This window comes from Mesorhizobium sp. M0317 (assembly GCF_040321555.1).
Classification (GTDB): Bacteria; Pseudomonadota; Alphaproteobacteria; order Rhizobiales; family Rhizobiaceae; genus Mesorhizobium.
The window spans coordinates 1-57671 of the sequence record NZ_JAMYRV010000032.1 but is presented as its reverse complement, the minus strand read 5'-3'; the positions used below and the strand labels follow the sequence as shown (position 1 = coordinate 57671).

Annotated in this window: 52 protein-coding genes (1 of these 52 running past the window's edge); 17 read left to right on the top strand and 35 right to left on the bottom strand. The window is 62.5% G+C overall.

The genetic code is table 11. The features are described from left to right. Positions 1-559 carry the start of an AMP-binding protein gene (locus NKI88_RS21230; RefSeq protein WP_352657034.1) on the bottom strand. The gene continues 1067 nt to the left of window position 1, outside the view, so 559 of the gene's 1626 nt are visible here — the first part of the coding sequence; it begins with the start codon at positions 557-559; the stop codon falls past the left edge of the window. 160 nt (positions 560-719) lie between these two features. Between NKI88_RS21230 and NKI88_RS21225 the strand changes: the two genes are divergently transcribed. Then, complete coding sequence (locus NKI88_RS21225) at positions 720-1556, top strand: hormone-sensitive lipase (RefSeq protein ID WP_502909483.1); 837 nt, start codon at positions 720-722, stop codon at positions 1554-1556. A 45-nt stretch (positions 1557-1601) separates the two neighbouring features. On the opposite strand, the gene NKI88_RS21220 is transcribed toward NKI88_RS21225, so the two are convergent. Genes NKI88_RS21220 through NKI88_RS21200 form a run of 5 tightly spaced genes read right to left on the bottom strand, consistent with a single transcriptional unit; the run spans position 1602 to position 7028 of the window. Continuing rightward, positions 1602-2807 carry a molybdopterin molybdotransferase MoeA gene (locus NKI88_RS21220; protein WP_352657030.1) on the bottom strand — a complete coding sequence of 402 codons (1206 nt, stop codon included), beginning with the start codon at positions 2805-2807 and terminating at the stop codon, positions 1602-1604. Then, entirely contained in the window at positions 2808-3290 is a 483-nt protein-coding gene (gene moaC / locus NKI88_RS21215) for a cyclic pyranopterin monophosphate synthase MoaC (protein ID WP_352657027.1), read from the bottom strand. 2 nt (positions 3291-3292) lie between these two features. Next, positions 3293-4105: an indole-3-glycerol phosphate synthase TrpC gene (gene trpC, locus NKI88_RS21210; RefSeq protein WP_352657025.1), complete on the bottom strand. Its 813-nt coding sequence runs from the start codon at positions 4103-4105 to the stop codon at positions 3293-3295. A gap of 3 nt (positions 4106-4108) precedes the next feature. Further along, entirely contained in the window at positions 4109-5119 is a 1011-nt protein-coding gene (gene trpD / locus NKI88_RS21205; RefSeq protein ID WP_023712346.1) for an anthranilate phosphoribosyltransferase, read from the bottom strand. 13 nt (positions 5120-5132) lie between these two features. Then, on the bottom strand, positions 5133-7028 hold the full coding sequence (locus NKI88_RS21200) for a peptidylprolyl isomerase (RefSeq protein WP_352657023.1): 1896 nt from the start codon (positions 7026-7028) through the stop codon (positions 5133-5135). A 147-nt stretch (positions 7029-7175) separates the two neighbouring features. Between NKI88_RS21200 and tpiA the strand changes: the two genes are divergently transcribed. From tpiA to NKI88_RS21175, 5 genes are all read left to right on the top strand, one after another. After that, complete coding sequence (gene tpiA / locus NKI88_RS21195; protein ID WP_352657021.1) at positions 7176-7946, top strand: triose-phosphate isomerase; 771 nt, start codon at positions 7176-7178, stop codon at positions 7944-7946. A 181-nt stretch (positions 7947-8127) separates the two neighbouring features. After that, the gene (gene secG, locus NKI88_RS21190) at positions 8128-8631 is read left to right on the top strand and encodes a preprotein translocase subunit SecG (protein ID WP_023715810.1); all 504 of its coding nucleotides are present in this window, start codon (positions 8128-8130) and stop codon (positions 8629-8631) included. Positions 8632-8832: 201 nt separating this feature from the next. Further along, entirely contained in the window at positions 8833-9951 is a 1119-nt protein-coding gene (locus NKI88_RS21185; protein ID WP_027049440.1) for a L,D-transpeptidase, read from the top strand. A 153-nt stretch (positions 9952-10104) separates the two neighbouring features. After that, positions 10105-11742: a CTP synthase gene (pyrG, locus tag NKI88_RS21180; RefSeq protein ID WP_081725397.1), complete on the top strand. Its 1638-nt coding sequence runs from the start codon at positions 10105-10107 to the stop codon at positions 11740-11742. 24 nt (positions 11743-11766) lie between these two features. Then, on the top strand, positions 11767-12312 hold the full coding sequence (locus NKI88_RS21175) for a DUF1697 domain-containing protein (RefSeq protein WP_352657019.1): 546 nt from the start codon (positions 11767-11769) through the stop codon (positions 12310-12312). Positions 12313-12414: 102 nt separating this feature from the next. On the opposite strand, the gene NKI88_RS21170 is transcribed toward NKI88_RS21175, so the two are convergent. The 5 genes from NKI88_RS21170 to NKI88_RS21150 all read right to left on the bottom strand — a co-directional run bounded on the left by NKI88_RS21170 (position 12415) and on the right by NKI88_RS21150 (position 20051). Further along, on the bottom strand, positions 12415-13872 hold the full coding sequence (locus tag NKI88_RS21170; RefSeq protein ID WP_023688556.1) for an NCS1 family nucleobase:cation symporter-1: 1458 nt from the start codon (positions 13870-13872) through the stop codon (positions 12415-12417). A gap of 200 nt (positions 13873-14072) precedes the next feature. Further along, the gene (otsB, locus tag NKI88_RS21165) at positions 14073-14861 is read right to left on the bottom strand and encodes a trehalose-phosphatase (RefSeq protein WP_352657017.1); all 789 of its coding nucleotides are present in this window, start codon (positions 14859-14861) and stop codon (positions 14073-14075) included. After that, the gene (locus NKI88_RS21160) at positions 14858-16639 is read right to left on the bottom strand and encodes an alpha,alpha-trehalose-phosphate synthase (UDP-forming) (RefSeq protein ID WP_352657015.1); all 1782 of its coding nucleotides are present in this window, start codon (positions 16637-16639) and stop codon (positions 14858-14860) included. Before NKI88_RS21160 ends, otsB begins: the two co-directional genes overlap by 4 nt. A 144-nt stretch (positions 16640-16783) precedes the next feature. Continuing rightward, positions 16784-18946 carry an amylo-alpha-1,6-glucosidase gene (locus NKI88_RS21155; protein ID WP_023672688.1) on the bottom strand — a complete coding sequence of 721 codons (2163 nt, stop codon included), beginning with the start codon at positions 18944-18946 and terminating at the stop codon, positions 16784-16786. Between the two features lie 43 nt (positions 18947-18989). Then, positions 18990-20051 carry a glycosyltransferase family 4 protein gene (locus NKI88_RS21150; RefSeq protein WP_352657013.1) on the bottom strand — a complete coding sequence of 354 codons (1062 nt, stop codon included), beginning with the start codon at positions 20049-20051 and terminating at the stop codon, positions 18990-18992. Between the two features lie 188 nt (positions 20052-20239). Here NKI88_RS21150 and NKI88_RS21145 point away from each other — a divergent pair, with 188 nt between their 5' ends. Together NKI88_RS21145 and NKI88_RS21140 are read left to right on the top strand one after the other, a co-directional pair. After that, positions 20240-20542, top strand: coding sequence for a DUF982 domain-containing protein (locus NKI88_RS21145; protein ID WP_352657011.1), 303 nt, complete (start codon positions 20240-20242; stop codon positions 20540-20542). A gap of 185 nt (positions 20543-20727) precedes the next feature. Beyond that, positions 20728-20886, top strand: coding sequence for a hypothetical protein (locus tag NKI88_RS21140; RefSeq protein ID WP_023724403.1), 159 nt, complete (start codon positions 20728-20730; stop codon positions 20884-20886). Positions 20887-21518: 632 nt separating this feature from the next. Here NKI88_RS21140 and NKI88_RS21135 read toward each other — a convergent pair. The 5 genes from NKI88_RS21135 to NKI88_RS21115 form a co-directional block, all read right to left on the bottom strand. Beyond that, on the bottom strand, positions 21519-21719 hold the full coding sequence (locus tag NKI88_RS21135) for a hypothetical protein (protein WP_352657009.1): 201 nt from the start codon (positions 21717-21719) through the stop codon (positions 21519-21521). A gap of 2 nt (positions 21720-21721) precedes the next feature. After that, positions 21722-21907: a hypothetical protein gene (locus NKI88_RS21130; protein ID WP_023688550.1), complete on the bottom strand. Its 186-nt coding sequence runs from the start codon at positions 21905-21907 to the stop codon at positions 21722-21724. Positions 21908-22572: 665 nt separating this feature from the next. Further along, positions 22573-24045, bottom strand: coding sequence for a protein adenylyltransferase SelO (locus NKI88_RS21125; RefSeq protein ID WP_352657007.1), 1473 nt, complete (start codon positions 24043-24045; stop codon positions 22573-22575). A 285-nt stretch (positions 24046-24330) separates the two neighbouring features. Further along, on the bottom strand, positions 24331-25707 hold the full coding sequence (locus tag NKI88_RS21120; RefSeq protein ID WP_023832099.1) for an NAD(P)/FAD-dependent oxidoreductase: 1377 nt from the start codon (positions 25705-25707) through the stop codon (positions 24331-24333). 30 nt (positions 25708-25737) lie between these two features. Beyond that, positions 25738-26565 (bottom strand): DUF2243 domain-containing protein, encoded by an 828-nt coding sequence (locus NKI88_RS21115; RefSeq protein ID WP_023696175.1) that lies wholly within the window; start codon positions 26563-26565, stop codon positions 25738-25740. Positions 26566-26876: 311 nt separating this feature from the next. Here NKI88_RS21115 and ctaD point away from each other — a divergent pair, with 311 nt between their 5' ends. Then, the gene (gene ctaD / locus NKI88_RS21110; protein WP_352657005.1) at positions 26877-28535 is read left to right on the top strand and encodes a cytochrome c oxidase subunit I; all 1659 of its coding nucleotides are present in this window, start codon (positions 26877-26879) and stop codon (positions 28533-28535) included. A 103-nt stretch (positions 28536-28638) separates the two neighbouring features. Here ctaD and sdhD read toward each other — a convergent pair whose 3' ends face one another. Next, complete coding sequence (gene sdhD / locus NKI88_RS21105) at positions 28639-29028, bottom strand: succinate dehydrogenase, hydrophobic membrane anchor protein (RefSeq protein WP_027050929.1); 390 nt, start codon at positions 29026-29028, stop codon at positions 28639-28641. 565 nt (positions 29029-29593) lie between these two features. On the opposite strand from sdhD, the gene cphA reads away from it, so the two are divergent. Genes cphA through NKI88_RS21090 form a run of 3 tightly spaced genes read left to right on the top strand, consistent with a single transcriptional unit; the run spans position 29594 to position 34184 of the window. Next, on the top strand, positions 29594-32464 hold the full coding sequence (gene cphA / locus NKI88_RS21100) for a cyanophycin synthetase (protein WP_352657003.1): 2871 nt from the start codon (positions 29594-29596) through the stop codon (positions 32462-32464). Further along, positions 32464-33363 (top strand): isoaspartyl peptidase/L-asparaginase family protein, encoded by a 900-nt coding sequence (locus NKI88_RS21095; protein WP_352499992.1) that lies wholly within the window; start codon positions 32464-32466, stop codon positions 33361-33363. Before cphA ends, NKI88_RS21095 begins: the two co-directional genes overlap by 1 nt. After that, positions 33360-34184, top strand: a complete 825-nt coding sequence (locus tag NKI88_RS21090) for a cyanophycinase (protein WP_352657002.1) — start codon at positions 33360-33362, stop codon at positions 34182-34184. Before NKI88_RS21095 ends, NKI88_RS21090 begins: the two co-directional genes overlap by 4 nt. A 194-nt stretch (positions 34185-34378) precedes the next feature. On the opposite strand, the gene NKI88_RS21085 is transcribed toward NKI88_RS21090, so the two are convergent. Next, a complete protein-coding gene (locus NKI88_RS21085) occupies positions 34379-34876 on the bottom strand; it encodes a hydrolase (protein WP_023702861.1) in 498 nt (165 codons plus the stop codon). A gap of 39 nt (positions 34877-34915) precedes the next feature. Beyond that, positions 34916-35086, bottom strand: a complete 171-nt coding sequence (locus tag NKI88_RS21080) for a hypothetical protein (RefSeq protein WP_023672674.1) — start codon at positions 35084-35086, stop codon at positions 34916-34918. Positions 35087-36002: 916 nt separating this feature from the next. Here NKI88_RS21080 and NKI88_RS21075 point away from each other — a divergent pair. Further along, complete coding sequence (locus NKI88_RS21075) at positions 36003-36827, top strand: SIR2 family NAD-dependent protein deacylase (protein ID WP_023672672.1); 825 nt, start codon at positions 36003-36005, stop codon at positions 36825-36827. A 128-nt stretch (positions 36828-36955) separates the two neighbouring features. Here NKI88_RS21075 and NKI88_RS21070 read toward each other — a convergent pair whose 3' ends face one another. From NKI88_RS21070 to NKI88_RS21060, 3 genes are all read right to left on the bottom strand, one after another. Then, positions 36956-38023, bottom strand: coding sequence for a M42 family metallopeptidase (locus NKI88_RS21070; RefSeq protein WP_023688539.1), 1068 nt, complete (start codon positions 38021-38023; stop codon positions 36956-36958). Positions 38024-38070: 47 nt separating this feature from the next. Further along, entirely contained in the window at positions 38071-38499 is a 429-nt protein-coding gene (locus NKI88_RS21065; RefSeq protein WP_352656999.1) for a GFA family protein, read from the bottom strand. Between the two features lie 68 nt (positions 38500-38567). Then, positions 38568-39179, bottom strand: a complete 612-nt coding sequence (locus tag NKI88_RS21060; protein WP_023672669.1) for an ATP-dependent Clp protease proteolytic subunit — start codon at positions 39177-39179, stop codon at positions 38568-38570. 445 nt (positions 39180-39624) lie between these two features. Here NKI88_RS21060 and NKI88_RS21055 point away from each other — a divergent pair, with 445 nt between their 5' ends. Then, positions 39625-41025: a Do family serine endopeptidase gene (locus NKI88_RS21055; protein ID WP_352656997.1), complete on the top strand. Its 1401-nt coding sequence runs from the start codon at positions 39625-39627 to the stop codon at positions 41023-41025. Between the two features lie 201 nt (positions 41026-41226). Here the strand turns inward: NKI88_RS21055 and NKI88_RS21050 are convergent, their stop codons facing one another. The 6 genes from NKI88_RS21050 to NKI88_RS21025 form a co-directional block, all read right to left on the bottom strand. Next, positions 41227-42192 carry an ABC transporter permease gene (locus NKI88_RS21050; protein WP_023672667.1) on the bottom strand — a complete coding sequence of 322 codons (966 nt, stop codon included), beginning with the start codon at positions 42190-42192 and terminating at the stop codon, positions 41227-41229. Between the two features lie 3 nt (positions 42193-42195). Continuing rightward, positions 42196-43200, bottom strand: a complete 1005-nt coding sequence (locus NKI88_RS21045) for an ABC transporter permease (protein ID WP_502909482.1) — start codon at positions 43198-43200, stop codon at positions 42196-42198. Continuing rightward, the gene (locus NKI88_RS21040; protein WP_352656995.1) at positions 43197-44741 is read right to left on the bottom strand and encodes a sugar ABC transporter ATP-binding protein; all 1545 of its coding nucleotides are present in this window, start codon (positions 44739-44741) and stop codon (positions 43197-43199) included. Before NKI88_RS21040 ends, NKI88_RS21045 begins: the two co-directional genes overlap by 4 nt. Positions 44742-44800: 59 nt before the next feature. Beyond that, entirely contained in the window at positions 44801-45781 is a 981-nt protein-coding gene (locus NKI88_RS21035; protein ID WP_023672664.1) for an ABC transporter substrate-binding protein, read from the bottom strand. Positions 45782-45885: 104 nt separating this feature from the next. Continuing rightward, positions 45886-47505, bottom strand: a complete 1620-nt coding sequence (locus NKI88_RS21030; protein WP_352656993.1) for a GMC family oxidoreductase — start codon at positions 47503-47505, stop codon at positions 45886-45888. Beyond that, a complete protein-coding gene (locus NKI88_RS21025) occupies positions 47502-48251 on the bottom strand; it encodes an FCD domain-containing protein (RefSeq protein ID WP_023707502.1) in 750 nt (249 codons plus the stop codon). The genes NKI88_RS21030 and NKI88_RS21025 overlap by 4 nt, the downstream gene beginning before the upstream one ends. A gap of 188 nt (positions 48252-48439) precedes the next feature. On the opposite strand from NKI88_RS21025, the gene NKI88_RS21020 reads away from it, so the two are divergent. Beyond that, positions 48440-49534, top strand: a complete 1095-nt coding sequence (locus tag NKI88_RS21020) for a mandelate racemase/muconate lactonizing enzyme family protein (protein WP_352512101.1) — start codon at positions 48440-48442, stop codon at positions 49532-49534. Positions 49535-49827: 293 nt separating this feature from the next. Further along, positions 49828-50238 (top strand): hypothetical protein, encoded by a 411-nt coding sequence (locus NKI88_RS21015; protein ID WP_023738748.1) that lies wholly within the window; start codon positions 49828-49830, stop codon positions 50236-50238. Between the two features lie 661 nt (positions 50239-50899). Here NKI88_RS21015 and NKI88_RS21010 read toward each other — a convergent pair. From NKI88_RS21010 to NKI88_RS20990, 5 genes are all read right to left on the bottom strand, one after another. Next, a complete protein-coding gene (locus NKI88_RS21010) occupies positions 50900-51637 on the bottom strand; it encodes an SDR family oxidoreductase (RefSeq protein WP_245265786.1) in 738 nt (245 codons plus the stop codon). Positions 51638-51707: 70 nt separating this feature from the next. Next, positions 51708-52205, bottom strand: a complete 498-nt coding sequence (locus tag NKI88_RS21005) for a 2,4'-dihydroxyacetophenone dioxygenase family protein (RefSeq protein WP_352657056.1) — start codon at positions 52203-52205, stop codon at positions 51708-51710. 203 nt (positions 52206-52408) lie between these two features. Then, on the bottom strand, positions 52409-53176 hold the full coding sequence (locus NKI88_RS21000) for an NADH dehydrogenase ubiquinone Fe-S protein 4 (RefSeq protein ID WP_502909481.1): 768 nt from the start codon (positions 53174-53176) through the stop codon (positions 52409-52411). A 70-nt stretch (positions 53177-53246) separates the two neighbouring features. Beyond that, complete coding sequence (locus tag NKI88_RS20995; protein ID WP_023752253.1) at positions 53247-53756, bottom strand: Hsp20/alpha crystallin family protein; 510 nt, start codon at positions 53754-53756, stop codon at positions 53247-53249. A gap of 74 nt (positions 53757-53830) precedes the next feature. Continuing rightward, the gene (locus NKI88_RS20990; protein WP_352656988.1) at positions 53831-54307 is read right to left on the bottom strand and encodes an Hsp20 family protein; all 477 of its coding nucleotides are present in this window, start codon (positions 54305-54307) and stop codon (positions 53831-53833) included. Between the two features lie 1048 nt (positions 54308-55355). Here NKI88_RS20990 and dusA point away from each other — a divergent pair. After that, positions 55356-56351 carry a tRNA dihydrouridine(20/20a) synthase DusA gene (dusA, locus tag NKI88_RS20980; RefSeq protein WP_352656985.1) on the top strand — a complete coding sequence of 332 codons (996 nt, stop codon included), beginning with the start codon at positions 55356-55358 and terminating at the stop codon, positions 56349-56351. A gap of 5 nt (positions 56352-56356) precedes the next feature. Here dusA and NKI88_RS20975 read toward each other — a convergent pair whose 3' ends face one another. Then, positions 56357-57061: a TIGR02281 family clan AA aspartic protease gene (locus NKI88_RS20975; protein ID WP_023726599.1), complete on the bottom strand. Its 705-nt coding sequence runs from the start codon at positions 57059-57061 to the stop codon at positions 56357-56359. Between the two features lie 13 nt (positions 57062-57074). Next, positions 57075-57308, bottom strand: a complete 234-nt coding sequence (locus tag NKI88_RS20970; protein ID WP_023824914.1) for a DUF1289 domain-containing protein — start codon at positions 57306-57308, stop codon at positions 57075-57077. Positions 57309-57671 lie beyond the last annotated feature (363 nt).

Genomic DNA, 57671 nt, shown 5'->3' with positions numbered 1-57671 from the left:
AGGTGACCGGCTTGTCGAGGGCGGCGCGGTCGAGTTCCGCGTCATGGTTGGCCGTGCCGTCGAAGCCAATGACCTGCTTGAGATACGCACTGCCCTTGGCGCAGGCGGTCATCTCGTCCATCAGCCTTGTATCGCAAAGCGCAACCGTGATTTCCGCCTTGTCGACGATCTTGGCGAGTTCGCCGGCGCGCAGCATCGGCATGGTGTTGACGACCACCGCGCCAACCTTGGTGGCGGCCAGCCAGCAGGCGACCATGGCCGGGTTGTTGGCCGAGCGGATCAGCACCCGGTTGCCCGGCTTGACGCCATAATTCTCGACCAGGGCATGGGCGAGCCTGTTGGTCCAGTCGGACAGTTCCTTGTAGGTGCGGCGGCGGCCATTGCCGATCAGCGCAGTGTGGTCGCCGAACCCTTTTTCGACCAGCCTGTCGGTCAATTCGACGCCGGCATTTATGTGGTCGGGATAGTCGAAGCCGTCGAGCAAAAACTCCGGCCATTGCTCCGGCGGCGGCAGGTTGTCGCGCGTGAATGTGTCGATATGCGCTGATGGCCCAAGCATTTTCGGCTGCCCCTGTCTGCCTCGCGCCCATGGCTGAACAAGGCGCAGGATCGCACCAGTCGAAATTTGTTTCAAGCCTAAAATGTTTTTAAATCGCAGCATTGACGCCGCCCTGTTCGGCGGCCATTCCTGTCGACTGAACTGAAGCCATCCGGGAGGGATGCAGATGCTCGAACATCGTGTTGCCGATTGGGACAATGCCTACGCCAACGGCGACAACATTGCCGGCAGCAATCGCTGGCCGGCCGCATGGGACACACCGGCACAGGCTTTTCGCGACACAATGTCGGCGTCCGGTCGGGCCAAGCTCGACATCGCCTATGGCGACAGCCCGCGCAACAGGCTCGATCTGTTCCTTCCCGATGTCATGCCCAAAGGGCTCGTCGTCTTCATCCATGGCGGTTACTGGAAGGCGTTCGACAACAAGCCATGGTCGCATCTGGCCAACGGCGCGGTTGCCAATGGCTTTGCCGTGGCAATGCCGACTTACACGCTTTGTCCCGACATACGCATTTCCGGCATCGTCAGGGAAATCGCGGGGGCGATCGGCAAGGCGGCGACGATGGTCGGCGGGCCGGTGATCCTGACCGGGCATTCCGCCGGCGGCCATCTCGCCTCCAGGATGGTGACGACAACGACGCCTCTGGCCGCCGATGTGGCCGGCCGCACACGCAATGTCGTCTCGATCTCCGGGGTTCATGATCTGCGGCCGATAATGCGGACGGGGATGAACGCGACACTGGCCATCGATGAAGCGGAAGCACTGGCCGAAAGCCCGGTTCTGCTGCGCCCCATGCAGGGCGCGCGCATCACCTGCTGGGCCGGCGGCGGCGAGCGGGCGGAGTTCCTGCGCCAGAATGCGCTGCTTGCCAACATCTGGATCGGCCTCGGCGCCACGACCAGCACAGTGGTCGAGCCGGACCGGCATCATTTCAGCATCGTCGACGGGCTTGCCGATCCGACACATCCGCTGACGCGGACATTGCTGGCGGAGTAACAACCAGTCTTATCTCTTGGAATTAACGGCTTGGATCCGCGACCTTCAGCGCAACATCAGAACGCTGCAAGCAGCGCCTGCTTCTGCCGCCGGAGCGAAGGGCTCGCGCACGATCAGGCCGTTGGCGTCGGCCAGCATTCTCAGCATCGAGGAATCCTGGATGCCGAACGGCGTCGCCACCAATGCGCCGGCTTCTTCCCGGACCACGGCGCGCACATAGTCTTGCCTTAGATCATTGGCCGGCATCGCGGCGCCAAGCTGAGCCTGGCGGATGTCCTGCCGGTGGGGACGGCCGCCGAGCTGCGCCAACAGCGGCTTCAGGAACAATTGCGAGCAGACCAGGCTCGCCACCGGATTGCCGGGCAGGCCGATGCACCTGATATCGCCCAGCCGCCCGAACATCAGCGGCTTGCCCGGGCGCATGGCGAGCTTCCAGAAGTCGAGCATCATGCCTTCGCCGGTCAGCACGTCATGGACGAGATCATGGTCGCCGACCGAGGCGCCGCCGAGCGTGACGATGACGTCGGCTTTCGCATTGACCGCCTTTTTCACCAGCGCCGCGATCGCTTCCTTGCGATCGGCCGCTATACCGAGATCGAGCGCGCGAGCGCCGACCGACTGCGCCACAGCAGCGACGCCATAGGCGTTGGACGAGATGATCTGGTCGGGGCCAGGTTCGCTGCCCGGTGGCAGCAATTCGTCGCCGGTGGCGATGATGGCGACCAGCGGCCGTTGCACCACGTTCAACAGGGGATGATTGGCCGATGCCGCCAGGGACAATGCAGCCGGATCGAGCACGCGGCCTTTTTCCAGCAGCACGTCGCCTTGGGCAAAATCCAGTCCAAGGCGGCGGATGTTACGGTTCTTCGCCGTCGGTTCGGTGACCTCGATCCGGCCACCGCCGAGATCGCGGACATTCTCCTGGATGACAATGGTGTCTGCGCCTTCCGGCAGCGGCGCGCCGGTGAAGATGCGCACGGCTTCCGCCTTACCTACAGTGCCGTTAAAGCCCCGCCCTGCGGGCGCCATGCCGATCACCGAAAGCCTCGCCGGAGCGGACGCCACATCCTGCGCCCGTGCGGCATAGCCGTCCATGGCAGATGCATTGAAAGGCGGCTGGGTACGCAGCGCCACGACCGGCTCCGCCAGCACCCGGCCGGCCGCATCCGCCAGCGCGACGCTTTCACCGGGCAACGCCACAGCGCCGTCGAGTAGGCGTTGAAGCGCCTCGGCGACTGGAACCAGCGCCATTTACGAACCCGCCTTGTAGCCACCTGACTTGCCGCCGGTCTTTTCCACCAGCTTTATACCGGAAATCACCATGGCGCGGTCGACCGCCTTGGCCATGTCGTAAATGCTCAGGCACGCGACAGATGCCGCGGTCAGCGCCTCCATCTCGACCCCGGTCTTGCCTGTGACGCGGGCGAGCGCGGTGACCCTGAGGCCGGGCAGCGTGGTGTCCGGTTCGATGTCGACCGACACCTTGGTCAAAAGCAGCGGATGGCAGAGCGGAATCAGCTCATGCGTCTTCTTGGCCGCCATGATGCCGGCAATGCGCGCGGTGCCGAGCACATCGCCCTTCTTGGCGTCGCCGTCGAGGATCATCTTCAGGGTTTCGGCCCGCATCGAGACAAAGCCCTCGGCGACCGCCGTGCGCGTCGTCTCCGCCTTCTCGCCGACATCGACCATGTTGGCCTCGCCCTTGGCGCCGAGATGGGTGAGGGCGGCTGCCATCCTCAGATGGCCCCTGCCTTCGCCTTGCCTGTCAAAAGCAGCCGCGTTGCCGCAGCGACATCCTCTTGCCGCATCAGGCTCTCGCCGACGAGGAAGGTGCTGATGCCGGTCTTTTGCATCCTGAAGCAATCGTCGTGGGTGAAAATTCCGCTCTCGCTGACCAGCAATCGGCCGCCCGGCACCATCGATGCCAGCCGTTCCGAGGTCTCGAGGCTGGTCTCGAATGTTCTGAGATTGCGGTTGTTGATGCCGATCAGCTGCGACGAGAGTTTTACCGCGCGCTGCGTCTCGGCCTCGTCATGCACCTCGATCAGCGCGTCCATGCCGAGTTCGAACGCGGTCGCTTCCAATTCGCTCGCCAAGGCATCATCGACGCTGGCCATGATGATCAGGATGGCATCGGCGCCCCATGCGCGAGCCTCGTAGACCTGGTAAGGGTCGAACAGGAAATCCTTGCGCAGCGCGGGCAGGGACACTGCCTTCCGTGCATTGGTGAGAAATTCCGGCGCGCCCTGGAAGGATGGCGCATCGGTCAGCACCGAAAGACAGGCGGCACCGCCTTTCTCATAGGCCTGCGCCAGTGCGGGCGGGTCGAAATCGGCACGGATTAAGCCTTTGGATGGGCTTGCCTTTTTGATCTCGGCGATCAGGCCGAAGCTGCCCGATCTGCGCTTCGCCTCAAGCGCCCTCCGAAAGCCACGCGGTGCGTCGGCATCCTTGGCTCGCGCCTTGATCTCGGCCAACGGTATCCGCGCCTTCGCCGCCGCGATCTCGTCGCGCTTGTAGGCCTCGATGTTGCGCAGAATGTCAGCCACGGCTCATCCGTTTGAAATCTCGACCAGCCTGTCGAGCACGCCCAGCGCCCGGCCGCTGTCGATGGCCTGTGTGGCCGCGGCCATGCCGTCGGCAAGCGTCGTCGCCTTGCCGGCCACCACCATGCCGGCGCCGGCGTTCATCAGCACCGTATCGCGATAGGCCCCGGCAGCACCTCTCAGCATGTCGCGCAACGCCGTGGCATTGTAGGCGGCGTCGCCGCCGCGCAACTCGTCCTTGGTGTGGCGCTGCAGGCCGACGGCTTCCGGGGTGAGCGTGAAATGGCGGATCTCGCCGCCGGCCAGTTCCGCCACCTGCGTTTCGCCGGTGGTGGTGATTTCGTCATAGCCGTCGCCATGGACGACCCAGGCATGCTCGGTGCCCAGCGCCTTCAATGTCTCGGCCACCGGCACGATCCATTCCGGCAGGAACACGCCGACCATCTGCCTGCTGACGCCGGCCGGATTGGACAGCGGTCCGAGCAGGTTGAAGATCGTGCGCGTGCCGAGCTCGACGCGGGTCGGGCCGACATGCTTCATCGCCGGGTGGTGCGCAGGTGCGAACATGAAGCCGACGCCGGCCTCCTGGATGCAGCGGCCGATTACCTCTGGCGGGATATCGATCTTGACGCCGAGCGCGACCAGCACATCGGCAGCGCCCGTCAGCGACGACAGGCCGCGATTGCCGTGCTTGGCGACCGGCACGCCGCAGCCGGCAATGACGAAGGCCGAAGCGGTCGAGATGTTGACTGAATGCGAATTGTCGCCGCCGGTGCCGACAATGTCGATTGCGCCCTCAGGAGCTTCGACGCGCAGCATCTTGGCACGCATGGTGGCGACGGCGCCGGAAATCTCGCTCACCGTCTCGCCGCGCACACGCAAGGCCATCAGGAAGCCGCCGATCTGCCCCGGCGTCGCGTCGCCAGACATGATGATGTCGAAAGCTTCGCGCGCTTCCTCGAAGGTAAGCCCGGTTCCCGTGGCGACCTTGGCGATATGGGTCTTTAGGGCGCTCATTGGCTAGGGCCATTCATTGGGCGAGGGCTTGGGCAACGGCGGCCTGGTCGAGGCTGACGGCGAACTGCGTCTGCAACTGCGCCACCAACTGGTCGAGCAGATCGTCGGACATGCCTTGCGTGAAGGATTTTTGCGCATCGTCGGGTACCGAGCTGGCGTCGGCTCCGGCCGGCTCGAACACTTCGGCGACCTTGAACAGGATCTGGCCGTCGCCGGTGGGCGAGGGGATCAGCCCGGTGCCGCCTTCGCCGACCCCGAACATCGCAGCAGCACCCTCCTTGCCGAAATCGACATCGTCGGCCTCGCGCTTCACGCCGCGCTTGGTCTGCTTTTCAAGCTTCAGTTCGCCGGCGATGACGTCGAGTGTGGTGCCAGCCTTGAGGCGCTTGTCGAGTTCGTCTGCTTTCGCGGTCAGCCGCTTGGTCGTTTCCTCTGTCGTCCAGTCCGCCACCACGCGCTGGCGGACTTCGTCCAGCGTGCGGTCGCGAGCCGGCGTGATCGATGTCAGTTCATAGAACACGAAGCCGTTGTTAGGCGTGGTCAGGGCTTGATTCTCGGTGTTGGGCTCGGCCTCGAACACCGCCTTGATCAGGTCCGGCGATGCCGGCAGGTCCTTGATGATGGTGCCGTCCGGCTTGAGGCCGGTGCGGTCTATGGCCTCGACGGTGACGTCCTTGAGCTTCAGTTTGGCGGCGGCTTCGGCCAGCGTGCTGCCGGCGGCGCGGGTGTCTTCGTAGTTGTCGTGCACGTCGAGCAGGATGCGGCTTGCTTCGCCGAGCGCCAGATCCTTTCGGATCTGGTCTGACACTTCCGCCAGCGGCTTCACCGTTTCCGGTTTGATCTCGGTGACGCGCAAAAGCACCGGACCGAACGCGCCCTGGACGACCGGGCTGACTTCGTTGACGGCAAGCGCGAATGCGGCATCGGCGACCGCCTTGTCGGTGATCTTATCCTTGGAGAGCGTGCCGAGCAGCGTGTCGGCCGGGGTCTTGCCCTGCGCGGTGACGATCTTGTCGAAAGTGGCGCCCGTCTTCAGCGAATCGGATGCCGCCTTGGCGGCGTCCGCGGAAGGGAACACCAGCTGTTCGATGGTGCGCATTTCCGGCGTGGTGTAGCGGCCCTTGTTCTTGTTGTAGTCGTCGCTGACCTGCTGGTCGGTCACGGCGCTGACATCCATGATGTCTTCGGGCTCGAGCCGGACATAGGAGAATTTGCGGTATTCTGGCGCCGCGTAGGTTTTCTTGTTGGCCTCGAAATAAGCCTGAAGCACGCTGTCGGATGGCGCCTCGATGGGCTCCACCAACGCCTTTGGCAAGATCAGATAGTCGATGGTGCGGTCTTCGCCGCGATAGAGCGCAACTGCCTTGAAGAAGGTATCCGGAGCCTTGAGCCCGTCCGAAACCGCTTCGACGATCTGCTGGCGCACCGCCACCTGGGCCCGGTTCTTCAGATAATCCTCCGGCCGCATGCCCAGTTCGCGCAGCCGGGATTCGAACAGCCGGCGGTCGAACTGGCCATTCGGGCCCTGGAAGGCGGGTTCCTGCCGCGTCAGTTCGGCCAGCCTGTCCTTGGAGAAGCCAAGCCCGAGCTTGCGCGCCTGTTCGTCGAGGACGGCGCCGGACACCAACTGAGCCAGCACCTGGTTGTCGATGCCATAGGCCTTGGCCTGGTCGCGGCTGATGCGTTGGCCGATCTGCTGCTGCAGCATGGCGATCTGGCGATCGTAGGCGAGGCGGTATTCGGTGATCGACACGGTGGTGCTGCCGGCGGTGATCACCGCATGATGGCCAGCCAGGAAGCCGCCCGTCATCCGCGTGGTGACGCCCCAGGCAAGGAAACTCAACACCAGCAGCGACAGCAGGGCTTTCGCGACCCAGGTCCCTGCCGCGCTTCTCAATATACCAAGCATTGTTACTTCCGATTTTTGCGCAGTTTTGCGTGCGCCCGAGTCTGAAACAAGCGCAATAGCGCCCTTCCGGCTCACTGTCGATTGCTTTGTGGCCTGATTTTGATAGGGAGGGCGAGACCCCAATGTCGCCCGGAGAACCAGATCCCCATGACGCCAGGAATTCGACCGCTCGTTGCCGGCAACTGGAAAATGAACGGCACCAGCGCTTCGCTGAACGAGCTCAGGATGATCGGCAACGGCTTCATGAGCGGGCTCGACGCAGAGACCGAAGCATTGGTGTGCGTGCCGGCGACCTTGCTGTCGCGCGCCGTCGAAATCCTGTCGCGCACGCCGGTGCGGGCCGGTGGCGAGGACTGCCACATCAAGGAAAGCGGCGCCTTCACCGGCTGTGTCTCAGCCGAGATGCTGAAGGATGCGGGCGCCAGCCACGTCATTGTCGGCCATTCCGAGTGCCGCGAACAGCGCAGCGAGGACGATGCCATCGTCCTCGCCAAGGCCTCGGCGGCGTGGCGGGCAGGGCTCGTCGCCATCATCTGCATCGGCGAGACCAAGGCCGAGCGCGAAGCGGGCACAGCACTCGACGTATTATCGCGGCAGGTCGCCGGCTCGGTGCCACCGAGCGCAGCGCCCGCCAACACCGTTATCGCCTACGAGCCGGTATGGGCTATCGGCACCGGCCTGACGCCGACCGCCGAAGACGTGGCGGAGGCGCACGCACATATCCGCCAAAAACTGGCGGAAGCGCTCGGCGCAGCCGTGGCCGGCAAGATGCGCATCCTCTATGGCGGCTCGGTCAAGGCGTCCAACGCTGTCGAACTGCTGGGCGTCAAAAACGTCGATGGCGCGCTGGTTGGCGGCGCCAGCCTGAAGGCGTCCGACTTTCTCGCCATCGCCGAGGCATACCAGAATATCGCGTAGGCCCCGGAATTTCGGTCATCGACTTATGAACGCAGCAGTTCGGCGGAAATCGTTGCAAAGGGCGCATTGCTTCCCATATTCCGGCCACGGGCTTGGAAATGCCGTTAAAGCATTGTATGGAGCCGCCTCCAAATCACCGGCCCTGATCGCCAGGGAGCGGCAGGGCTTGCCAGGATAAAATATGGAAACCGTACTGATCGTCATCCACCTCATGGTCGTGCTCGCCCTTGTCGGCGTCGTGCTGCTGCAACGCTCCGAAGGCGGTGGTCTCGGCATTGGCGGCGGTTCCGGTTTCATGACCGCGCGTGGCGCCGCCAATGCGCTGACGCGGGCGACGGCGATCCTGGCCGCGGCCTTCTTCGTGACGTCGCTGACACTCTCGATCGTTGCCCGCTATGGCGAAAAACCGATCGACATTCTCGACCGCGTGCCGGCCGACAGCGGCAACGGCGTGCTCAATCAGTTGCCCGGCACGACGGCGCCGACGCCGCCTTCGGGCAACACCGCACCGGCCGCGCCCGCGGCCAACGGCGCCGCCACGACGCCGCCCGCGACGGCTCCCGCCACCACAGCCCCGGCGACGGCTCCATCTCCGGCGACGCCACCTGCAACCGACGATTCGGCTGCGCCGCCGGCTACCAATGGCGTTACCTTGCCGGTCACGCCGCAGGTTCCGAACCAGTAGTCGGTACGGTCAGATGCCGCGATCTGTTGTTGTTTCAACACAGTCGCGGCAAATGGCACACGATCACGAAGATTCGACCGCACCCCGTGCTTGAGGCCCGTACGCCACTTCGATTATAGATTGCCGGCGGCACTTTCTGCGCCCTTGGGGGGCGCCGGGCGACGCCGTGGGCAACAAGCATTGAACGATCGGATCTTCGCCATGCAGCTTCGCAGCTTCATTTTCATGGGGTTTTGTGCCGTATTCGGCATGAGCTCCGCGGCCTTCGCCGGCACTCCGGCAATGACCTCACCGCAGGCGGTTGGCAAAACCGCTGTCATCAACGTCGCCGCCAAGAGCGATGCGACGCAGCTGAAGCTTCTCAAGAAGAAGAAAAACCCGAGCCCGGATGATCTGGCTCAGATCAGCAAGCTCGAAGACAAGATCGCCGCCGACAGGGATCTCGCCCGCGTCAAGGCGCTCGAGGCCCGCAAGCTGGCGATGCGCGATGCGGCGAAAGCCAGGGCCGATGCCCAGCGCCAGGCGTTCCTGGCAAGCAAGGGCAAGCCGGTCGTGGTTGCCGACGCCAAGCCAGGCAAGAAGACCACCAAGATCATCGCTCCGGTTGACCCGATCGCGCCGATCGAGCCGATCGAATCGGCTGAACCGCTTCCGGCCGAAGCGATGAATATCGCGCTGACCGGCAACAATGGCGAATTGCGCAGCGAGGCCCCAGGCCAGAAGCCGACGAGCGGCGGACTGTTCGCCGGCCTGTTCGGCGGCACGTCCTCTGCCTCGTCGATTGCCTATCTCCCCGAAACGCGCGCGCTCGACCAGGCTCTCGCCAAGCGGCAAGCCAAGAAGCAGTTCAAGGTGAAGCCGGAATTCGTGCCGCAGGACGTCGAATTCAGCGGCTATGAGCCGGGTACGATCGTCATCGATACCAGCGCGCGCCGCCTCTACCTCGTCGAATCGGCTTTCACCGCCCGCCGCTATGCGATCGCGGTCGGCCGCGAAGGCCTGCAGTTCAAGGGCAAGGTTGCCGTTGGCGACAAGCAGGAATGGCCGCGCTGGATCCCGACGCTCGACATGCAGAAGCGCGAACCCAAGCATTATGGCCAGTACAAGGACGGCATGCCCGGCGGCGGCCAGAACCCGCTCGGCGCCCGCGCCATCTATCTCTACGACGGCAAGAAGGACACGCATCTGCGCATCCACGGCACCATCGCGCCGCAGTCGATCGGAACCAGCGCTTCCAATGGCTGCTTCCGCATGATCAACGAGCACGTCATGGACCTCTACAGCCGCGTCAGGGTCGGCACCAAGGTCGTCATCATCTGACGTTTTCACAAACCTGCCGAAGGGCCGGCTTTTGCCGGCCCTTTTGTTTTGACCAAAACACCAGTCTCGAACCTCGGGACTATCGCGCCTTCTCTGGAAAAAGCCTCAGCGGCGGTTTTTTCTCTGGCGGAATCAATTCGGCCGCGTTAAGCGATGACTCCCATGGCGCGATATGTATTCATCACAGGCGGCGTGGTTTCCTCACTTGGAAAAGGCATCGCTGCAGCGGCCCTTGGGGCTCTCTTGCAGGCGCGAGGCTATCGCGCACGCATCAAAAAGCTCGATCCCTATCTCAATGTCGATCCCGGAACGATGTCGCCTTACCAGCATGGCGAGGTTTTCGTCACCGATGACGGCGCCGAGACCGATCTCGATCTTGGCCATTACGAGCGCTTCACCGGCCGCTCGGCCAACCAGCAGGACAACATCACCACCGGCCGCATCTACAAGAACATCATCGAGCGCGAACGGCGCGGCGACTATCTCGGCGCCACCGTGCAGGTCATTCCGCACGTCACCGACGAGATCAAGAATTTCGTGCTCGACGGCAATGACGACTATGATTTCGTGCTGTGCGAGATCGGCGGCACGGTCGGCGATATCGAGGCGATGCCGTTCCTCGAGGCGATCCGCCAGCTCGGCAACGATCTGCCGCGCAACAACGCCGTCTATGTCCACCTGACCTTGATGCCTTACATCCCGACGGCCGGCGAGTTGAAGACCAAGCCGACCCAGCATTCGGTCAAGGAACTGCGCGGCATCGGCATCGCGCCCGATATCCTGCTGGTCCGCGCCGACCGCGCCATCCCCAAGGAAGAGCGCAGAAAACTGTCGCTGTTCTGCAATGTGCGCGAAAGTGCCGTCATCCAGGCGCTCGACGTGCCCCACATCTATGACGTGCCGATGGCTTACCACAAGGAAGGGCTCGATTCGGAAGTGCTGGCCGCCTTCGGTATCGATCCGGCGCCGAAGCCACGTATGGAGCCCTGGCAGGCCGTGTCCAACCGCATCCACAATCCGGAGGGCGAGGTGACGATTGCCATTGTCGGCAAATACACCGGCCTCAAGGATGCCTACAAATCGCTGATCGAGGCTTTGTCGCATGGCGGCATGGCCAACCGCGTCAAGGTCAAGCTCGACTGGATCGAGAGCGAGATTTTCGAGAAGGAAGACCCCACGCCGTGGCTGGAAAAGGTGCATGGCATCCTGGTGCCCGGCGGCTTCGGCGAGCGTGGCTCGGAAGGCAAAATCCTGGCGGCGAAATTCGCCCGCGAGCGCAAGGTGCCGTATTTCGGCATCTGCTTCGGCATGCAGATGGCCTGCATCGAGGCGGCGCGCTCGCTGGCCGGCGTCGAACACGCCTCGTCGACCGAATTCGGTCCGACCGACGAGCCGGTCGTCGGCCTGATGACCGAATGGCTGAAAGGCAACATGCTGGAGAAGCGCCGCGAAACCGGCGATCTCGGCGGCACCATGCGGCTCGGCGCCTATCAGGCTGAACTCGCCAAGGGTTCGAAGATCGCCGACATCTATGGCGACACCCAGATTTCCGAGCGCCATCGCCACCGCTACGAGGTCAATATCGACTACAAGGAGCGGCTCGAAGATTGCGGCCTGGTGTTTGCCGGCATGTCGCCCGACGGCGTGCTGCCGGAAACGGTCGAATACCCCGACCATCCCTGGTTCATCGGTGTCCAGTACCATCCGGAGCTGAAGAGCCGGCCGCTTGAGCCGCATCCCCTGTTCGCCAGCTTCATCTCGGCCGCGGTGGACCAGTCGCGACTGGTCTAGGGCCACGGTGAGGTTTCGCAGCTGATGCAGACCTATGTTGCGCTGCTCTACAGCATTATCCTCGGCGAAGGCCGCCGGGTCGTCATGGCCGACCTCAAGGCGATGGCTGAACAGCTTGGGCTGAAGAACCCGCGCACCCTGGTGGCGACCGGCAATCTGGTCTTCGAGACACGGGCGACTGGCATCGCCAAGCTGGAACAGCGGTTGGAAACGGCCTTCGAAAAAACCTTCGGCCGCAATGTCGTCATCATCGTGCGCACTGCCGAGGATTGGCTGAAACTTGCCGCCGGCAACCCATTCCCGGCCGACTCTGCCGAGGCAAGCGATCAGGTGGCCGTGCGGGTGATGCGCGAGCCAACGCCAGCGGATGGTGTGGTCGCGCTCCAGGCCTATGCCGCCGAGGACGAGAAGGTGGCTTCGGTCGACGGTGACATCTGGGTCGTCTTTTCGCGCCAGCGGCCAAGCTCGCGGCTGCTCGCTGCCATGAACCACAAGCGCATGGGCATCGGCACCGCACGCAACTGGAACACGGTGCGGAGGTTGGCTGAGATGGTAGGGGGTAGGGAGTAGGGAGTAGGGAGTAGGGAGTAGGGAGTAGGGAGTAGGGAGTAGGGGTATTATTCCCTACTGACTACTGACTACTGACTACTGACTACTCCCTATCCCTCAATTTCACGCCTTCGCCGTCCTGGCCCCTGCGCCAAGGGCGGCGGTGCGAAGGACGTAGTAGATGACCCCTGCAATGCCGACGCCGAAGAACCAGCCATAAACGCCCCACCATGCCGGTAGCAGGTTCGTGAAGTTCGGCAGGACCGAGGAGAAGATGGCGCCGATGCCGGCTGCTATGAAGGCGTTGACGTGCCAGCCGCCCTGGAAGCGGAACTCGCCATCTTCGCGGTACAGTGCCTCGACGTCGACCTCGCCCTTCCGGATCAGATAGTAGTCGACCATCATCACCCCGAAGATCGGCCCCATCGTCGCGCCGATGACGTTGACGAAAGATGCGGCACTGCCTTCCCACGGCGCGAAGGGATAGAGCACCAGCGCGATAACAGCCGCGATATAGCCGCCCTTCTTGAAGTCGATCTGCCGGGGAAAGACATTGGAGAAGTCGAAGGCCGGCGAGACGAAGTTTGCCACCACATTGATGCCGAGCGTCGCCACGGCAAAAGTCAGGGCTGCAAGCGCTGCCAGGAACCAGCTGTCGAATTTCGCCGAGATCTGGTCGGGATGCAGAAGCACTTCGCCATACACGTCGAAGGCAGCGATGGTGGTCACGCCGGCGACCAGCGAGAACAGGATGAGATTGATCGGCAGGCCCCAGATGTTGCCCTTGCGCAGCGATGCCTTGTCTGGGGCATAGCGGGCGAAATCGCAGAAATTGAGATAGAGCGCTGAGAAATAGGTGACCCAGATCGCCGCCACCGCAAACAGCGACGTCCAGGAGCCAGGGGTTCCGGGTACGCCGGCATCCTTTGTCTTGTCGAGCAGCACATCCATCGGGATGTCGCTGGTGAAGGCAAATCTCCCGGATTTTACACAGAGATAGATCGCCAGGATCAACATCATCACCCACACCGCCGGTCCGGCCCAATCCTGGAAGCGGCGCACCGTTTCCATGCCGTTCTGGATGATCAGCAATTGCAGTGCCCAGATGACCACAAAACAGATCACTTCCAGACCCGTGTGGCCGAGGAAATGCGTGTTGGCGTTGAAATCGGCGAACCATTGCGAGCGGATCAGCAACGCCACGATCGCGCCCGATGCCGCCGCCGTCTGCGCGCCGTACCAGAAGCAGGCGACGATGGCGCGCACCAGGGCCGGAATGTTGGCGCCCCAGATGCCGAAGGACGCGCGCGCCAGCACGGGGTAGGGCACGCCGGTCTTCACGCCGGCATAGCCGACCATGTTCATCAGCGCGTAGATGATCAGCGAACCGATGCCGATGGCGATGATGAAATTGACGAAGCCGCCGCAAAACAGGAACAGGCTTGCGGCGAGATAGTAGCCCCAGAGGCTGTGGACGTCCGACGTCCAGACGTTGAAGATCGAGAACGGCCCCCAGTTTCGGACTTTGGCCGGAGCCAAATCCTCATTGTATAGATCGGGTGATGCGCCTTGTATGGTCATTGCGATGTCCTCCCCTTGATGCCGCACGCGCCCTCACGCGTCGACTGCGCAGGTTATGCCTGACGCAGGGGAACCGGCAAGCAATCCATTTGCCGGCTTTGGCCTTAAAGATATTCAATGAGAACAGCGCTTATCGATCGGCTTTTGGCGAAGGTCGGCGCAATCGCGGCGATCTTGATTCGACCCGCAGACGGCAGGGATCAGGACGCTTTGCGGTTGAGGGCCGGTGATGCGTCGAAATTGGCGGCAAGCCAAGCTATCGCGCAGGTGACATCATCGAGCCTGTATTGGGCCACGGTCGGCCCACGCGGCTTGACCCGGATCGAGATGCCGCCGGCCTCGTTGATCGCCTCGAAACCGTTTTCGTCGGCGGTGTCGTCGCCGAGAAAGACCGGCCGCCGTCCGGCAAAGGGCGGGATTGCCATGAAACGCCGCAGGGCAGCGCCCTTGGCCGCTTCGAGCGGCATGAGTTCGACGCCGGCGTTGCCCGGGATAACCCGATAGCCCTTGGGAAGCTCGGTCAATGCCTGTTCGGCAAGATGCGTTGCCCTGGCCAGCAGATGCGGCGCCGCACGCGTATGGATGGCGAGGATCGGACCCTTGCGCTCGATATGAACAAGGCCGTCATCGAGTTCGGCCTCGATGGCGTCGGCAAGGGCAGCGATATCGGCGGGAGCATCCGCGGTAACGACCGGGCCGTCCGGCGTCAGCCGGTGTTCCAGCCCATAGAGACCGGCAACACGCAGCTTCAACGGATGAAACAGGCGGTCGGCGCCCTCGACCGAGCGGCCGGTGATAAAGGCGACGGCGCCGTCCAGCCGTTTGTCGACGGCGCCGAGGAGGTTGCGCAGTTCGTCGCTCACGGACACGGCGTCGGGGTGCGCGGCGTGCTCCAGCAACGTGCCGTCGATGTCGAGGAAAAGCGCCCATTGTCCTTCCGGCAGGTCGGGTGCGGTTGGCAGGCCCGGTGCTTTCGACAGGCTATTCATGACGCCACCTTCCGCATGCGGTCGAACAGCGAGACGATGTTGCTGCCGGTGTTTGCGGGCCGCTCGGCGACACTTGTCGCTCTTTCGAGGTCGCCGCGTTTGCGCAGGCGCGCCGCATCGAGCAGCATGCTGCCGGCCCAGCGAAAGACATTGTTGTCGCGCACTATTTCGCGCATCGGGCGCATGCGCTCGCGTTGTTCGTCCGGTGACATGGTCAGCGCCTGCAGCAGCACCTGGCTCATCATCGCCGCGTCGTAAGGATTGACGATCAGTGCTTCCAGCAGTTCGCGCGACGCGCCGGCAAACGTGCTGAGCAACAGCACGCCCTGTTCGTCGTCACGCGCGGCGACGAATTCCTTGGCTACGAGGTTCATGCCGTCATGCAGGCTGGTGACCATGCAGATGTCGGCGGCGCGATAGATCTCATAGACCTGTTGCTGCGAATGGTGCTCAGCCACCATGACCACGGGCTTGTAGCCGTCATGACCGTAGCGCTGGTTGAGCTCGTTGGCATAACGCAGGCATTCATCGTGCAATTGCTGGTACGCCGGCAGCGTGCCGCGGCTTGGGGCAGCAATCTGCAGGAACACTACCTTGCCGATCCACTCGGGGTGGCGCGTAAACAATTCGTCCAGCGCATGGAAGCGGTCGAGGATGCCCTTGGTGTAGTCCAGGCGCTCGACGCCGACGCACAGCTTGACGTCCGCCGACAGGCCGAACCGCTCACGCAGGCGGGCGCGGCTTTCCTCGACCGGTGGCAGTTTGGCCAGGAGTTCGGCCGGCCATTCGATGGAGATGGGATAGGCGTGCACCAGTGTCGTCCGCCCGCCATACGAGATCGCGGCGTCGGCGCGCTCGATCCGGCTTTCCAGGAACCTGTCTACGCTTTCAGTGAAATTATTGGCATGAAACTGGGTGTGAAAGCCGATGATCGAGCTCCCGAGCAGTCCATCAAGAACGCGTTCGCGCCATGGGCAGATGCTGAACACTTCGGAGTTCGGCCACGGGATGTGCCAGAAGGTGATGATGATCGCCTCCGGCAGGCGCTCGCGGATCATGCGCGGCAGGAGCGCGAAATGGTAATCCTGAACCAGCACGATCGGCCGCTCATTGCGCGCCTCGGCAACCACCATATCGGCGAATTTGCGGTTGACGGCCTCATAGGCCTCCCAGTCCGAGGCACGGAAGACCGGCCGTGTGAAGGCGATATGGCAGAGCGGCCAAAGCCCTTCATTGGCAAAGCCGAGATAATAGCCCTGATATTCGTCGTCGCTCAGCCACACGCGGCGCAGCGTATAGGACGGATTGTCCGGCGGCACCTGAACCCGATCGTTGCTGTCGACCGTCAGACGATCCGCAGTTCCGCCGCCATAGGCGATCCAGGTGCCGCTGCAGGCGCGGGTGATAGGCTCAAGCGCCGACACCAGGCCGCTGGCCGGCACCAGAAGCTCGACGCCGTCGTCCTTGATGTTGTGGATATAGGGTTCTCGATTCGAGACGACGATGACCTGCGCGTCCGGCAGGTCGTCGGCAAGTATCTTGCGCAAGGTGTCGGGCGACCAGTTCACCAGCGCCGCGTCGGGAGATTGTCCGTTCTTCTCGAACTCCCGCAAGACCTTGCGCGTCGCTTCCGATGCGACGTCCTCGCCGGCAGTCGGTGCAACCGTCGAGCTATGGCTACGACGTTGCCTGGAGATCGATAACATAACGGCTAGAATCGAAAGGCCAAGGCTTGCAAGGATCAAGACCCAGAGCAGGGCCATGCCATAATCAGTCATTCCAATTCCAACTCAATTTTGGCCGCCAGGGCCTTTTTCTTCATGGTTCGATTTGAGTGTTCGCAGCCGACGATCGCCCGTGAGAACCTGTGTTTTTCGCAACGCACAAACCCTGGGTTCGGTTCCCGTTGAAGGCCGTTCAGATCATGTCCGCACGATCAGCGGAACCAGCCCTTCATGGCGGTCGGCGAGAAAGGCGACGACGCGGTCGCCGACGCGCTGGAAGGTAAGATCGACCCTCTTTTCGCCGACACCCAGATGCCTGAGCGTCAGCGTATCGATGCCGATCGGCAAACGGGGTCGAGTGACGTGGATTTCGCCGTTCCAGCCGTCGATTTCCAGACCGAGGCACGCCTGCATCAGCATGAAGGCCGAGCCTGCCGACCACGCTTGCGGCAGGCAGGCGACGGGGTAGGCGATCGGCGCTTCGCCCGGCGAGCGGGTGAAACCGCAGAACAGTTCCGGCAGTCGCATGTTGAAATGCACTGCCGATTCGAACGTACCGCTCATCAGCCGCACCACGCTGTCACGCTCGCCGAACCGCGCCAGGCCGGCGCCGCACATCGCCGTGTCATGCGGCCAGATGGAACCATTGTGGTACGACATCGGGTTGAACAGCACAGCATCGTCGGAAAGCGTTCGCACCCCCCAGCCGGAGTGGAAGGAAGCCGAAAGCAACTGGTCGGCGACCATCTTAGCCCGCGCCGGTTCGGGCAGGCCGACATAGAGCAGGTGTCCGGCATTCGAGGTGCGCACCTTGCACGGCTCTCCGGCGCCGTCGATCGCCAGCGCATAGAACCCGAGATCGTCCAGCCAGAAATCACGCTCGACGGCGATCCGCATCTCTTCGGCGCGATTTTCCCAGTGCTCGGCCTGCGCGAACTCGCCCCGGCGGCGGGCGAGAGCGGCAAGGCCCCTGAAGGCGGCGAAGACATAACCCTGCACTTCGACCAGCGCGATCGGCCCCTTGGGAATGCGCCCGTCGGCGTGGAAGACGGAGTCGAAGCTGTCCTTCCAGCCCTGGTTCGCAAGGCCGGATTCGGCAGCGCGCTGATAGGTGACGAAGCCGGTTGCGCGGCTCGCCTCTTCCGTCCACTTGGCGGCGGCGCAGAGAGACGGCCACAGGCTGGCGATGAAGTCCATGTCGCCGGTGCGTTCGGCATAGGCGCAGGCGAGGTGGATGTAGAGCGGCGTGGTATCGACGCCGCCATAGTAGCGGCCGAAAGGCAGTTCCTGCAGCGCCACCATCTCGCCCTTGCGCGTCTCGTGCATGATCTTGCCGGGCTGCGAGTCGCTGAAAGGCGATGTCTCGGTCGCCTGGTGCTGGGCGAGGAAGGCAAGCACGCCGCGCGCCAGGCCGGGGTTGAGCCATAGCATCTGCAGCGCCGAGATGACGCCGTCACGGCCGAAGGCCGTCGAAAACCAGGGGATGCCGGCATAGGGGTAGGGGCCGGTCGACAACTCGGTGGTCAGCAAGGCGACATCCGCGCGGGCGCGTTCGACCCAATCGTTGAAGACGCGACCCGAACTGTGCACCGTCGCGCCATGGCGGCGCTTGGCCCGCATGCCGAAACGGGCGCGCGCCGCGGCCGCCCGGAAGCGGTCGCGGTCGGGCGTTTCGGTCAGTTCCGCGCCGACCTCGACGTAAAGCATCTTGCTGCTGCGCTTGGTCACTGCGATGAGGAAATCCGCGCGCTCGGCGCTCAACTGGTCTGGCGGCTGCGAGAACGAGATCGCCGACACCCGCGCCAGCCCGTCCAGTCCGTCATAGCGCAGCAGCACCGAGGCAGGCGCGATCTCCGCTGCATGCGCCATTCCGCGCTTCGGCCGGGTCGAACCGCGCACCTCGAACATGTCGCGGAAATCGGCGGCAAAATGCAGCGAGACGCGGATTGCCGAATGCTCCTGGCTGTAGTTGGAAAGGGTGATGCGCTCGAACAGCCGGTCCTGCCACAACAGCCTGACGCGCTCGATATGGATGGCGCCCTGCGGGATGTCGCGGCCACCGACGCTTTGCATCGGCAAATTGGTCATATTGCTGGTGAACAGCACATTGTCCTGGCTGAGCGAGGCGCCGAGCAGCGATGTCTGCCGGCCGCCGACGGTGAGCCTGAACTCCGACAGCACCCGGGTGTCGTCACGGAAGAAACCGTCGCCCGCACCCCTGATATCGCCGTAGGCATCGGCCACGGCAAAACAGTCGCCTTGCTTTAGGGCAAACAGCCGGTGCGGCTCGCGCGGCGCGGTTTCGTCCAGGGAGGCAAGGGCCACGGCAGGGTCGAGCTTGCGCTCGTCAAGTTCGGTCATCAGTCACAAATCTCTGTTTCGGGCTCGGAACGTCCGCCGTCGTTCACGACGCTTTCGATTCAGCCGGGGCGCCGATGAGACGCGCATAGGCAGTGAGATAGTCGCGCGCCATCCTGTTGGCGGAGAACCGACTTTCGAAGACGGCGCGCACCTTTCGCCGGTCGAGTTGCAGCAAGGCCGGCACCGCGGCGACCGCGGCGTCGAGAGAATCGACGACAAATCCGGTAACGCCATGGTCGATGACTTCCGGCAACGCACCGCAGTTCCAGCCGATGGTTGGCGTACCGCACGCCATCGCCTCGATCGCGGCAAGGCCGAACGGCTCGGGCCAGTCTATCGGAAACAGCAGACCAGCGGCATTGCCGAGGAATTCAGTCTTCTCACCCTCGGCGATCTCGCCGACATAGTCGATGCGGTCGCCATCGATCAAGGGCTCGATCGTCTCATGGAAATAGCCGCGGTCATCGTCGCCGATCTTGGCCGCCAGCTTGAGCTTCATGCCCGAGCGCAAGGCGATGTCGATGGCCCGGTCCGGCCGCTTGTCGCGCGAAAGCCGGCCGAGAAAGGCAAGGTATGGTTCGCCCGCCGCCATCTCGAAGGTCGGCTGATAGAGACCCGTCGGCAGCCCGTGATGGATGGTGGCCAGCCAATTGGCATTCGCAAGCCCGGTCTTCTGGCTATGTGAGATCGAGATCAGCGGAAAGCGCGGAAAGCGCTCATAGGCTGGCGCCAGGTCGACATAATCGAGCCGACCATGCGGCGTCGTCACCGTCTTGTCCGGCATGGTCTCGAAGAACGAGAAATGCAGGAAATGACTGAGGTGAAAATGAATGATATCAAAGTCGTGGGCTCGGTTCCTCACATCGGCAAGCATCGCAAGATGCGCCGCCGTGTCCGATTTCAGTGGACGCGGATCGAGGCGTAGCGCGCGTTCGCGACCTGGTATCAGTCTGGCCGACGTCCGGCTGTCGCCGCTGGCGAACAGCGTCACCTCATGGCCGAGTTCGACCAGCCCTTCGGTCAGATAGGAAACGATGCGCTCGGTGCCGCCATAGAGAAGGGGTGGCACCGATTCGTGCAAAGGGGCGACATGGGCTATCCGCATGGTTTGAACGTGTCCCTCAAGGCAATCACGAGAGCGAAATGCATCAGCCGGCCTAACGTTCCGGACAAAAGCGGGCGTCGGCAACCCAAGCCCACCAGCGCAGATTTTTTGCAATAAGCGGAACAAACGCGCTATCCGCGAATTTAATAGGGTTGGTCCGCGCTGCGGCCGACCAGGGAGAGAACAAAATGGACCGCTTGCATTTCTTTACGCCCGTGCGCATTGCGCGCGGGCAGGGACACCCCGTCGAGGAAGTCGACAGCGTTGCCGAAGCGATGGTCTTTTTGCAGAAATGGCCATTGGGACGGCGTGGGCCTGTGTATCAATGCGCCGTGAATTGCTGCTCCGCGGCCCTGTCGGGCAGAATGTCGGCCGAAGCAGCCAGGAAGGCGTTTACGGGCTTTGCCCGCATCACCCGGCTGCTCGATGATGACATGGCCATGCCGATGGGCGGCGAAAGCATGGCGGAAGTCCACGCGCTGAGGCGCTAGACGCCGGTCCAGCCATTTGGCTATTGAACACCCGGGCTTTGGCGGCGCGGGCATCATCTTTTTCGCACCGGAGTATTCCGGCGCGGCCCTTCACCTCATGGGCTACACTGTGCTTTCATGCGGCGTTTCGCATGACCGGTGGGTGACGACCATTGACGGGCGGTCCGAACGTGGAGGGGTAGACAATGCCGAAACTGATCCTGGGAACACTCGGCGCTATCGTCATCGCCCTCATCTGGGCGGTCCTTGCCAGTTTGATGGGCGCGCCATCGATCGTGATCACGGTCGGCGCGGTTGCCATTGGGGCCGGCGTCTACACCTACGTCGACAGACGCTCGACTTGACGCGTCCCCGGTCTGCCGCGCGCTCGACCAATTGCACGCCGGTGTTGACGCGCGCGGCAGTCGCGGCGGGCATTCTTCAAGGATGAGCTTGCTGGCCGCATAGGGAGCAAAGGCGCAGACCGGGCGCCACACGTCGGACTGGGCTCCCCGAGAACTTGGGAGATCGTCAAAGATCTTTCCATCCGGCCAATGTAGATCGAAACGGCGAGTCCGTGGATTTGCCGTGGAACATCGTCGCCTCGAAACACTTCGGGCGTTGCACTGCCCCATCAGTGCACGTTCCCTTGTTCTGTTGGAACTGCCGGCTGCCGAAAGGTGGCCGGCTTTTTTGTATATAAGCGGAACCTGAAATTACGGGGCTTGTTCTGGATGCGGCAGCGAGCCCCTCGCTGCTGGTCGAGGGCCGTAACCCTTGGCCGGGCCCGCATCGCTCCGCCAGTGGTGCGGGCCCACCGTCTCCGGTTTTCGGCTGGACTCGCCGATCCATACGCTGGTCCGGCTAATGCATGTCGCTCAAAAGTGGACTCGGTTTTTGAGACAACGACACGCATAAAACAGAGATCTAAAGCGCGTCGCCTGAGCCCGTTCGGGCGCGGCGCGCTTTAAGCACAAATCATTCACAAAGCGTGGGTTCAACTGTTGCTACCCTTCTTGGCTAGATTGTGCGAATGATGACTGTCCTTTTCGCCGCCACCCCCTGAAACTCGGCTTTTGGATCGACGGTCTTCATCCGCCGGGGGCTTTTTGATCTGTAAGGGTTTTCTGGCGTTCTCGTGCGATGCGCCTGGCCCGCCCTGCCGGATCGTGTTCGGGTGTTTCTTCGATGTGGACATGATCACCGATCCTGCTGCCGGCCCTGATGAGTGGTGTTGACCTTGGTGTTGGCTTGCTGCCCTTGGCGCTCCGGATCCGGCGCTCCGTGAGTGCCGTGCTGGGCATCATCGTGGCTAACCTGTCGCCCTTCTCCCCGACCCTTCTGGCTCTGGTTCTCAGGCGGCACGGGCGGCATTTTGCTCGACATCTGCATCTCCTTGGGTTGGCATCGTGACTCCAAACCGTGATCGTGGGGGGAAGTTCCGTCTGCTTCGTCAGCACCTGTGCTTTTCGGTGCCGACGGAATCTGACTCCCAACGCGGATTTCAAGAAACGGCAGCGGCCCGCGTTACTGGTCGAGGACAGGCAATCTCTGGGCAGGTCCGCGTCGCCCCGCCAGTGATGCGGGCCTGCAATATAAACCCCAAGACTGGGCTGCTATCGCAGTTTATTGCGAGCTTCCGGCGACTTGCGTAGCGGGCTTCAGTGGCTCAATTTGGAGCGACCGAAATACAGTGCTGACCACGTTGCTGACATGATCGGTGACGAGCGCGGTGTCGCGCCTGGATCGCGGCCGCAGCCTCTGGTCCGATCTGCCTGCAGCTGATGGCAGCTAAAACGACGTCAAAAGACCTAAGTCTCTTTGATCGCTCTCGCTGCTCGCACGAGCGATGACCAGTCAGCTCCCATGGCTGCGACAAGGTCTCGAGCATCTTCGTCTGATATTCCGGTACGGTCTACGAGCTTCCGTGCCAGCAATTCGAATGCCAATTCTATGATCGTCATAGCTCAGCCCTTACGAGAGTACCCGTGACGATAGCTTGCAAATGGGTCTTCCGCATTTGCACATGTTAAGCGACCATCACGAATGTCTCAGGTACCGCAGAATGTCTGCAGGACGCGCTCATCCGGGCGTGGCGGCTCAGCATAGCGTTCCATTCCCGGCTGCTCATCGAAGGGACGGCTGACGACCGCCAGGATCTCCTCGAACGGTGTGAAGTCGCCGCCCAACGCCGCCTGGATCATCGCCTCGATGCGATGATTGCGGGGGATGAATTTGGGATTGACGGATTGCATGGCCGCCCGGCGCGTGGCCGTGTCGGCTGCTTCGCTTGCAATGCGCTGGCGCCACCGCGCCGACCAGGCATCGAATGCACCTGGATCCTTAAACAACTGCCGCGCCGTGCCTTGGCCGTCCGCAGCGTCGAGGTCATCGCCCAGGCGCCGGAAGCCGAGCGTAAAGTCCGCTTCGCCGCGAGCCAGCACATCCAGAAAGTCGGCAGCGAGCTGCAAGTCGCCTTCCGCTTCGGTCAGCAGTCCGAGTTTTCTGCGGAAGCCGCGCTGCAACACAGCCTCATAGGAGGCCTGGAACGACCTCAGCACCTCTTCCGCTTCAGACACTGCTTCATTCTCGTCCGTGCTCATGAGCGGCAGCAGGGTCTCGGCAAAGCGCGCAAGGTTCCATGTGGCGACACGAGGCTGGTTGGCATAGGCATAGCGGCCGGCGCGGTCTATCGAACTGAACACCGCGCTGGGGTCATAGGCGTCCATAAAGGCGCATGGGCCATAGTCGATCGTCTCGCCCGAGATCGACATATTGTCGGTGTTCATGACGCCATGGATGAAGCCGACCAGCATCCAGCGCGCCACCAGGTCCGCCTGTGCGGCGACAACGGCCTCCAGCAAAGCCCGGTACGGCCGTGCTTCCCCCGCCAGCTGTGGGAAGTGACGCTGAATGGCATAGTCGGCCAATATCTTGAGCGCCTCGGTATCGTGGCGCGCGGCGAAATATTGGAACGTACCGATCCTGATATGGCTTGCCGCCACCCGTGTCAGGACGGCGCCGGGCATCCGGACCTCGCGATAGACCGGGTCGCCGGTGAGGACCGCCGCAAGGCTTCGCGTCGTCGGAATGCCGAGCGCCGCCATCGCTTCGCTGACGACATATTCGCGCAGGACAGGGCCGAGTGCGGCGCGGCCGTCGCCGTTGCGCGAGAACCGCGTTGGTCCGGATCCCTTCAGCTGGATGTCACGGCGAATGCCGTTGACGTCCACCACTTCGCCAAGCAGCAGAGCGCGCCCGTCGCCGAGCTGAGGCACGAAGCTTCCGAACTGGTGGCCCGCATAGGCCAGAGCGATTGCCTGCAAGCCTTCCGGAAATTTGTTGCCGGCCAGCATCGCCACTCCATCTGGGCTGGTAAGCAGGTCGGCATCGAGCCCGAGTTCCTCGGCGAGGGGCCGGTTGAACCGGATCAGCCGCGGTTCGGATACCGGCTTCGGATGTGTTTGCGCGAAGAAGCGCTCCGGCAGTTGCGCATAGCTGTTGCTCAGGGCAGGAAGCCCCATCTGAATGACCGGGGTTTGTTCAGCAGTCGCAGGTGACGTCATGACGAGCTGTCTCTGAAGAGGAGGGGTTCAACAGATCCCGTTTCGAGGAGCCTGTGTTCATTTGTTCATATAGGGACGCAACGTCGTTGGTGCCATCCGGATCCATCAGGCCGGCACGGGATACAAGCTGGGAACCACCCGCCTCGATTATCGAGGTTCGGGCTGCCGTGGGACGCCGGGCCGTGGCGGAATCCAGAGCTGACCCCCGCATCGCCACTGTCTCCGAACTGAGCACCCGGCAATCTAGTCAGTGCGGGCGGGCAATGCCGGGGCAGGGTCTGCCTTGGGTGGCAGCGGCTCTCTCGGGACCGCTCCCGGCGACGATGTTGAACCCGGTTCGACTCGTTCCTCGGCGATGAGCCGGGCGCCACGCTCATAGGTCAGGTAGCGCCAGAGCCACTGGATCGAGACCTGAACGCGGTGCTGAAAACCGACGAGCAGGTAGACATGGATGAGCGCCCAGGCAGACCAGGCGAACCAGCCTTTCAGTTTCAGCCTGCCCGATTCGAACACGGCAGCGTGGCGGCCGACGATGGCCGTGTTGCCTCGATTGCTGAAGACAAAAGCGGGCAGCGTGTCGCCAGCATCTATCCGGCGTGCCAGTGCCTTGCCGAGGTGCTCGCCCTGCTGCTTGGCGACCTGGGCAAGACCCGGCAATGGCTGGCCGTTCCCATCGACGACCAGTGCGACGTCGCCAAGCGCGAAGACATCGGGATGGCCGACGACCTGCAGGTCGGATTCGACCTTCACCCGACCGCCGCGGTCGAGCCCGACACCAAGCTGGGCGGCCAGCGGAGAAGCCGCCACCCCGGCGGCCCAGAGCGTCAAGGCGACCGGGATGACCTGGCCGCCGACGGTGATCTGATGCGCTTCGATCGCCTCGACCCGGTTGCCGAGCGCGACCTCGACGCCCAGGCTTTCAAGGCGCAGACGTGCATATCTGGAAAGCTCCGGGGCGAATCCGGCGAGCAGACGCTCGCCGGCTTCTACCAGTATGATCCTTGTCTTCTCGGGCCGGATGTTGCGGAAGTCGCGCGCCAGTGTGTGCCGGCTGAGTTCGGCGATCGAGCCCGCCAGTTCGACACCGGTCGGGCCGCCGCCGATAATGGCGATCGTCATCAGCCGGGATTGCTCAACTGGATCGGTAGTCCGTTCCGCGTGCTCGAACGATAGCAGCAGCCGTGACCGGATCGTGCGCGCGTCCTCGATGGTCTTCAAACCGGGACAAACCCGAGCCCAGCTCTCCTGGCCGAAATAGAATGGCTGCGAACCAGTGGCCAAGACCAGGATGTCGTAGGGGACCGTGGTCCCATCGGCCAGCACCAGTATCCTGGCCTCGGTGCCGATCTCGGTGACATCGCCGAAGAGGACCTGAACCGAGGGATAGCGGCCCAGGATCTTGCGGATGGGCTCGGCGATATCAGGCGCCGACAAGGCGGCGGTTGCAACCTGATAGAGCAAGGGCTGGAACAGGTGGTGATTGTGGCGGTCGATGATCGTCACCCCGATTTCCGCCTTGCCAAGCGCCTTGGCAACCTCCAGGCCGGCAAAGCCTCCGCCGACCACGACGATGCGCGGTGTCAGGCTCCGGCCGTGGCTGCTCTCGGTGGCGAACTGCATGCTTGATACTCCCCTATCCCTGTCCGGAAGTCATAGCCTGGCAGGAGTGCCTCGCTGCTGGCTGGAGCTACTGCTCATTCCGGCGGCATCGGTCCAGGCGAGGCATCCGGCAATGACAGGCGTCGTGCTGACCACAAGGGCGCCGCGCGCGTGAAGGGATACCAACCCGCGCCATGAGACGCGGTCGACCGCCCAGATGGTGCCGCTGGCGTCGACCCATTTGAGATGGGCGTCGGCGACTTCAACGGCCCGCATCATCGCCGCCGGTTCCATCCCGGCCCGAAAGACGATGATGGAATTGGCGGCACCGTTGAAGAACGGGCCGGCGCCGGCTGCCAATCCCGCGAGCAGGACGATGCTGGTAAGCGCTGCCGAAGCACCGCGTGCCGGTCCGCCGCGGTTGGGCAGCACCAGCACCAACACAAGCGGCACGATGCCGAAGATGACCAGCCACGCAATATCCCAGGCGAGCGGCAAGTCGCTGTTCATCTTGATCCGGTGCAGACCCAGCAGCCAGTGAAACACGACGGCATCGACGACATGCCAGACGCCGAACCCGGCGAAGGCGAGCCGCAGGATCTCCGTGGTGGTCCCGGGCCGCGCGCCGGCCGCCCTCGCGGCCACCAGCAGCACCGTGCCGGCGACGGCGAGCACATACATGAAAAGATGGAAGAGGCCGTCGGCCATGATCTGGAAGCGCAGGTCGGAACCCACCGGATCGGCGACGCCCGAGAGAAGATGATGCCATTGCAGGATCTGATGCAGGACGATGCCGTCGAAGAAACCGCCGAGCGCGAAGCCGAGCAGCAGCCAGCCGGCTCGCGTTCTCGGGTCGAGTGTCGCGGTGATCGCGTCCATGTCAGGACCACCGGCTCCAGGCCGGGGCGTTCAGTTGCCTGGGCACCGACATGTCCGGCGGCATGGGGTCATGGAGACCATGACGCGCCTCGAGCCAGAAGGCGGATATCAGCCCACCAACCACCGTAGTCAGAACCAGTGTCGCAGCAATTATCGCCAGCATGGACGTCGATCCTCAGCCGCGCAGGGTCGGCCGCGCGGAACCTAACCGCGGCTTCCGTGGAATGTTCCTACCGCCGGTTCGGTGGAGGGAACAATCAAGTTCCAGCACGGTTCGATGCTGGCGACGGACGGCTCAAGCGGAGAAGGTCATGAACGAATATACGGCGGCAGATCCGGACGGTCTCGACAGCCACCAGCCGACCGGCATCACCCGATGGCTGTTTTCGACCAACCACAAGGACATCGGCACACTCTATCTGGTCTTCGCTTTCATCGCGGGGGTGATCGGCATGCTCTTGTCGGTGAGCATGCGAATCGAGCTGCAGCAACCCGGGATCCAGTTTTTCCCCGGACTGGCGTCGATGATCTACGGTTACCAGGGCGACGCGGCGATCGACGCCGGCAAGCAGCTTTACAACGTCTTCACCACGGCCCACGCGCTGATCATGATCTTCTACACTGTGATGCCCGCCCTGATCGGCGGCTTCGCCAACTGGATGGTTCCGATCATGATCGGCGCCCCCGACATGGCCTTCCCGCGCATGAACAACATCTCGTTCTGGCTGCTGCCGCCGGCATTGATGTTGCTTTTATTGTCGATCTTCATGCCCAGCGTCCCCGGCGGCTATGGCCCTGGGACCGGCTGGTTCCTGTACCCGCCGCTGTCGACCTCCGGCCATCCCGGTCCCGCCGTGGATCTGGTCATCCTGTCTCTGCACATTGCGGGCGCCTCCTCGATCCTGGGTGCCATCAATTTCATTACGACGATCTTCAACATGCGCGCGCCGGGGATGACCCTGCACAAGATGCCCCTGTTTGTGTGGTCGATCCTCATCACCGCCTTCCTGCTGCTGCTGGCTCTGCCGGTGCTGGCCGGCGCCATCACCATGCTCCTGACCGATCGCAATTTCGGAACCACGTTCTTCGCGCCGGACGGCGGAGGCGACCCGCTGCTGTACCAGCATCTCTTCTGGTTCTTCGGCCACCCGGAAGTCTACATCATGATCCTGCCGGCGTTCGGCATCGTCAGCCAGGTGATCTCGACCTTCTCGCGAAAGCCGATCTTCGGGTATCTCGGGATGGTCTACGCAATCGTGGCGATCGGGGTGATCGGCTTCGTCGTCTGGGCCCACCATATGTACACCAGCGGGATAGGCCTCGACACGCAGCGCTACTTCACCTTCGCCACGATGGTGATCGCAGTGCCGACCGGGATAAAAGTGTTCTCCTGGATTGCAACCATGTGGGGCGGTTCGGTCAGCCTGCGGACGCCGATGCTCTGGGCCCTCGGCTTCATATTCCTGTTCACCGTAGGCGGGGTGACGGGCGTTCAACTCGCAAATGCCGGCCTCGACCGTGAACTGCACGACACATACTTCGTCGTCGCGCATTTCCACTACATACTTTCACTGGGAGCGATCTTCGGCATCTTCGCGGGCTGGTATTACTGGTTTCCGAAAATGACGGGATATCTCTACAATCCGCTTCTGGCTGGGATCCATTTCTGGACGACCTTCGTCGGCGTGAACCTCGTCTTCTTCCCCCATCACTTCCTTGGATTGGCGGGCATGCCGCGTCGCTATGTCGACTATCCCGACGCATTCGCCGGCTGGAACATGGTGTCCTCGTATGGATCGTACCTGTCGGCCGCGAGTGTCGTGATTTTCCTCTTCGGCATCTTGGAAGCTTTCTACCGGCAAAGAGCCGCCGGCATGAACCCATGGGGGCCAGGAGCTACCACATTGGAGTGGGAGCTGACCTCTCCACCCCCTTTCCATCAATGGGACAGGCTGCCGCAAATCAGATGAGGCCGGGTTGTCGAACTCCTTTGCGCAAGCCAGCCCGGTTCGCCGCTGAGGCGAACTTCAGCCTGCTGGTGGCAGACGTTGGCTGCAGCTGAGAACCGGATCGCTATCTGAAGCTGATTAACAGCACAGCGAACAAGCTTGCGAGCGCGACTGCCCAGCAGAATAACCAATTGGCGATCAGAAGAAGCGATTTGAGCACGGTGGCATGGCAGTAATCTTCGATGATCGATTGCATTCCAAGCCGCATGTGAACGCAGCTTACGAGAATGAAGCCAATAAGGGCTGGCGCGACATAGATCGATCCTACGACGCTGAGGACGGCGTCTCGAGGCTCACCGACCAGCATTATAACGACCGCGACGATGTAAATGACAAGGATCAACAGGGCAGCAGATGTCAGCCGCTCCAGCATGAACGTTTCGGTTCCGTGTTTCGCCGATCCAAGGCCCCGCACTCGAGCTAGCGGAGTTCTGATTGAGGGTCTGTCAGCCATGGCGTTTCCCCAAAACTACTTGGTTGCCTTGCGCGCAACTCAAGCTGTTGCTGTTTCGATGCCCGGGCCGTCGGTGCCGACGGATAGTGGGCAAGCACGGTCTCCAGTCGAACAAGGCGGGCTTTGTGGGCGTTCAGTTCGTATCCTGAACGCCATCCAATTTGCCTGGGTCTGCCATCTCTGCATAGCTCGCTTTCAAGCAGCGAGATACGAAGGCGGACCGCGTCGATCTCCTTGACGAGCGCGGCCTTCACCGATTTTCGACTCTGCATGGCTGTAGTTCCGGTGCAAGGATGGTTCCAAACCTGACGCGTCTGGAAATGTTCCCGGGTGCCGAAGGCGTGCTGAAGATTAATGCCTCAGTGCTGGACCCGCACAATGGGTCGCCATGAGCTAAAGCCGGGCACTAGCTCAACGGGCGCGATGTGCCCGGCGAATGCTTGTGAAAACGAGCGAATGCCTGGCCCGCCTCGTCCCGAGAGATAAGTAGCCCTCAGAACAGCGACCGCACGTGGCCGAGATGACCAGAGGGTGTTCTTGGGCCAACATATGTTAACGGCCACTTTTGTTTCTCTCTCCTGCAAAAATATTTGGGCTGAAAGAGCCGGGAACTAACCGATCCTCCGGATGTTGCGGAGTTAGTCAGGAGAAACGGACTATGTCGGACAAAGAAATTCATCGGGGCGCCTCGCGTTTTCGCCCTATCCGCGTCGTGGACGCCCGCGTGTTTCGCGGGCCGCACCTCTATAGTATGACGCCAATGGTCCAGATTCGGATCGACCTCGGAGCCCTTGAGGCGTTCCCGACAGACAAACTGCCCGGGTTTTCCGAACAAATCGTCCGACTGTTGCCCGGCCTTGCGGGCCATGGCTGCAGCTATGGCGCCGCCGGCGGCTTCGTCCGCCGCATGCAGGAAGGAACCTGGCTCGGCCACGTCGTCGAGCATGTCGCCCTGGAACTGCAGAGCATGCTCGGTCACCGGGTGACACGAGGAAAGACACGGTCGGTCAAAGGCAGTCCGGGCACTTATAACGTCATGTTCGCCTACAAGGATGAGCTTGTCGGGCTGCTCGCCGGGCGCGTCGCGCTCGAACTGGTGGACAGCCTGCTGCCGGCCAATCTGCATGGTGTCGAGGGGCTCGGCGACATTGCGGAAACGCAGGGGCCATTCGAGTTCGCAGCCAGGCTGCAGCAACTCAAGCGTCTGGCCGCCGAGCGTGCCTTGGGGCCTACGACTGCTTCCTTGGTGCGCGAGGCCGAGAGGCGAGGCATACCCGCGGCGCGGATTGACGACAGCAGCCTCGTGCTGTTTGGTCACGGAAAGCATCAGAAGCGCATCCGCGCCAGTTGCAGCGACCTCACTTCCGAGATTGCGACCGAGATCGCCTCGGACAAGGACCTGACCAAATTCCTGCTGCAACAGGCCGGGCTACCGGTGCCACGCGGGGAACTGGTGCGATCGGCGCAGGACGCGGTCGCGGCAGCCGCACGGCTGGGCTACCCCGTGGTCACCAAACCACTCGATGGCAATCATGGAAGCGGCGTCAACATCGGTCTGGCAACAGAAGACGACGTCCGCTGGGGTTTCGAACAGGCGCGAGAACACAGCCGCAGCGTTATCGTCGAGCAGCATTTCGTCGGCTCGGATCACAGGATCCTGGTAATCGGCGGAAAGGTGGTGGCGCTTGCAGAGAGGGTTCCGGCCCATGTGGTCGGCGATGGCCGGAGTTCTGTCGCCGAGCTCGTCGAGGAGACGAACCGCGACCCGCGGAGGGGAGAGGGCCATTCCTCGGTATTGACCCGCATCGAAATCGACGAATGCGTCGAGCATTTCCTGTCAAAATCGCAGCTCGCCCTGACGAGCGTTCCAGCGCCGGGCCAAATGGTGCTCTTGCGGCCCACCGCCAATCTCTCCACCGGTGGGACCGCGATCGACCGGACGGAAGAAATCCATCCCGAAAACGCGCTGATCGCCAGGCGGGCGGCACAGATCGTCGGTCTCGACATTGCCGGGATCGACTTCGTCTGTCCCGACATCTCACGGCCGGTCAGCGAGACCGGCGGCGGCATCATAGAGGTGAATGCCGGTCCTGGCTTCCGCATGCATCTCGAACCCTCGTCGGGGCGCGCCCGCAACGTCGCACGGCCCGTGCTCGATCTTCTCTTCAAAGGCGGCAAGGACGGCCGGATTCCGATCTTCGCGATCACGGGAACCAACGGCAAGTCGACCACTGCCCGGATGCTGGCGCACATCCTGCAGGCGAATGGGGCAACCGTCGGGCTCACCTCCACCACCGGCGTCTACTTGAACGGCGAGCGGATCATGACAGGGGACTGCTCCGGTCCGCAGAGCGCCAGGATCGTGCTGCGCGAGCCGGGTGTCGATGTCGCGGTGCTGGAATGTGCGCGCGGCGGCATCCTGCGCGAAGGGCTTGCCTTCGATGCATGCGATGTTGGCGCGGTTCTGAACGTCCACGGCGACCATCTCGGGCTGAGGGGCATCGACACGATCGAGGACCTGGCGGAGGTGAAATCGGTCGTGGTCGAGTCCGTCCGCCGCGGCGGATGGAGCATTCTTAATGCCGACGACGTCCATACGTCGGCAATGTCGCGAGATGCCGGCGGCAGGATCTGCTACTTCTCGCTGGCGAGCAGGAGCGAGTGGCCCGGTTTCTTGCGCACCCACCTGGCGGAAGGCGGCCGCGCCGTGACGCGGGAGCCCAGCAGCGACGGCTGGGACATTTTCATCCACGAGGATGGGGAATCGATGTTCCTGATGAGCGTCGACGAAATTCCCGCGACCTTCGAGGGTTCGGCCGAATTCAACGTTGCCAACAGCCTGGCAGCCGTCGCTATGGCGCATTGCCACGACGTTCCGGCGGCAACGATCCGGGCGGCGCTGGCGGAGTTTGGCACCTCGTTCGAGCAATCTCCCGGTCGCCTCAACGTCTTCGACGGGCATGGTTTCCGCACGATCGTCGACTATGCGCACAATCCGGAAGGGCTGAAGGCGCTCGGAAAGCTCGTTTCCCACATGAGGCGCGGCTATCAGCGCACGATCGGCTTGGTCGCCATACCCGGTGACCGCCGCGATTGTGATATACGCGAGATGGGCGCGATCGCTTCGCGGATATTCGACGTCATCGTCTTCAAGGAGGATGAGCAGGAGCTGCGCGGCCGAGCCCCCGGAGCGATCGCCGGCTTGCTGCGGGAAGGTGCCTTGAACGCCGGCTGCGCCCCAGGCCGCATTCACGCCGTCTGTCCCGAGAAGGAGGCCGTCGACGTGTGTCTCAGGCTTGCACGGGAAAACGACCTTGTCGTGCTCACCGTCGACGACGTTGAAGCCGTGTGGCGGCAGGTAACCGGCTTCGGAGGCGCGACGCCTTCGAGGGGAGGGCCCGATCAGACCCATATTCGCCATCTGAGGGCTGGCTGATGTGGTCGCTGATCCTGCACGGCGGCGCCAAGGAGATCGATCCGCAAGAGGAGGAGGCGCATCGCAACGGATGCATCGAGGCACTCGAGGCAGGTCGGGCCGTCCTGGCCGGCGGCGGAACCGCGGTCGATGCCGTGGAAGCTGCCGGTCGCGTCCTCGAGGCGGACCCGACGTTCAATGCGGGATATGGAAGTGCCCTCAATTCGGACGGCGAGGTCGAGATGTGCGCTGGCCTGATGGAGGGCAGGGACTTCAATGTAGGTGCCGTCGCAGTGATCAAGGGCGTGCGCCATCCAATCAGTGTCGCGAAGGCCATGCTGCATGAGGAGCCGATCCTGCTGGCGTCGGAGGGGGCCCGGCGTTTCGCCGCCGACAAACAGCTGGAGCTTTGCGATCCGGCGGATTTGATCACGCCGCAGCAGCGCGACGCCTCCAGCAAGTCGGAGGCGAAGGATACGATCGGTGTGGTTGCCCTGGATCAATACGGGGACATCGCCGTGGGCACTTCGACCGGCGGACTGGACGGCAGTGCTCCGGGTCGTGTGGGGGATTCTCCGCAACCCGGTTGCGGCTACTATGCCGACAACCGGTTGGGAGCCGTCGCCTTCTCGGGAGATGGTGAGCATATTGCGCGAAAGGCTCTCGCGGCCCGTGTCATGCAGGCACTCTCGGCGCGGCAGGCATTGTCCTCGGGGCAGGCTGAAGGCGGCCTGGAGCAGGTGCTGAATCCCGCGCTCAAGGAAGTCGAGGCGATCGGCGGCGAAGCCGGAGCCATCGTGCTTACCGCGACCGGCGTGTCTGGATGGGCTCATAACAGCAGGGAGTTCGCAGTCGCATTCATGACCAGCGAGGACAACCACCCGCACGTTTTCCTGCGCAAGAAAGACGTGGGCAAATGACCGACAAGAAGAAAAAGCGATCCTCGAACGGTAATGCCGGAACGCTCGTCATCATCGGCGGCCACGAGGACCATGATGGCGATCGTGTCATCTTGAAGGAGGTAGCGAGCCTGGTTCCGAATGGCCGCCTGGTGCTTGCCACCATCGCGTCTCATGAGCCGGATGGCTATCTCGAGAAGTATCAGAGGTCCTTCGGTGAGCTGGGCATCAAGGATGTCATCGAGCTCTACGTCAACGACCGCCTCGAGGCAGCTCATGAAAAGAAAATAAGTGCGCTTGCAGACGTGAGCGCGGTGTTCTTCTCCGGCGGCGACCAGCTCCGCATCACCAGCCAGATCGGCGACACGCCCATCGACGAGCGGGTGCACGAAATCTATGAAGCCGGAGGCGTCATTGCAGGCACCTCCGCGGGCGCGTCGGTCATGAGCGACACAATGATGGTGAAGGGGCCGAACGCAGCGTCCTTTCGGATCGGCCACATTCGCATGGCGCCGGGACTGGGCCTGCTGCCGAACGTCATTATCGACCAGCACTTTGCGGAACGTGGCCGCATTGGGCGGCTCATCGGGGCGGTGTCGCAGAACCCGCGCGTCCTCGGCATCGGCATTGATGAAGACACCGCGATCGTGGTGAAGGGCGAGATGTTCAAGGTCATCGGCAGCGGCGCTGTCTATCTGGTCGATGCAGCCGGCGTGACCCATTCCAACATCGCGGAAGGTGAGCCTGATGCCGCCCTTTCCATCCATGATCTGAGGGTTCACGTGCTGAGCTCAGGCGACGGGTTCGATCTCGCGCTACGACGGCCGGTGGGGATTCCTTAAGACTTCGCCGCACTCAAGCTGATGGTGTGGCGCGGTCCGCGTACCGCGAAAACCGTATATGAGGCAGTTCTCCCATTTGAAGTCGCCCAACCAGGATTGTCGCGTTGTTGCGGGCCCGGCAGGATTACAGACGGCCTCTCTCGGCTCGAATCCCGCAAAGCTGAAGACCTTCGCTCACCCGGCGTTCTGCCGAGCTAGCCCCGGCGGCGACTGGCCTGAATGGCAGCAAAGGTTACCGGACGAAACCCCCATGCGTCGACGCCGACATCATGCTGGCGCGTCATCGGCTTCAGACGACCGTGCGAATGACCGTGCAGGTTTACCGACCTCTTGCCGATCTGGTTCCAGGTGCGAAAAGGATAGTGGCACAGAACCAGCAAGCTGCCCTCGACAAGAAGCTCCATGTAGTGGTGCACGCTCGCCCAGGCCGGGTCGCCAATGGTGGCGGCGCCATCATTGTTGCCAATTATCAGGTGCTTGGACCCGTTAAGAGACGACAGCAGTGAAGACACGGTCTCGGCTGGACCCTTGGCGAAATCGCCGAGGTGCCAGACCTCGTCGTTCGGGCCAACCGTTTCGTTCCAAAACGCAACCAGCGCCTGGTCATGCTCGACCAACGAGGCGAAGGGACGCCGGTCGAGGCGCAGAATGCGCGGATCGTTGAAATGCGTATCGGAAGTGAAGAAGATCATGCGCCGCGGCCGGCTGCGATGCGCGTTTGGCGGTCACCTCTAACTGCCGGAGCGCTCTTCGGCTTCATCATCGATCCCGATCGGGGCTTCCCTGAGCATCTTGAGTGCCTCTTCCTTCGTAAGGCCGCACTTGCGCGCGAAGTAGAGCGCCTCGATCGCCTTTTCGCGATCCGCCGTAGATTTTGCGTGCTGTTTGGGCTTTTTGCCCATCGTTCTCTGCCACCTTCCGAGGCCACCAAACCATCACAGTGCCGCGTTGTTCCCGTGCATGGGCTGACCTGACGGACTGCGCGAATGCCGATGTCGCCGACACCGCGCGAGCCCCCCGGACAGCGCGTATATCAGCCGGCTCGCGACAACGGTGGAGCGACTCCAACCCCGACAGCGTGAATTCAAACGAAAGCCCGCGCCGTGGGAGGGGCCGGCGCGGGCGATCGGGCTACCGATCTTGCAGCGCGGGGGTCGACCGCTGCATGGCTCGAACTGTGCAAGCGAGCATTTGTTCCGGGCCGCATGCAAAGCATCGGCGTTTCATTTGCATCCTGGGGGACACAACCAGCATTTCGCTTCAGTCCGCCGCCGATGTGGGAGGATGAATACCGCCTTGCGCTAATTCGTCCGCCCTGGACACGAAACCAACCGCGCATTGAGCGCGTAGCTTCGGCGATTTAAAAACACCTGCACTGGAATATTTCCGGGCGCATGGAACATCTCCGGCCGCTGATGTTTAGGCCAGAATGACGATGATCTCTGTTCTTACAATGATTTACTCTCTCGCCATCTTTATCGGCGCGAAGCGGCGCAACCTCTTGGTGAATGCGAAACTCGATAGAGTTTTGCGCAATATGGCTGGCGCAGAACTGAATCAACGTGGCCAGTAAACCGCAACAGCGCCGGTTCCAGTTCACAGCCAGTGTCCTCGCGGCCGCTACCTCGGTTCGCGTGGCAAGCGGCTCGGCAGGACTGCAAGGGCCACCCCCTCTGGGCTGGCTGGTGCGTGGTCGATCCGATTTCGTCGATGAGGGCGGAGCACGCTGGCTCGAATTGGGGAGCCGCGTCCACGATCCCCGCACCGGGGCACGCACCTTAGGTCCGGCCCACGCGAGTGGCTTCGGAGGACCTATCCATGAACGATGATGATCCTATAGATTCGCTCGCCAATGCAATTCGTCATCGCAGCGCAATTTTGTTTGTGGGGGCGGGGGTATCGATCAGCGTCGGACTTCCGTCTTGGGAGAAACTCATCGAGCGAATGGCAAAGGAGCTCGGCGTCGACGATGAATTTTCCACGCGACGCGATCGTTTTCAGACCTTGGCCGAATACTATCGGATTAAGCATGGCAGCATCGGACCACTTCGCAGTTGGATGGACAGAAACTGGTCTGTCGCCAAGGAACGGATCGAGAAATCGGAATTGCACCGTCTCATCGTGACGCTCGATTTTCCCGTCATCTATACGACGAACTATGACCGGAACCTGGAACTCGCTTTTGAAATCCACGGTCGAGAGTACGTGAAAGTGGCCAACGCACGGCACGTTGCGCAGGCCCGTCGAGGCGTAACCCACATCGTGAAATTTCACGGCGACTTTGACGAGGACTCTTCCCTTGTCCTCACCGAAACTGACTATCTTGACCGCCTGTCCTTCAATTCTCCCCTTGATGTCCGCTTTCGCTCGGATGCTCTCGGCAGCACGATCCTGTTCATTGGCTATAGCCTCTCCGATCCAAACATTCGGCTGCTGTTGCACCGGCTTTGGCAAACCTGGCACCGGTCTGGATATGAGAAAGATCGTCCCCCTTCGTTCATCTTCATGCCCAGCCGCAACCCTGTGGAGGAGGCCGTGCTTGGGCGCTGGGGTATTTCGGTGCTCGTTGGCGCAGGTGATGATCCTGAAGCCGGTCTGACGGACTTCCTCAGGCGTTTGGTGGAAGCGGTGGCGGTGACCTGAGGCGCGCTCCCTAGTGGACTGCAGTCGGGTTTCTCAGGTGCGCGGTGACCGACGCACCAGGCGGTGGCCGACAGGCGCCAGATCGGCGACTGTTGGAGCCACGACTTCCACAATCAATCCCGCAGCGATCATCTTGGCGTGAAGTCGATCTCCGGCGTCAATTGCCGGCAATATGCACAAACCAGGTCAATCGTCGTTTGCACATCATCCAGGCAAACAACTTCGGACGGGGTATGCATGTAACGCAAAGGCACGGAGAGCACCCCACTTGCCACGCCGCCTCGGTTCTGCTGCATGACACGCGCGTCGGTAGGGCTTGAGCTGCCCACCGCCTGAAGCTGATAAGGTAGGCCCTCTTTCTCGGCCACCGACTTCAGCAGTTTGAACACCACCGGGTTGGTGTTCGCGCCTTGAGTGATTGCCGGCCCTTTCCCAAGGTCCAGTTTGCCCTGATCCTCGGCGCGAGCGCGCGGATAGTCCATTGCCACGCCCATATCAATTGCGAGGCCGGTTCGAGGCGCGATATTGAACGCTGAGGTCATCGCGCCTCGGGAACCAATTTCCTCTTGAACCGTACCCAGGATATAGAGGCCCACGCCGGGGTGAACGCCTCCCTCCTCGGAGAGGCAGCGCAGGACCTCGGCGCCGATGAGGAGGCCGACCTTGTTGTCGAACGCTCGTCCGACAGCAAGGTTGCCCTGTAGCGCTGCAAACTCGCCATGGATAGTGACCGCGCTGCCGACCTCTACAACCTTCAGCGCTTCCTCTCGCGAACTCGCGCCGATATCGATCCATAGTTCCATCAGCGAGGGAGTTTGAGACGTGTCAGAGGCTTTGAAGGTCTGGATTGCTTTGCGACCTACGACGCCCAGGATCGGCTCCTTGCCGTGCACCCAGACACGCTGGCCGATTTCAGTAGCAACATCCGTTCCACCTATGGTGCTGAAGAAAAGAAAGCCGTCATCGTCGATGTAATGGACGATGAAGCCGACCTCATCCATGTGCCCGGCATACATGAAGCGCATAGACGCCTCAGGATTGATGATCGCCGTGACATTGCCCATGACGTCCGTCGTCAACCTGTGGGCATACGGACGAACATACTCGCGGAAAAGCTCCGCTACGGGTTGCTCAAAGCCGCTCGGCGACGGGGTCGCCACAATTTCCTTCAAGAACTTGAGTGATTCATCGCGCATCAAGCTGACTTTCACGGTTCAAGGGGTGGAGGGCCATTCGAGCATGGTCATACTCGTCGGGCTTCGCGCCAATTTTGGCCTTCTTCGGTGCGATCGCCCGCGAATTGGTCAGCCCAAGGCAGGTTGTGGAGCCAGGCTTCGCGCCGGGGGGTCCAAAGCTCGTATGTCGGGAGAAGGTCGTTTGGCGCATCGTCGAGAGTGCCGATCATGATCTCGGCTTCGTCGTCGCGGAGATTCACCACGCGCGACCCGCATGCCGGACAAAAACCTCTGCCGTTGAACGCCGCAAGCTCGCCCTTGCACTGGTAAGCCGACCGTGGCCACACGGCAAAGGCACTGTAGGTGCTGCCGCTGGTTCGCTTGCAATCCTGGCAATGACACAAGCCAACGCGCAACGGCGCGCCGGTAACAACATACCTCACAGACCCGCAAAGACAGCCGCCGGTCCGCTCTATCTTGTCAACCTCGTCGTTCATGGTCGCCGCCGACATGAGTGAGGGGAAACGTGTTGGACTCCGCTCTGCGTTTCCATCGAGGCATCAAGTTAATGGGCAATGTCTTCAACAAGGCCTAGCTCCAAAGCTCTTGCTGCCATAAGGTAGCAGCTGTTCAGGGCATGGTCGCGCAGCTCTTCCAGCGATGTTCGAGAACCTTGGACGAGATCGGCGAACCCTTCATTCTCGAGTCGCTCTGCCGTTTCCAACAGCGCAAGTTGTTCCCGAACGATCTGAAGACAGCTTCGAATTGGTCCATTCAGAACCAAGTCTTTCTCAAGCCTTCTTTCATGAATCAGCAGGACTGCTTGCGGGCAAAGGAACCTGCAGGCTTTCGGGAAAGCGGCAAGGACCGTTACCCCGGCAGAGTAAACCGTATTCTTGCCAATGATGTAGCCGTTGCGGCCCGAGTGTTTCAGAAAAAGTTTGAACTCTAGAGCTAGACGTCGCGCGCCGTCGGCGTCGCCTCCGGGCGTGTCGATTTCAACGTAGAGATCGTCTTCCCCGGAACGCACGGCTTTCAAATCGTCCAAGGCTTTGGTGACGACAGTGTCATCAATCAAGCCGTGTATACGCAAGTTTGGATCGAACAAAAGCCGGTGAAGGTCTGGAGCGGGCGGCGGGGAGACGGTGTGTTCGGCTGACTGGGGCAACAGGTCCATATAGGCATCCTCATTATGGGGGCCGAACTTAGTTGGTACCCTTTTGTTCCCTTGAGGGAGTTCGAGCGGTGGTGATCACAGCCGCGTCTCTCGGCGGCTGTGGAGATCCCTCTTTCATTGCAGATCCTTTTCGCACCAGGCCCGGTAGAGGCACCTCAGCCGCTAGGTTGGCTCCATGGGCATATCGGGCATTTGCCGGAGCTGACGCAGTCGCTTTGCTGATTTCTGCCACGTCCGGGACCAGTCCTGTGGACGGTTGAACTCGACGGCCTCAATGGTTCCCGGCTGCTGCCTTCCGGACCCCCGCGGTCGGGCTGTTTTTCCTGGCCGTGCCATTTTTCCGGGGGGCTGAAACAAACAGCTTTGTTGGCAGTTCTAGCGTCCGGAGCACCGGCTCCGCGCGGCGCGGCCGAGCGGCCGGGGCTGTCCGGCAGGAGGTCCAGCAATGTCTCACGATGTGCAAAGACGATTTGCAACGCGCTTGATCGCGGTTGCGCTGATGCTCTCGGCCAGTGGCGTGGCGCCTGTCCTGGCCCAGGATACCCCGACCGACTTCACAGCGATCATCCAGCAGAAATTGCCGGCCGTGGTCGCGATCACGACCCGGGAGGTTGTCCAGGACCAGACGACGGCGGGCGACTTTACAAGTCCGTTCGACGGCCAGGGCCTCGGACCCGTTCAGCCGCAGGTGAGGGAGGCGCTTGGCTCCGGATTTGTGATCAGTGCCGACGGCTACATCGTCACCAACAACCATGTCGTTGCCGATGCGACAGAGATCCATGTCGTATTTTCCGACAAGGAAACGGCGCCGGCGCAATTGGTCGGCCGTGACCCCGCCACCGATATAGCGGTGCTGAAGGTCGACCCGCGGCCCAACATGACCACGACCAAATGGGGTGACTCGGATGCAATGCAGCCGGGCGCATGGACAATCGCGATCGGCAGTCCCTTCGGGCTCGGAGGGACTGTCACTGTCGGCGTTCTTTCGGCCCGCTCGCGAGACATTCAAGCCGGGCCGTACGACGATTTTCTCCAGACGGACGCGTCGATCAATCGAGGCAACTCGGGCGGTCCGCTGTTCAACGCACGTGGCGAGGTGATCGGCGTCAACACCGCCATCGTCTCACCGTCGGGCGGCAGCATCGGAATCGGGTTTGCGGTGCCATCGCGTACCGCCCAGAGCATCGCCGACCAGTTGATCCGAACCGGCCGGATCGAGCGCGGCTTCATCGGGGTCCGACTGCAGGACATCACGCCGTCGCTGGCTGAGGCCCTCGGGATGAAGGATGACAAGGGCGCGCTGGTTGCTTCGGTTGAGCCCGGCAGCCCGGCGGAGAAAGCCGGCTTGAAGCCGGGTGACGTGATCACCCGGTTCAACGGCAAGGGCATTGAGGGTGTCCATGACCTCACGCTTGCGACGGCTAGCCAGAAGCCTGGCAGCAAGGCCACTCTGACACGGAGTAACGGCGGCAAGGACCAGGAGATCGCGCTTGTCATCGGTGAGCGCAAGGATGCGGAGGTGAAGACCGGCGCTGTTCCCGACAAGAAGTCGGCGGCAGAAGGCCTCGGCCTATCGCTCAGCCCGATTCCGGATCAGGCGCGTCAGCAGCTCGGCATCAAATCAGGAACGACCGGCGTCTTCGTCGTGGAAGTGGTTCCCGATGGCCTTGCCGCCCGGAGCGGATTGCAGCCGGGCGATGTCATCATATCGGCCAACAATCGCCGGGTGACGGAGCCTTCGGACATCGTCGAGGAGTGGGCGAACTCTCGCCGGCAGGGCAAGCCCATCCTGTTTCGGCTGGAAAGGCAGGGGCAGTCCGTGTTCGTGGCGGTCGCCGGGAAATGACCGTCTCCAGGACGACCATGTGACTGCACCACGATCCGCTTGTGGATCCCGCTCCAAGGGTGTCGGACCCTAGGTGCACCGGGGAAGCATCGCCGCAGAAAGTCTGCGGGATGCGCTCATTGGGCCGGGTGCGCAACGCGCACTGATTCTGCAGCGCCAGAGCTCTTTTGAGCTCATCGTGCTCGAAGGCGCTCGCCATCCTCAGGCAGTTTCGCGCCTTGCCGTAAGCCGTGCCTGGAGAAGGACGACGACGAGCAAAAACAGCCCGCGGATCACCGACTGCCAGTAGGCTGACAGCGAAATCCAACCCATGCCGTTTTCGAAGTTCAGGACGTTGAAAAGGATCCCGAGCAACAGCACGCCGGCCAGCGTGGTCAACACCGAGCCCGAGCCGCCGGTCAGCAGCGTCCCGCCCACGACCACGGCTGCGATGGCAAACAGCTCCCAGCCGACGCCCTCGATCGGCTGGCCTGCGCCGAACTGAGAAGCGAGGACGACGCCGGCGAGCCCGGCCAGGCACCCGCTTGCGACATAGACGAGAAATTTGACGCGGTCAGTGCGCAGCCCCATCAGCCGCGAGGCATCCTCGCCACCGCCGATGGCCAGCACCGTCCGTCCCGTGCTGGTGTAGTTCAGGACCACTGAGCCGACGGCATAGGCAACCAGGGCGATGACTGCCGGAATCGGGAAAATCCAGAAATTCCCTTGGCCGATGGCGGTGAAACCCGAATCGTAAGACACCGAAACGGTCTGGTTGCCGGCCAGAAGCAGCGCCGAGCCGCTTGCGGCCAGCATGGTGGCAAGCGTGGCGATGAATGGCATCAGGTTGCCGCGCGTAACCAGGAGCGCGTTGATCAGCCCGGCTGCCAGGCCGGCGCCAACGCCCGCTGCAAGGCCTGCCACGATGCCGTGCGGGCTCGCCAGGGCCGACGCGACGCTGCCCAAGGCGGCGACGGAGCCGACGGACAGGTCTATGCCGCCGGTCATGATCACGAAGCACATGCCGAGCGCGACGAGCGCGAACATCGAGTTGTAGCGCAGAACACTCATCACGTTGAAGAGGCCCAGGAAGCGGTCGTAGCGCAGGAATCCGAACAGGACGAGGGCTGCAAGCGCGATGACGACACCGTAGGTGCCGATGATGCGAACCAGTCTGGCGCTGTTCATGAATTACCCCCGGTGTTGCTGCTGCAGCCAGACGGCGAATGCGATGATGCCGGCCTTGACGACGAGCGCAGCAGCGTCGGGCACGCCATTTGCAAGCAGCGTGTAGCGCACCAACTGGATGGTCAGAGCGCCCAGCAGGGTGCCGATGATTGTGGCCTTTCCACCACTCAACAGCGTGCCGCCCACCGCGACCGCCGCGATGGCGTCGAGTTCCATGCCCAGCCCGACGAGATTGGCGTCGCTGGAGGAGTTGATCGCAATGACGACGAGACCGGCTAGCCCCGCGCACAGGCCGCTGATCGCATAGACGGCGAGCTTGATCCTCGATACGGCGATGCCGGCGAGTTCAGAGGCCTTTTCATTGCCGCCGACCGCCAGGATGCTTCGCCCGAACACCGTGCGGTGAAGGGCCCAAGCGGCCACCGCAACTAGCACGGCCATGATGATGACCTGCGCGGGAATGCCGAGCGGGCGGGCAAGTCCGATCCACTGGAATTGCGGCACGCGGAAGGTCTGCAGATTGCCGTTGGTCATAACCTGCGCGATCCCGCGCCCGGCGATGAACAGCACGAGCGTTGCGACGATCGGTTGGATGCGGAAGCGCGAGACCAACCAGCCGTTGAACAACCCGAACAGGCCGGCGACGAGGATCGAGGCAACCATCGCGACGGCTACCGCCAGATAGATGTTTCCGACCGGGAAGATCGTGCCCATGAAGATCATCGGCGCCAATGCGCCGGAGATCGCCATCAGCGAACCAACCGACAGGTCGATGCCGCCGGTAGCGATCACCAGGGTCATCCCCACCGCGACGATCACAATTGTGCAGACCTGGGTTAGGTTGACGTTGAGTGTCTGCAGCGTCGCGAAATTGCGCGTATAGGCAAGGTTGAAGACGACCAGCAGCACAAGCGCGATCACCGTGCCGTAGCGCGCCAGGAAACCGAACACATCAAAGCGGCGGTTTCCAGCGTCGTTGGCTGCGGATGGTGTGGCCAGATCGCTCACGCTGCCTCCTTCGCCGCGCCGCCATGCGCCATCGCCGCGAGCACGTCCTCCTCGTTGGCTGCCTGGCCTTCCAGTTCGGCCACCCTCACTCCTTCGCGCAGCACGAATATGCGGTCGGCTCCTTCCATCACTTCCTCGAGTTCCGAGGAGATCATCAGCACGCCGAGCCCGTCATCGGCAAGCTTGCGGATTAGGCGCTGGATCTCGGCCTTGGCCCCGACATCGATGCCGCGTGTCGGCTCATCGAGGATGAGCAGCTTCGGGTTCATTGCCAGCCAGCGGGCAAGCAGTACCTTTTGCTGGTTTCCGCCCGACAGCTCGCGGACCTTCTGGTTAGGCCCCGAGCATTTGATGTCGAGTTCACGAATGAAGCGCTCGACGATCTCCTTCTGCCGGGCCTCGTTCAGGATGCCATTGCGGCTGATTTTCGGCAGCAGTGCCAGTGTTATGTTCTCCGCGACGGTCATTTCCGGCACGATGCCCTCGGCCTTGCGGTCCTCGGTGCAGAAGCCCATCCCTGCGGCGATGGCATCAGCGGCACGTGCGGGATGGTAGGACGCGCCTTCCATCGTCATCTCGCCTGCGCTCCGGCGGTCGGCGCCGAATACGAGGCGGGCTGTTTCGGTGCGGCCGGCGCCGAGCAAGCCGGCAAAGCCGGCGATCTCGCCGCGGCGCAGGTCGAAGCTCACGTCACGCACCAACTGGCCGGCTGCCAGCCTTTGCGCGGTAAACAGCACATCACCGATCCTCGACCGATCGCGTTCGCCGAACGCGGTCGCGTGGCCTTCGACGGCTGCGACGTCGCGGCCGAGCATGGCCGCGACCAGCTCCAGCTTGCCGATGTCGCTCATCGCCGCGCTTCGCACCGTGCGGCCGTCACGCATGATCGTGACCCGGTCGCAGACCTCGTACAACTCGTCGAGCTTGTGGCTGACGAACAGAACGGAGACGCCGTCGGCCTTGAGCTGACGGATGACGCTGAACAAGACCGAGACTTCACGCTCGTCCAGCGAGGAGGTCGGCTCATCCATGATCACCAGGCGGGCGGAAAAGCCGATGGCGCGGGCGATCGCCACCATCTGCTGCGTGGCGGTGTTGAAATCGCTGAGCGGGCGGCGCACGTCGATGCCGATCGAGAAGCGGCTGAGCAGGCGCTCGGCTTCCGCATGCATCGCGCTCCAGTCGAGCAGGCCGCGGCGGCGCTTCTCGCGTCCAAGGCAGATGTTCTCGGTGACCGAGCGCAGCGGTACGAGATTGATCTCCTGGTAGATGGTGCTGATGCCGCTGACCTGCGCCTGATGCGGAGACCCAACTTCGAACGGCTTCCGTTCGAACAGCACCTGCCCCGCATCCCGGCGGTAATAGCCGGTGAGCACCTTGATAAGTGTCGATTTGCCCGCACCGTTCTGGCCGATGAGTGCGTGGATCTCGCCCGGAAGAACCTGGAGCGAGGCATCGGCCAGGGCAGGGATGCCGGCAAAACGCTTCTGGATGTCACGCATGTCCAGGAGCAGCGCGGCTCGGTCCGGCTGAGCAGTCATCGTCAAACTCCCAACCCTACCCGCCGAAGCGGGTAGGGCAACTGGAAAGAGAGTGGATATCAGAACGCAATATCGAAGTCTTTCTTCGCGTTCGTGGCGTCGAAGAAGGCATCCTCGTTCTTGATGAACGGCGGGATCTTCTTGCCGGCCGCATAGTCGGCCATCGTTGCGAAGGCCTTCGGCCCGAACAGCGGGCTGCAAGCGCAGATAGCGCCGATCTTGCCGTCAATGATCGCCTGGACGCCTTCCTTCTCGCCGTCGATCGACAAGATCAGCACATCCTTGCCCGGGGTCTTGCCGGCTGCTTCCAAAGCGGCGATGGCGCCCAGCGCCATCTCATCATTATGCGCGTATATGATATCCGCATCAGGGTGCGCCTGAAGCAGCGTCTCGGCGACCTGCCGGCCCTTGTCACGGGCGAAGTCGCCGGACTGCGACGCCAGGATGGTGAACTGCGAGTGCTTGGCGATGAAATCGTCGAAGCCTTTCTTGCGGTCGGTAGCGGCCGAGGCTCCGGTCGTGCCTTCCAGCTCGATGATCTTCGACTTGCCATTGGCGTTCTTGACCAGCCATTCGCCGACGCGGGTCGCCTCCTCGATGAAATCCGAACCGATGAAGCAGACATAATCCTCGCCCGGCTTTGCCATGGTGTGATCAACGTCGCGGTCGACCAGAAACACCGGTATGCCGGCATCGCGCGCGGCAAGAATAACCGGCACCAGGGGCTTGTCTTCGCGGGGCGGCAGGAAGATTGCGTCGACGCCCTGCGCGATCATCGAGTTCACGTCGGAGGCCTGCTTGGCCGACGAACCGGCGGCATCCGTGTAGACCAGCTGATGGCCGAGCTTGGCGGCTTCGTCCTGCATGCTCTTGGTCTCGGCAAGGCGCCACGGATTGTTGCTTTCCGTCTGGGCGAAACCGACCTTGTACTTGTCCTTCTTGGCGAGTGGCGGGAGCGCCGCGAAGGCGCGTGAGCCGAGTGTCAGCGCAACCGCGCCGGCAGCGGAGCCAACCAGTAGTTTTCGACGGGTAATGATCATGCTCTTTCCTCCTTTATTGTCGCTTTCTGCGACTGTGTAATTTCCTCACGATAATCGGCCCAGACGGCTTCGGCGATGACGCCGTCGGCAAGCTGGATCAGGCGCTATGCCGCCTCCAAAATAAAGTCGGCGCAGCGGTCGCCCAGCATCATGGCGGGCGCCGCCGTATTGCCGGCATTGATGTTGGGGCAGGCCGACATGTCGGCAACCCGCAGATTGTCTATTCCGCGCACGCGCAGCGCCGCGTCCAGCACCGCCATCCGGTCGCTGTCCGAGCCCATCCGGCATGTCCCGGCCGGATGGTAGTTGGTCTTCACAAAGCGCTTGCAATGCTTTGTCATGGCTTCGTCGCCGAGATCATCCTGGCTTGGCACGGCAATGGCCTTGACCCGATCGGCGAGCGGCTTGGTCTGAAAAGCCTGCAGGAAATAACGCTGGCCGCAGATCATTTCCCTCATGTCGTCGGGATGTTTAAGGAGGTTCGGCGAAACGATCGGCATGTCCTTCGGATCCGCCGAACGCAGCCTCACGAAACCGCGCGACTTTGGCTTCACCACCACTGTCGTCACGGTAAGCCCATAGGTGTTCTCGACCAAGGTCAGGATATCGCGGTCCAGATAGACGTGCGGCACGCAGAAGGCCTGGATCGTCGGTTCGCCCTCGGGATCGGCCGGATTGACGAAGGCTCCGGCCTCCACCCCCGCTGACAGGATCGTGCCGGTGCCGAAGAGCTTGAAATGCAGGCCGTTCCTGATCATCCGCCAGCCTTGGCCCTGCCTGAAATAGCCGTATGGGCCGTTTGCGGTGGCGATGATCGGCACCTCCGGATGGTCGATCAGGTTTTCGCCGACCCCGGGCAGGTCGGCGACGCAGGAAATGCCGTGCCTGGCAAGCGCCTCGGCGGGGCCGATGCCGGACAGCATGAGCAGTTTCGGCGAGACGAGGGCACCGGACGAGACGATCACGTCGGCATCTGCATGGACGGTATGCTCGGCGCCCGACGCATCCGAATAGACGACGCCGGTGACCCGACCGTTTTCGATCAGCAGCCGGCTGACTGTGCAATTGAGTTTCAGCGTCAGCTTGGGATCATTCGTGAGCGGCTCGATGAAGGCGTAGGCGGCGCTGCTTCGCTTTCCCCGCCGGTTCATGAACTGGTAGAAGCCGACCCCGCGCTGCGACGGTCCGTTGAAGTCATGGTTGTACGGCAATCCAAGGCCTTGGACGGCCTGGACGAACCAACGGGAAACATCATCGATGTGGCCTGGATCCGAGACCAGCAGCGGACCTTCGCTGCCATGCAGTTCGCCGCCGAGGCGGTTGTTTCCCTCCATGCCGGTGAAATGCGGCAGCACCGCCTGCCAGTTCCAGCGTACGCCGGCATTGTTGCCGCGCAGCAGCTCGTCCCATTCCTCATAATCGGCCGAGCGGCCTCGCATGTAGACCTGGGCGTTGACCGAGGTGCCGCCGCCCAGCACGTTGCCTTGCGAGATTTCATGGACGCGGCCGTCGAGATGGGCCTGCGGCTCGGTGCGGTGATAGCGCATGAATTTCGAGCCGTTGATCATCTTGAAGATGCCGGGCGGCATGTCGAGCAAGGGGTGATGATGGGAATGGCCGGCCTCCAGCAGCAGGGTTCGCCGTCCCGCTTTGACAAGCCTTGCCGCCGCGACGCAGCCGGCTGCTCCGCCGCCCACCACGATATGGTCGTAGGACTGCGTCATGCTTCCGGCGCCTCACGGCTTTCGAATGTACCGCGGACATACTCCCAGGCCGCCGAGAGGTGGTTGAGCAGCGCCCGCTCGGCGCCGTCAGGATCTCGCTCAAGGATGGCCGTGCAGATTTCACGATGGCTGAGGAAATTCACGCGGTTGCGCTCGGGCGACCGTGGCATGCGCATCCAATGCGGCGACAGCCAGGCGGTAAATGCCTTGTGCACGACAGGCAGCACCGGGTTTCGCGCGATGTCATAGAGCGCTGCGTGGAACGCCACGTCCGTCGCATAGAATTTCTCAGAATCCGGGATGGCCGCCTCGTTCATCGCCAGCGCCGCCCTCAGGGCTGTGACGTCATCCTTGCGGGCATGGATGGCGGCGTTGCGCGCCAGCGACGCCTCGAGGAAGACGCGCATGTCGTAGAGGTTCTTCACGCCCGCCTGGTCGCTCAGCAGATGTCCTACAATGCCGTCGAGGGCGCCGAGCGCGGCATCCAGGCCAGGCCGGCGCGCCACGGGCCGGAACCGCGGACGCGCTTCCACCAGGCCGCGGCTGGCCAGGCGCGCAATCGCCTCACGCACAACGCCCCGGCCGACACCATACTCGATCATCAGTTCGCGCTCGGCCGGCAGGTAGCTGCCGTCGCCAAGCCTTCCGGACGTGATGTCGGCCTCTATGCCGGCCACCATCGCGTCGGCCGCGCGGGCGGCGAGAATAGCCGCGGGCATCTCAGGACGCTCTTCCGTATCCAGCAAGCCTTTTTCCTCCCAGATGGTCCTGTTATTAGAAGGTAAATCGGACCAAAGCACAAGCGGATTGATGCTTTTGTAGGACCAAAAATGACTGATTGGCTTCAGAACCGCTGAAAGATCAGCCATATTGTTGCCAGTCAGCGCTGCCGGTGCAATTATGGTCCGATGAAAAAACCTGAATGGAGCGCAGCATGAGCCGCACCGAAATCAAGGAAGCCGAGACCCGGCTGTTCCGGGTCCCACTGCGTGAGGTGATGACCGATGCCAAGCACGGCGCGCACACGCATTTCGAGCTGGTCACCGTCACGCTGAGGCTTGCCGACGGCACCGAGGGCACAGGCTACACCTACACCGGCGGCAGGGGCGGCTATGCGATCAAGGCAATGATCGATCACGACCTCGCGCCGTTCCTCAAGGCACGCGACGCAACGCAAATCGACACGATCTACGACGGCATGCTCTGGCACATCCACTATGTCGGGCGCGGCGGCATCGCTTCTTTCGCGATCTCGGCGATCGACATCGCATTATGGGACCTCAAGGGCCGGCGTAGCGGCCTGCCGCTTTGGCAGATGGCGGGCGGGGCCGGGAAGAGCGCCAAGGCCTATCGCGGCGGCATCGACCTAAACTTTACCCTCGATCAGCTTTTGGCCAGCATCGATTCCTATCTCAATGCCGGCTTCACCGGGGTGAAGATCAAGGTCGGCAAGGACGACCTGGCCGAGGATGTGGCCCGGGTGAAGGCAGTCCGCGAGCGCATCGGCCCTCATGTCACCTTTATGGTTGACGCCAACTACGCGCTCGACGTCCCGCGAGCGATCGAGGCAGCGAGAGCATTCGCCGCCTACGATCTGCTGTGGTTTGAGGAGCCCATCATACCCGACGACTATGAGGGTTACGCCAGCATTGCCAAGGCGACCGGAATGCCCCTGGCAATGGGAGAAAACCTGCATGTCATCGAGGAGTTCGAGCATGCCTTCGCTTGGTCGAATCTCGCCTACATCCAACCCGACGCCTCCAACTGCGGCGGGGTCACCGGCTGGCTGCGCGTGGCAGCGCTCTCACGCAAGGCTGGCATTCCGGTCTGCAGTCACGGGATGCAGGAACTTCATGTCAGTCTCGTTGCAGGTCAGACAAATGCCGGCTGGGTGGAGGCGCATAGTTTCGATATTGACCTTTACACCACCGAGCCGCTTAGGCTTCAGGATGGTTTGGCGATAGCACCCGACGAGCCTGGAGTGGGCGTTGTCTTCGATTGGCGCAAATTGGCGGATTTTCGCCAATAGCGCCCCCTGAACGGCGGCACGGCCGCATGCATTTTGTCCAGATCCTGCTTCCTCGTTCCGGCAACGCGGAGAGCGCTTCGCCGAGGAAGACTTCGACCGTCTGAAGAACGAACTCGCCGCCGCCGCAGCCAGCGGGCATACCACTTATCGGATGCCACACTTACATTTGTAATTGCAGCGACGCTTCACCGGCTTTAACTCACGCGATCATAGCAGCGACACGACAAATGCAGGCGGCCGCCCGAAAACGGGCAGAAGCTGCAAGCATTGGGTGCGCCTGCAGGGAGGCGGCGATGGTTGCAACGCGTACGGACACTGCACATCCGGTTATGGAGGACTTCATTCTATCACGGCACCGCTCACCGGTCCGCGAAGTTGGATTTTACGAGGCTATGAGTCAAACCCGACAAGCGATCGCCACATCGCGCGAGGTGCTGAGGCGCTTTCGCGAACGTCAGGGCGACGACACTCCTCGAGCAAAGAATACAGACCGTGGTCCTGTCGCCGTGTCAGCCTTCGATGCCGACATCATACGCGCTGCATGCCGAGATCTGATCGCGGAGATGAACGTGCCCGAGTGTCAATGGCGCGAGCTGGCGCGAAGTCTGGTGCGCGAATTCGTGGCCTGCGAGCAGACCGAAGCCGGTTTGGTGGATTGGATCGTCCGCCGGCCAGCGATGACGGAGACGGACGAGGCCGGCTGACCGGAGCCAACTGGCGGGGCGGCGAATGAGCCAGGAGTCAGTCGACCGCAATTAACGCGAGCAAACAGGTCTCCCGGCGACTTGTTGCGCGGGAACTGCGGTGATCCGAGGATCGGAAATTTTGGCGAGCGGCTTGGACACATCTGATCCTCCTCGTCTGTAGCGTCGCGCTCGTGTTCGCATTTGAAGCATGTAGCGAGGACTGGCCGATGGCGTGACCTTTGGTTGAGTGGAGACGAATGCGTCCAGCCTACTGTCCAAGGCACGGCGACGGCCATGTCGCGTTGCTCCCGGCCTTCGCACACAAGGAGCCCAGGCCGGATGCCAACCAGGCTGCATTAGGCCAGTGGGAACAATTTGCGCGGGCCGAGCTTGGGCTAGCGTCGTACAGAGGTGCAAGTATGCAAGATAATTTTGACCGAGCTTCATCCGTCGCGGAGGTTGCGGAATCCTTCGTGAGATCCCGGAGGCCGTTCTCTGTCGTATCGACTCGGGATGCGGTCACGATTGTCAGGAAACAGGCAGCTTTTTGCGAGCATACGGATGGCGAGCTTGCGGAGTTGGTGGCGGCAATTGCGGTCAGGCATGGTCGATTGGTCGCGTTCGATCTTGATCTCGACGACACAGGCTTGGAGATCGGTCGCGCAGCATAGCCAACGCCTCACGCAATGAGATAGCCACCGTCAACCGGCAGAATTGCCCCAGTGATGAACCCCGCGAGCGGCGAACACAAGAACAAGGCGGGGCCGGTCAGGTCGCCCGGCGTACCCCAGCGACCCATCGGAGTGCGTTTCATCAATTCCGCGTTGCGAGCTGGATCGGCCCGTGGCGCGGCGGTCATGGCGGTCTCGATCCAGCCAGGCGCCAATGCGTTTACGCGGATGCCATCCCCGGCATAGGCGATGGCGAGCGACTTGGTAAGTTGCACGACCGCGCCCTTGGATGCGGCGTAAGCCGGCGCATGAGCCGCGCCGAAAAACGCGAACATCGAGGCGATGTTGACGATGGCGCCCCCGTTCGAGAGTGCCCCTCGGAACGCGCTCGCACTCCGCATGGAGCCGGTGAGATTGATATCGACCACCGTTTCGAAACCCTGGACAGTGAATTCGGCGGCGCGCAGGTTTACCCCTGCGCAATTTACGAGCGCTGCAACGGATGTGAACTGACTGGAATATCCTTCGACCGCAGTCATGTCCCGGACGTCGAGTACTGAATACGAGACGGGGGTGCCGTATGCACGAGCGGCCGCTACCTCGGCGGCCGTGGCCCCCGTCGCGTGGACGATTGCCCCGGCCCCGGCGAACGCCATGGCGATGCCGTTTCCGATGCCTGTCGTGCCTCCGGTAATGACGACGGTCTTGCCCGCGAAGAAGGGCATCGCCCATATGGAATCGGTCACCAAGATCTCCTCGTTTCGCCTCTGTGGCGGAGCGCGAACTTACCGCAGCGGAAGACAAACGGGCGGATGTCTACCGCACGAATTGATCGACGAAATCGTCCCCGAGACCCACGCTCGCATAGTGGCTTCTGCACATGTCGATCTTGGTGAAAACGTCCTCGAAACCAATCTGCTTGTTATCCTTGTCCAGGTAAACCATGCAGCCGGAGATGTTGAAGAAGGTGATCATCTCGGGCACGTCGCTTGGGACCGTGAGCGTGTGGATTTCACCGGGCGGCTCGAAAACGTAAGATCCGGTCTCTGCCACCCAGTCGTGTTCAAGGTAGTGCCAACGCCCCTTGATCACATAGCCATGCACGGGGGCCGGATGCAGATGACGGCTTAATATCCCGGCCCGGCGTACGCGGAGCAGATTGCACCACTGGCCTTGCATTGTGTTGAGCATAAGTGGTCGGAACCACACGCCCGTAGCCTGTGGGACCCAGACACGCTCGTCTTCGGGGACGGCAGCGATCGCGATCTCTTTCGGTGCCAGGGGATGGGCGGAGCCGTTGAAGGATTGATACATAGGAACCTCTGTCGCCAATTCATTGGAGTCCATATCAGCGCGATCCTAACAACTGGGCCGAGTTCTGCCGAGGCGCAATCGGGCGCCCACGCATTGGGAAAGTTGTCGGCGCGCGCCCGCCCGCTGCCGCGACCGCAAGCGGGAAGGGTTTCGGGATGGTCCGTTGGGCGTCGAAGACGATCAGTGGGTTCCTTCTTGCCTTATCATGCGGCTATCCGGGAGTGCACCGGGCTGGTCCTGGTCTGGAAGCCCCGGTTTCGGACTTCCAAGGCCAGCAAGGCGAGTTCGACCTCGTCCAATCGCGACGGGCGTGCATTTTCCGGCATGCCTTCGGCGGTGGCCAGGTCGATCAGGTACTCGTTCCAGGCCCAGTTCTTGAGCACAGCGCGTTTCTCGTCGGGTGCGAGCACCGGGTCATCCACAACCTCCATCGGAGAGGCGTAGAATGTCTCCGGCTCGGAAAGCGCCGTCTGTATGTGCGCTGCCTGTGCGCCGGCGCCATAGCCGTGGCTTGCCTGGAGCCAAGCCAACTGCAGCCGCTGCCAAACCAGGTCGGAAAAGGCCTGTTTCTCCTCCGATGCATGCTGGCGCGTGACCTTGGCCTGGGAAGCAGGAGGTGCAGCCTGCACGACATAGTTGAGGCCTTGACGCTCGGCATAACGGATCGCCGCTTCCAGCGTCGGAAAGTTCAGTTCAACCTGGGTCAGGGTGTCCCGGCCACCGGTATAGCCCATCAGCGGCTCGATGAACGGGGCTGTGCGGCGTTCGAAGACCGATCGCCAGGCCTTGCGGGGCTTTGCCGAGGTCATGGCCGGGCGGCATGGCTGGTAGATCCGCGCCGTTGCGCCGTCCGGAAACACTGACCGTCCCATTGACAAAGCCGGCCCGTCTAGACGAGGCCGATTGCCATTGTCCGGCCGGACGGACGTCTTGGTTAGGTTTCTGTTGTCGCTGCTTTGAACTGTCTCCATTGCCTGTCCCTCCCGTTATGAAGGGTCGCACGGGCAGCGGCCGTAAGGGCCGCCACCCATACTGCATCCGTCAGTTCTTCCCGTTGATTGCGATCCGCTTGGCCTTCGCCTGCGCCCGCTCGGTCTTGGGCAACGTCACGGTCAGCACCCCGTTCTTGAAGGCGGCGTTGACCTTGTCTTCTTCAACCTCGTAGCCGAGCGGAATGAGGCGCTCGAAGCGACCGTAGAAGCGCTCCGAGAACTGCCGGTCCTTGTCCTCGGTCTCGGAACGCTTCTCGCCTTTAAGCTTGAGCGCCCCATTTTCCAGCAGGACTTCTATGTCGCTCTCGTCCAGGCCAGGTATTTCCGCCGTGACGCGGACTTCCTTGTCCGTGTCGGAGATTTCGACATTCGGCCAACTGGCGGCGAAAGACGGACCGAAGGCCGGCAGTCTGGCGCCAAAGCTGCGGAAGGCGTCATCGAACAGCCGGTTTACCTCCCGGTGGAGGGAGACGAAGGGGTCTCGATCTCCATCTGGGAAGAGACTGGGCGCCGAGTTTCCGTTGCCCCGGCCCCATGGGATCAAGTCACGTACGCTCATTGTCTTTCTCCTTTCGTAGGTCTCTGAGCCGGGCGGGACGCCCGGCTCAAGCGAAAGCCTTCATGGTGGATTGCTCAGGCGGCCAGCTTGTCGGTCTCGACCTTGGGAGCCTCGATCTTCGGCATGGGAGCCCCGCTGGAGATTTCGATCTTGCGCGGTTTCATCTCCTCGGGAACCTCGCGCTTGAGATCGATGCTCAGCAGCCCGTTCTCAAGGCTGGCGCCCTCGACTTTGACATGATCGGCCAGTTCGAACCGACGCTCGAAAGCGCGCCCGTTGATGCCGCGGTAGAGATACTGGCCGTTCTCATCGCCGGATTGCGACCCGCTCACAACCAGCATGTTGGCCTGGTAGGTGACGGTCAGCTGGTCCTGCGAGAAACCGGCGACCGCCATCGTGATGCGATACTGATCATCATCAACCTTGGCGATATCGCAGGGCGGCCAGTTGTCGAACGAGGCCACACGGCTCGCACTTTCAAGCATGTCGACCATGCGGTCGAAGCCGATGCTGGACCGGTATAGAGGGGTAAAATCGAGGTTTGTCTTCATAGCCACATCCTCCTTGAGCAACATGGACAACAGAAGGCGCCCAAGAGCCTTGCCGCCTCCTGGTGTTGCCGGCCCCATTGGGCGGCCGGCGACCATCAATTTAGAATCGCGACTTACACCTTCAAGAGGAAGAATAGGAAAATTTTCATCGGCAATCTGGGCGAACGCACCGATGCCACACCCCTCCCGCCGGCGGGGTCACTCGCCGACGGGTCCATGGTGCAAGAACAACTACGTCGCCCTTAAATCCGATCGACGAATGGTACGAACGCGGCCACTGCCGCGCTGTCACTGCAGTCAGGACCGGCACGCTCATCCGATTGATCCAACTGTTGCAACGCATCCATGATCGTGTCGAAGCTGACCGGTTCACCCGCTCCCGGCAGCATGCGAAGCGCTGGCACGGATTCTACGGCGCAGGCATCCGACGCCCATGACGAAAGAATGGCGCGCTACTCCTGAACAGCCAGGGCAACGTCGGCCAAAACGTCGTGGGGATGTTTGAAATGCCGCGCCGGATGCAGCAAGCGGTCCAGAAAACGTCGGGGGCCACGGGTTCAATCGATGCAAAATAGGTCGAAATGGGTCCTTCCATGGATGGTCCTCCGCTTCAGACAATCTCATGCGAGTTTGGCGGCTCTCGCCAGCGGCTGTCGCGATCACGACCAGGCAGATCATCCAGGAACGACGCTCAACGACTTTCCCTAGGTGATGTCGATACCGAGACTCATCGTCCGGCACCCTGGGCGGCTCGATCACGACCGAAGCGAACGAGCCGTTCGCGATCGAGGGTGGCGATGCTGCACTTCCCCAGATGTTCGAGCATAGCGAGGGCTGCGGCTTTGGAGCGGCGAGGGGACTTGCCTACATCGCACATGTCGTCGATATGGAGGTCGATGAGTTCGCCGAAGGCTTCAGGCGCGCTAACAGGGCTGTCTCACTGCGATCGACTTGGTGTCGGTGCCCCGGCGCCGCGCATCCTCGCGTTGCAGGAAGGTCTCGCTGACGCAGCGTGTGCGGTAGGTTCTAAGGTTCTGATGTTAAACAGATGCTGAAATACCAAGAGCATAAACTGGCCGTGGCCCCGATGATGGACTGGACCGACCGGCATTGCCGGTTCTTCCACCGCCAGTTGACGCAGCGTGCGCTGCTCTACACCGAAATGGTGGTGGCGGACGCTGTCATCCATGGTGCGCGCGAGCGGCTGCTTGGTTTTGACGAGACCGAACATCCGGTGGCACTGCAGCTCGGTGGCTCCGATCCGCAAAAGCTGGCCGAGGCGGCGCGCATCGGCGAGGGCTTCGGCTACGACGAGATCAATCTCAATGTCGGCTGTCCGTCCGACCGCGTCCAGTCCGGCACGTTCGGCGCCTGCCTGATGAAAGTGCCTGACCTCGTCGCCGATTGTGTGGCGGCGATGAAGGCGGCGGTGAAAATCCCGGTGACGGTCAAATGCCGCATCGGCGTCGACGAGCAGGATCCGGAGCCCGCGCTCGACGCGCTGGCCGACGGCGTTTTCGCGGCCGGCGCCGACGCGCTGTGGGTGCATGCGCGCAAGGCCTGGCTGGAGGGTCTGAGCCCGAAGGAAAATCGCGACATCCCGCCGCTCGACTATGACAGGGTCTATCGCCTCAAAGCGGGAAAATCGAACAAATTCATCGGCATCAACGGCGGCGTTCAATCGCTCGAAGAGGCGGCTCGCCACCTCGATCATGTCGATGGCGCCATGCTTGGCCGCGCCGCCTACCACACGCCAGGCATCCTGGCCGGCGTCGACGCGGCATTCTACGGCGGCAAGGCCGGCGCCTACGATTTTGCCGCGCTGATCCACACGATGGCCGACTATGCGGCGCGGCATATCGAGCAGGGCGGGCGGCTCGGCCACGTCACTCGCCACATGGTCGGGCTGTTCCACGGCCTGCCGGGCGCGCGCCGCTTCCGGCAGATACTGTCCACCGACGCGACGAAACCCGGCGCCGGACCGGATGTGCTGAAGGCAGCGTTCGCTGCCGTCGATTTCGACCGTGTTGAAAAGGCCGCTTAAGCAGTTCAGTCGCGCAGAATCATCCGGTCGCCGCGCACGTCGAAACCCGACAGGGAACCGATGAAGTTCATGCCGAGCAGGCTCTGGCTGAGCGCGCCGGGCGCGGCGACCATCACCTGCATGTTCTTGCGCACGATGCCGCCGATCGCCAGTTCGTCGGTGCGCACCGAAGCGGCGCGTGCCATGCCATTGGCGGTCGAGACCGGGACGGTGAAGCTCAGCGCGGCCGGATTGAAGCCGGCCGCCTGCGCGTCTTCGGCGGTGAGCACTGTACTGGTCGCGCCGGTATCGACGACGGTGCGGATCGGCGCGCCGTTGATCGTGATGCGGGCCTCGAAATGGCCGCTGTCGGCCTTGTCCAGGGTCACGGTGGCATGGCCGTCCTCGACGCCGAGCGCCAGCGGGCTGCCGGGAACGAGGCCCGCCGTCACCCGGCTGGCGAAATCCTGCAACTCGTAGCGGTACTGGTAGCCGGCGACGAGCGCCAGCACGATCAGGGCCCACGTGCCGAGATTGCGGGCCATGACGCCGAGCGGCCTGCCGGACCGGACAAGGCCGGCGCTGACGAGCAAGCCGATCGCCCCCAGCCAGACCAGACGGCTGAAATCGTAATTCTCGATGCCGAACGTGCTGCCGGCGTCGTTGTTGATCATCAGCAGCACCAGCCCGAGGCCGATTGCCGCCATCACGATCCAGAACAGTCGGTTCATTGGACCTGCCGCCTCAAGAGAGGACGTCGCGCTCGCGCGCCATGCGGCTGCGGCGTGTTTCCCGGCGCGGCCGGCGCTCGACCGTTTCCAATCGGGCCGGCAACTCGGCCATGACGCTGCGGCGTACCTCCGGCGTCATCCCCATCCAGGCGCCGATTTCATCGCGCGTGCGGCCACAGCCGAAGCAGAAGCCGGTTTTCATGTCGATCGAACAGACCAGGATGCACGGGGATTCGATGGCCGTCATGACTTTCTCTTGAAGGTTCCGTCCGGAATCCCTCGTTCCATCTCCACATGGTGCAACGGCAAAGCCAATGCAAGCCCTTCGGAATGCGGCGCGGGCAACCGCTTTCGCGCCAATGTCGAGGGGAGTTGTGCCGGCCGGGCAAGGCGGTTATGCCGCTGATCAACCACAGGGAATGATCAGGACCGACATGACCAGCGCGCTGCCCTTCGACGACTTTCGCAATCTGCTGGCGAGCCTGCCGCCTGCCGATACAGTCGCGGAAGGGGCGGGGGGGGCGCGGGGGGGAAAGAATACGAAAACAGAACCAACAACGCCGCCACCACCCGACGCAAGGAGATTAAAAAGAAAAACAAGAGAGGAGAA

Bases quoted from the DNA above. Each gene is read 5' to 3' on its own strand.
- NKI88_RS21225 (WP_502909483.1), top strand. From the start codon at position 720: ATGCAGATGCTCGAACATCGTGTTGCCGATTGGGACAATGCCTACGCC.
- NKI88_RS21220 (WP_352657030.1), bottom strand. From the start codon at position 2,807: ATGGCGCTGGTTCCAGTCGCCGAGGCGCTTCAACGCCTACTCGACGGC.
- moaC (WP_352657027.1), bottom strand. From the start codon at position 3,290: ATGGCAGCCGCCCTCACCCATCTCGGCGCCAAGGGCGAGGCCAACATG.
- trpD (WP_023712346.1), bottom strand. From the start codon at position 5,119: ATGAGCGCCCTAAAGACCCATATCGCCAAGGTCGCCACGGGAACCGGG.
- NKI88_RS21200 (WP_352657023.1), bottom strand. From the start codon at position 7,028: ATGCTTGGTATATTGAGAAGCGCGGCAGGGACCTGGGTCGCGAAAGCC.
- tpiA (WP_352657021.1), top strand. From the start codon at position 7,176: ATGACGCCAGGAATTCGACCGCTCGTTGCCGGCAACTGGAAAATGAAC.
- secG (WP_023715810.1), top strand. From the start codon at position 8,128: ATGGAAACCGTACTGATCGTCATCCACCTCATGGTCGTGCTCGCCCTT.
- NKI88_RS21185 (WP_027049440.1), top strand. From the start codon at position 8,833: ATGCAGCTTCGCAGCTTCATTTTCATGGGGTTTTGTGCCGTATTCGGC.
- pyrG (WP_081725397.1), top strand. From the start codon at position 10,105: ATGACTCCCATGGCGCGATATGTATTCATCACAGGCGGCGTGGTTTCC.
- NKI88_RS21175 (WP_352657019.1), top strand. From the start codon at position 11,767: ATGCAGACCTATGTTGCGCTGCTCTACAGCATTATCCTCGGCGAAGGC.
- NKI88_RS21170 (WP_023688556.1), bottom strand. From the start codon at position 13,872: ATGACCATACAAGGCGCATCACCCGATCTATACAATGAGGATTTGGCT.
- otsB (WP_352657017.1), bottom strand. From the start codon at position 14,861: ATGAATAGCCTGTCGAAAGCACCGGGCCTGCCAACCGCACCCGACCTG.
- NKI88_RS21160 (WP_352657015.1), bottom strand. From the start codon at position 16,639: ATGACTGATTATGGCATGGCCCTGCTCTGGGTCTTGATCCTTGCAAGC.
- NKI88_RS21155 (WP_023672688.1), bottom strand. From the start codon at position 18,946: ATGACCGAACTTGACGAGCGCAAGCTCGACCCTGCCGTGGCCCTTGCC.
- NKI88_RS21150 (WP_352657013.1), bottom strand. From the start codon at position 20,051: ATGCGGATAGCCCATGTCGCCCCTTTGCACGAATCGGTGCCACCCCTT.
- NKI88_RS21145 (WP_352657011.1), top strand. From the start codon at position 20,240: ATGGACCGCTTGCATTTCTTTACGCCCGTGCGCATTGCGCGCGGGCAG.
- NKI88_RS21140 (WP_023724403.1), top strand. From the start codon at position 20,728: ATGCCGAAACTGATCCTGGGAACACTCGGCGCTATCGTCATCGCCCTC.
- NKI88_RS21135 (WP_352657009.1), bottom strand. From the start codon at position 21,719: ATGTCCACATCGAAGAAACACCCGAACACGATCCGGCAGGGCGGGCCA.
- NKI88_RS21130 (WP_023688550.1), bottom strand. From the start codon at position 21,907: ATGTCGAGCAAAATGCCGCCCGTGCCGCCTGAGAACCAGAGCCAGAAG.
- NKI88_RS21125 (WP_352657007.1), bottom strand. From the start codon at position 24,045: ATGGGGCTTCCTGCCCTGAGCAACAGCTATGCGCAACTGCCGGAGCGC.
- NKI88_RS21120 (WP_023832099.1), bottom strand. From the start codon at position 25,707: ATGCAGTTCGCCACCGAGAGCAGCCACGGCCGGAGCCTGACACCGCGC.
- NKI88_RS21115 (WP_023696175.1), bottom strand. From the start codon at position 26,565: ATGGACGCGATCACCGCGACACTCGACCCGAGAACGCGAGCCGGCTGG.
- ctaD (WP_352657005.1), top strand. From the start codon at position 26,877: ATGAACGAATATACGGCGGCAGATCCGGACGGTCTCGACAGCCACCAG.
- sdhD (WP_027050929.1), bottom strand. From the start codon at position 29,028: ATGGCTGACAGACCCTCAATCAGAACTCCGCTAGCTCGAGTGCGGGGC.
- NKI88_RS21095 (WP_352499992.1), top strand. From the start codon at position 32,464: ATGTGGTCGCTGATCCTGCACGGCGGCGCCAAGGAGATCGATCCGCAA.
- NKI88_RS21090 (WP_352657002.1), top strand. From the start codon at position 33,360: ATGACCGACAAGAAGAAAAAGCGATCCTCGAACGGTAATGCCGGAACG.
- NKI88_RS21085 (WP_023702861.1), bottom strand. From the start codon at position 34,876: ATGATCTTCTTCACTTCCGATACGCATTTCAACGATCCGCGCATTCTG.
- NKI88_RS21080 (WP_023672674.1), bottom strand. From the start codon at position 35,086: ATGGGCAAAAAGCCCAAACAGCACGCAAAATCTACGGCGGATCGCGAA.
- NKI88_RS21075 (WP_023672672.1), top strand. From the start codon at position 36,003: ATGAACGATGATGATCCTATAGATTCGCTCGCCAATGCAATTCGTCAT.
- NKI88_RS21070 (WP_023688539.1), bottom strand. From the start codon at position 38,023: ATGCGCGATGAATCACTCAAGTTCTTGAAGGAAATTGTGGCGACCCCG.
- NKI88_RS21065 (WP_352656999.1), bottom strand. From the start codon at position 38,499: ATGAACGACGAGGTTGACAAGATAGAGCGGACCGGCGGCTGTCTTTGC.
- NKI88_RS21060 (WP_023672669.1), bottom strand. From the start codon at position 39,179: ATGGACCTGTTGCCCCAGTCAGCCGAACACACCGTCTCCCCGCCGCCC.
- NKI88_RS21055 (WP_352656997.1), top strand. From the start codon at position 39,625: ATGTCTCACGATGTGCAAAGACGATTTGCAACGCGCTTGATCGCGGTT.
- NKI88_RS21050 (WP_023672667.1), bottom strand. From the start codon at position 42,192: ATGAACAGCGCCAGACTGGTTCGCATCATCGGCACCTACGGTGTCGTC.
- NKI88_RS21040 (WP_352656995.1), bottom strand. From the start codon at position 44,741: ATGACTGCTCAGCCGGACCGAGCCGCGCTGCTCCTGGACATGCGTGAC.
- NKI88_RS21035 (WP_023672664.1), bottom strand. From the start codon at position 45,781: ATGATCATTACCCGTCGAAAACTACTGGTTGGCTCCGCTGCCGGCGCG.
- NKI88_RS21030 (WP_352656993.1), bottom strand. From the start codon at position 47,505: ATGACGCAGTCCTACGACCATATCGTGGTGGGCGGCGGAGCAGCCGGC.
- NKI88_RS21020 (WP_352512101.1), top strand. From the start codon at position 48,440: ATGAGCCGCACCGAAATCAAGGAAGCCGAGACCCGGCTGTTCCGGGTC.
- NKI88_RS21015 (WP_023738748.1), top strand. From the start codon at position 49,828: ATGGTTGCAACGCGTACGGACACTGCACATCCGGTTATGGAGGACTTC.
- NKI88_RS21005 (WP_352657056.1), bottom strand. From the start codon at position 52,205: ATGTATCAATCCTTCAACGGCTCCGCCCATCCCCTGGCACCGAAAGAG.
- NKI88_RS21000 (WP_502909481.1), bottom strand. From the start codon at position 53,176: ATGGAGACAGTTCAAAGCAGCGACAACAGAAACCTAACCAAGACGTCC.
- NKI88_RS20995 (WP_023752253.1), bottom strand. From the start codon at position 53,756: ATGAGCGTACGTGACTTGATCCCATGGGGCCGGGGCAACGGAAACTCG.
- NKI88_RS20990 (WP_352656988.1), bottom strand. From the start codon at position 54,307: ATGAAGACAAACCTCGATTTTACCCCTCTATACCGGTCCAGCATCGGC.
- dusA (WP_352656985.1), top strand. From the start codon at position 55,356: ATGCTGAAATACCAAGAGCATAAACTGGCCGTGGCCCCGATGATGGAC.
- NKI88_RS20975 (WP_023726599.1), bottom strand. From the start codon at position 57,061: ATGAACCGACTGTTCTGGATCGTGATGGCGGCAATCGGCCTCGGGCTG.
- NKI88_RS20970 (WP_023824914.1), bottom strand. From the start codon at position 57,308: ATGACGGCCATCGAATCCCCGTGCATCCTGGTCTGTTCGATCGACATG.